The organism is Azospirillum sp. TSH100, assembly GCF_004923295.1.
In the GTDB taxonomy this organism is placed as follows: Bacteria; Pseudomonadota; Alphaproteobacteria; order Azospirillales; family Azospirillaceae; genus Azospirillum.
Genome location: NZ_CP039636.1, coordinates 843,358 through 900,079, shown reverse-complemented (window position 1 = coordinate 900,079; position 56,722 = coordinate 843,358). Strand labels below are relative to the sequence as shown.

General features: G+C 67.6%; 49 protein-coding genes and 2 pseudogenes (2 of these 51 running past the window's edge). 27 read left to right on the top strand and 24 right to left on the bottom strand.

Annotated features, from left to right (window positions below):
* The 3 genes in view from E6C72_RS21515 to E6C72_RS21505 are tightly spaced (at most 10 nt apart) and all read left to right on the top strand, a layout consistent with a single transcriptional unit that may run on beyond the window.
* Positions 1-793 carry the 3' portion of an ABC transporter permease gene (locus E6C72_RS21515; protein ID WP_109084660.1) on the top strand. The gene continues 101 nt to the left of window position 1, outside the view, so the window shows 793 of its 894 coding nt (coding positions 102-894); its start codon lies off the left edge, out of view; it ends in the stop codon at positions 791-793.
* Between the two features lie 10 nt (positions 794-803).
* Entirely contained in the window at positions 804-2,483 is a 1,680-nt protein-coding gene (locus tag E6C72_RS21510; protein ID WP_199228700.1) for an amidohydrolase, read from the top strand.
* Positions 2,484-2,485: 2 nt separating this feature from the next.
* The gene (locus E6C72_RS21505; RefSeq protein WP_109084661.1) at positions 2,486-3,928 is read left to right on the top strand and encodes an FAD/NAD(P)-binding protein; all 1,443 of its coding nucleotides are present in this window, start codon (positions 2,486-2,488) and stop codon (positions 3,926-3,928) included.
* 27 nt (positions 3,929-3,955) lie between these two features.
* Here the strand turns inward: E6C72_RS21505 and E6C72_RS21500 are convergent, their stop codons facing one another.
* The 5 genes from E6C72_RS21500 to E6C72_RS21480 form a co-directional block, all read right to left on the bottom strand.
* A complete protein-coding gene (locus tag E6C72_RS21500; protein ID WP_109084662.1) occupies positions 3,956-4,612 on the bottom strand; it encodes a methionine ABC transporter permease in 657 nt (218 codons plus the stop codon).
* The gene (locus E6C72_RS32640) at positions 4,593-5,699 is read right to left on the bottom strand and encodes a methionine ABC transporter ATP-binding protein (protein ID WP_109084663.1); all 1,107 of its coding nucleotides are present in this window, start codon (positions 5,697-5,699) and stop codon (positions 4,593-4,595) included. The genes E6C72_RS21500 and E6C72_RS32640 overlap by 20 nt, the downstream gene beginning before the upstream one ends.
* 51 nt (positions 5,700-5,750) lie before the next feature.
* Entirely contained in the window at positions 5,751-6,542 is a 792-nt protein-coding gene (locus E6C72_RS21490) for a MetQ/NlpA family lipoprotein (RefSeq protein WP_199228701.1), read from the bottom strand.
* Between the two features lie 67 nt (positions 6,543-6,609).
* Positions 6,610-7,158 carry an OsmC family protein gene (locus tag E6C72_RS21485; protein WP_109084665.1) on the bottom strand — a complete coding sequence of 183 codons (549 nt, stop codon included), beginning with the start codon at positions 7,156-7,158 and terminating at the stop codon, positions 6,610-6,612.
* Complete coding sequence (locus tag E6C72_RS21480) at positions 7,155-8,408, bottom strand: PLP-dependent aspartate aminotransferase family protein (RefSeq protein ID WP_109084666.1); 1,254 nt, start codon at positions 8,406-8,408, stop codon at positions 7,155-7,157. Before E6C72_RS21480 ends, E6C72_RS21485 begins: the two co-directional genes overlap by 4 nt.
* Before the next feature lie 83 nt (positions 8,409-8,491).
* Here E6C72_RS21480 and E6C72_RS21475 point away from each other — a divergent pair, with 83 nt between their 5' ends.
* On the top strand, positions 8,492-9,697 hold the full coding sequence (locus tag E6C72_RS21475) for an aminotransferase (protein ID WP_348981131.1): 1,206 nt from the start codon (positions 8,492-8,494) through the stop codon (positions 9,695-9,697).
* A 2-nt stretch (positions 9,698-9,699) separates the two neighbouring features.
* Here E6C72_RS21475 and E6C72_RS21470 read toward each other — a convergent pair whose 3' ends face one another.
* The 6 genes from E6C72_RS21470 to E6C72_RS21445 all read right to left on the bottom strand — a co-directional run bounded on the left by E6C72_RS21470 (position 9,700) and on the right by E6C72_RS21445 (position 16,785).
* Positions 9,700-12,006: a molybdopterin-dependent oxidoreductase gene (locus E6C72_RS21470; protein WP_109084807.1), complete on the bottom strand. Its 2,307-nt coding sequence runs from the start codon at positions 12,004-12,006 to the stop codon at positions 9,700-9,702.
* Complete coding sequence (locus E6C72_RS21465; RefSeq protein WP_109084667.1) at positions 12,006-13,043, bottom strand: NrtA/SsuA/CpmA family ABC transporter substrate-binding protein; 1,038 nt, start codon at positions 13,041-13,043, stop codon at positions 12,006-12,008. The genes E6C72_RS21470 and E6C72_RS21465 overlap by 1 nt, the downstream gene beginning before the upstream one ends.
* Before the next feature lie 83 nt (positions 13,044-13,126).
* On the bottom strand, positions 13,127-13,852 hold the full coding sequence (locus E6C72_RS21460; protein ID WP_199228702.1) for an ABC transporter ATP-binding protein: 726 nt from the start codon (positions 13,850-13,852) through the stop codon (positions 13,127-13,129).
* A complete protein-coding gene (locus E6C72_RS21455) occupies positions 13,849-14,724 on the bottom strand; it encodes an ABC transporter permease subunit (RefSeq protein ID WP_199228703.1) in 876 nt (291 codons plus the stop codon). Before E6C72_RS21455 ends, E6C72_RS21460 begins: the two co-directional genes overlap by 4 nt.
* A 52-nt stretch (positions 14,725-14,776) precedes the next feature.
* Entirely contained in the window at positions 14,777-15,124 is a 348-nt protein-coding gene (locus tag E6C72_RS21450) for a ferredoxin family protein (protein ID WP_109084668.1), read from the bottom strand.
* Positions 15,121-16,785 carry an FAD-binding protein gene (locus E6C72_RS21445; RefSeq protein ID WP_109084669.1) on the bottom strand — a complete coding sequence of 555 codons (1,665 nt, stop codon included), beginning with the start codon at positions 16,783-16,785 and terminating at the stop codon, positions 15,121-15,123. The genes E6C72_RS21450 and E6C72_RS21445 overlap by 4 nt, the downstream gene beginning before the upstream one ends.
* Before the next feature lie 296 nt (positions 16,786-17,081).
* Here E6C72_RS21445 and E6C72_RS21440 point away from each other — a divergent pair, with 296 nt between their 5' ends.
* The 4 genes and pseudogenes from E6C72_RS21440 to E6C72_RS32740 form a co-directional block, all read left to right on the top strand.
* Positions 17,082-17,375, top strand: coding sequence for a co-chaperone GroES (locus E6C72_RS21440; RefSeq protein WP_109049199.1), 294 nt, complete (start codon positions 17,082-17,084; stop codon positions 17,373-17,375).
* Between the two features lie 75 nt (positions 17,376-17,450).
* Positions 17,451-19,082, top strand: coding sequence for a chaperonin GroEL (groL, locus tag E6C72_RS21435; RefSeq protein WP_109084670.1), 1,632 nt, complete (start codon positions 17,451-17,453; stop codon positions 19,080-19,082).
* A gap of 174 nt (positions 19,083-19,256) precedes the next feature.
* The gene (locus tag E6C72_RS21430) at positions 19,257-20,444 is read left to right on the top strand and encodes an ABC transporter substrate-binding protein (protein WP_109084671.1); all 1,188 of its coding nucleotides are present in this window, start codon (positions 19,257-19,259) and stop codon (positions 20,442-20,444) included.
* 30 nt (positions 20,445-20,474) lie between these two features.
* Positions 20,475-20,669: pseudogene (locus E6C72_RS32740) on the top strand (ABC transporter substrate-binding protein); the annotation flags it as partial.
* 114 nt (positions 20,670-20,783) lie between these two features.
* Here the strand turns inward: E6C72_RS32740 and E6C72_RS21420 are convergent.
* From E6C72_RS21420 to E6C72_RS21400, 5 genes and pseudogenes are all read right to left on the bottom strand, one after another.
* Positions 20,784-20,912, bottom strand: a pseudogene (locus tag E6C72_RS21420) (LysR family transcriptional regulator); the annotation flags it as partial.
* Between the two features lie 123 nt (positions 20,913-21,035).
* Complete coding sequence (locus E6C72_RS21415; RefSeq protein ID WP_109084672.1) at positions 21,036-22,085, bottom strand: NAD(P)-dependent alcohol dehydrogenase; 1,050 nt, start codon at positions 22,083-22,085, stop codon at positions 21,036-21,038.
* A gap of 47 nt (positions 22,086-22,132) precedes the next feature.
* Positions 22,133-22,528, bottom strand: a complete 396-nt coding sequence (locus E6C72_RS21410) for a cupin domain-containing protein (protein ID WP_109084673.1) — start codon at positions 22,526-22,528, stop codon at positions 22,133-22,135.
* A gap of 153 nt (positions 22,529-22,681) precedes the next feature.
* Positions 22,682-23,236, bottom strand: a complete 555-nt coding sequence (locus tag E6C72_RS21405; RefSeq protein ID WP_109084674.1) for an ester cyclase — start codon at positions 23,234-23,236, stop codon at positions 22,682-22,684.
* A 45-nt stretch (positions 23,237-23,281) separates the two neighbouring features.
* Entirely contained in the window at positions 23,282-23,998 is a 717-nt protein-coding gene (locus E6C72_RS21400) for an SDR family oxidoreductase (protein WP_109084675.1), read from the bottom strand.
* Between the two features lie 130 nt (positions 23,999-24,128).
* On the opposite strand from E6C72_RS21400, the gene E6C72_RS21395 reads away from it, so the two are divergent.
* A complete protein-coding gene (locus E6C72_RS21395; RefSeq protein WP_109084676.1) occupies positions 24,129-25,025 on the top strand; it encodes a LysR family transcriptional regulator in 897 nt (298 codons plus the stop codon).
* A gap of 20 nt (positions 25,026-25,045) precedes the next feature.
* On the opposite strand, the gene E6C72_RS21390 is transcribed toward E6C72_RS21395, so the two are convergent.
* Positions 25,046-26,245 carry an acetyl-CoA C-acyltransferase gene (locus tag E6C72_RS21390; RefSeq protein WP_109084677.1) on the bottom strand — a complete coding sequence of 400 codons (1,200 nt, stop codon included), beginning with the start codon at positions 26,243-26,245 and terminating at the stop codon, positions 25,046-25,048.
* Between the two features lie 140 nt (positions 26,246-26,385).
* On the opposite strand from E6C72_RS21390, the gene E6C72_RS21385 reads away from it, so the two are divergent.
* Positions 26,386-26,970 carry a TetR/AcrR family transcriptional regulator gene (locus E6C72_RS21385; RefSeq protein ID WP_109084678.1) on the top strand — a complete coding sequence of 195 codons (585 nt, stop codon included), beginning with the start codon at positions 26,386-26,388 and terminating at the stop codon, positions 26,968-26,970.
* Between the two features lie 13 nt (positions 26,971-26,983).
* Here E6C72_RS21385 and E6C72_RS21380 read toward each other — a convergent pair whose 3' ends face one another.
* The gene (locus E6C72_RS21380; protein WP_109084679.1) at positions 26,984-27,292 is read right to left on the bottom strand and encodes a putative quinol monooxygenase; all 309 of its coding nucleotides are present in this window, start codon (positions 27,290-27,292) and stop codon (positions 26,984-26,986) included.
* A 358-nt stretch (positions 27,293-27,650) separates the two neighbouring features.
* Here E6C72_RS21380 and E6C72_RS21375 point away from each other — a divergent pair, with 358 nt between their 5' ends.
* The 14 genes from E6C72_RS21375 (at position 27,651) to leuD (ending at position 44,559) form a co-directional block, all read left to right on the top strand.
* Positions 27,651-29,993 carry a mechanosensitive ion channel domain-containing protein gene (locus E6C72_RS21375; protein ID WP_109084680.1) on the top strand — a complete coding sequence of 781 codons (2,343 nt, stop codon included), beginning with the start codon at positions 27,651-27,653 and terminating at the stop codon, positions 29,991-29,993.
* Positions 29,994-30,158: 165 nt separating this feature from the next.
* Entirely contained in the window at positions 30,159-31,028 is an 870-nt protein-coding gene (locus E6C72_RS21370; RefSeq protein WP_109084681.1) for a GntR family transcriptional regulator, read from the top strand.
* Positions 31,029-31,032: 4 nt separating this feature from the next.
* Entirely contained in the window at positions 31,033-32,277 is a 1,245-nt protein-coding gene (locus E6C72_RS21365; protein WP_109084682.1) for an ABC transporter substrate-binding protein, read from the top strand.
* A gap of 108 nt (positions 32,278-32,385) precedes the next feature.
* Positions 32,386-33,258 carry a branched-chain amino acid ABC transporter permease gene (locus E6C72_RS21360; protein WP_109084683.1) on the top strand — a complete coding sequence of 291 codons (873 nt, stop codon included), beginning with the start codon at positions 32,386-32,388 and terminating at the stop codon, positions 33,256-33,258.
* Positions 33,255-34,253 (top strand): branched-chain amino acid ABC transporter permease, encoded by a 999-nt coding sequence (locus tag E6C72_RS21355; protein WP_109084684.1) that lies wholly within the window; start codon positions 33,255-33,257, stop codon positions 34,251-34,253. Before E6C72_RS21360 ends, E6C72_RS21355 begins: the two co-directional genes overlap by 4 nt.
* Complete coding sequence (locus tag E6C72_RS21350; protein WP_109084685.1) at positions 34,240-34,986, top strand: ABC transporter ATP-binding protein; 747 nt, start codon at positions 34,240-34,242, stop codon at positions 34,984-34,986. Before E6C72_RS21355 ends, E6C72_RS21350 begins: the two co-directional genes overlap by 14 nt.
* The gene (locus E6C72_RS21345) at positions 34,979-35,692 is read left to right on the top strand and encodes an ABC transporter ATP-binding protein (RefSeq protein ID WP_109084686.1); all 714 of its coding nucleotides are present in this window, start codon (positions 34,979-34,981) and stop codon (positions 35,690-35,692) included. Before E6C72_RS21350 ends, E6C72_RS21345 begins: the two co-directional genes overlap by 8 nt.
* A gap of 94 nt (positions 35,693-35,786) precedes the next feature.
* A complete protein-coding gene (locus E6C72_RS21340) occupies positions 35,787-36,689 on the top strand; it encodes an oxaloacetate decarboxylase (RefSeq protein WP_199228704.1) in 903 nt (300 codons plus the stop codon).
* Positions 36,686-38,431, top strand: coding sequence for a hydantoinase B/oxoprolinase family protein (locus tag E6C72_RS21335; protein ID WP_109084687.1), 1,746 nt, complete (start codon positions 36,686-36,688; stop codon positions 38,429-38,431). The genes E6C72_RS21340 and E6C72_RS21335 overlap by 4 nt, the downstream gene beginning before the upstream one ends.
* Positions 38,432-38,450: 19 nt before the next feature.
* Entirely contained in the window at positions 38,451-40,523 is a 2,073-nt protein-coding gene (locus E6C72_RS21330) for a hydantoinase/oxoprolinase family protein (protein ID WP_109084688.1), read from the top strand.
* Complete coding sequence (locus tag E6C72_RS21325) at positions 40,520-41,134, top strand: cysteine hydrolase family protein (RefSeq protein ID WP_109084689.1); 615 nt, start codon at positions 40,520-40,522, stop codon at positions 41,132-41,134. The genes E6C72_RS21330 and E6C72_RS21325 overlap by 4 nt, the downstream gene beginning before the upstream one ends.
* Complete coding sequence (locus E6C72_RS21320; RefSeq protein ID WP_109084690.1) at positions 41,131-42,540, top strand: FAD-dependent oxidoreductase; 1,410 nt, start codon at positions 41,131-41,133, stop codon at positions 42,538-42,540. The genes E6C72_RS21325 and E6C72_RS21320 overlap by 4 nt, the downstream gene beginning before the upstream one ends.
* A complete protein-coding gene (gene leuC, locus E6C72_RS21315) occupies positions 42,537-43,958 on the top strand; it encodes a 3-isopropylmalate dehydratase large subunit (RefSeq protein ID WP_109084691.1) in 1,422 nt (473 codons plus the stop codon). The genes E6C72_RS21320 and leuC overlap by 4 nt, the downstream gene beginning before the upstream one ends.
* Position 43,959: 1 nt before the next feature.
* Complete coding sequence (gene leuD / locus E6C72_RS21310) at positions 43,960-44,559, top strand: 3-isopropylmalate dehydratase small subunit (RefSeq protein ID WP_109084692.1); 600 nt, start codon at positions 43,960-43,962, stop codon at positions 44,557-44,559.
* Between the two features lies 1 nt (position 44,560).
* On the opposite strand, the gene E6C72_RS21305 is transcribed toward leuD, so the two are convergent.
* Positions 44,561-45,376: a polyphosphate kinase 2 family protein gene (locus E6C72_RS21305; protein WP_247875530.1), complete on the bottom strand. Its 816-nt coding sequence runs from the start codon at positions 45,374-45,376 to the stop codon at positions 44,561-44,563.
* 185 nt (positions 45,377-45,561) lie between these two features.
* Between E6C72_RS21305 and E6C72_RS21300 the strand changes: the two genes are divergently transcribed.
* On the top strand, positions 45,562-48,882 hold the full coding sequence (locus E6C72_RS21300) for a maltotransferase domain-containing protein (RefSeq protein WP_109084694.1): 3,321 nt from the start codon (positions 45,562-45,564) through the stop codon (positions 48,880-48,882).
* A 71-nt stretch (positions 48,883-48,953) separates the two neighbouring features.
* On the opposite strand, the gene E6C72_RS21295 is transcribed toward E6C72_RS21300, so the two are convergent.
* From E6C72_RS21295 to E6C72_RS21285, 3 genes are all read right to left on the bottom strand, one after another.
* A complete protein-coding gene (locus E6C72_RS21295; protein ID WP_247875531.1) occupies positions 48,954-49,208 on the bottom strand; it encodes a hypothetical protein in 255 nt (84 codons plus the stop codon).
* Positions 49,209-49,638: 430 nt separating this feature from the next.
* Positions 49,639-50,556, bottom strand: a complete 918-nt coding sequence (locus E6C72_RS21290; protein ID WP_247875532.1) for an alpha/beta hydrolase — start codon at positions 50,554-50,556, stop codon at positions 49,639-49,641.
* 64 nt (positions 50,557-50,620) lie between these two features.
* The gene (locus tag E6C72_RS21285; protein WP_109084697.1) at positions 50,621-51,619 is read right to left on the bottom strand and encodes an ABC transporter ATP-binding protein; all 999 of its coding nucleotides are present in this window, start codon (positions 51,617-51,619) and stop codon (positions 50,621-50,623) included.
* A gap of 179 nt (positions 51,620-51,798) precedes the next feature.
* Here E6C72_RS21285 and E6C72_RS21280 point away from each other — a divergent pair, with 179 nt between their 5' ends.
* The gene (locus E6C72_RS21280; protein WP_109084698.1) at positions 51,799-51,987 is read left to right on the top strand and encodes a zinc-finger domain-containing protein; all 189 of its coding nucleotides are present in this window, start codon (positions 51,799-51,801) and stop codon (positions 51,985-51,987) included.
* 30 nt (positions 51,988-52,017) lie between these two features.
* Here E6C72_RS21280 and E6C72_RS21275 read toward each other — a convergent pair whose 3' ends face one another.
* Both E6C72_RS21275 and E6C72_RS21270 read right to left on the bottom strand, forming a co-directional pair.
* Positions 52,018-53,742: a bifunctional protein-serine/threonine kinase/phosphatase gene (locus E6C72_RS21275; protein WP_247875533.1), complete on the bottom strand. Its 1,725-nt coding sequence runs from the start codon at positions 53,740-53,742 to the stop codon at positions 52,018-52,020.
* A gap of 74 nt (positions 53,743-53,816) precedes the next feature.
* A complete protein-coding gene (locus E6C72_RS21270) occupies positions 53,817-54,653 on the bottom strand; it encodes a formate/nitrite transporter family protein (protein ID WP_109084699.1) in 837 nt (278 codons plus the stop codon).
* A 664-nt stretch (positions 54,654-55,317) separates the two neighbouring features.
* Here E6C72_RS21270 and E6C72_RS21265 point away from each other — a divergent pair.
* Positions 55,318-56,722: the 5' portion of an EAL domain-containing protein gene (locus E6C72_RS21265; RefSeq protein WP_109084700.1), read on the top strand. The gene runs 653 nt beyond the window's last position; 1,405 of the gene's 2,058 nt are visible here — the first part of the coding sequence; its start codon is at positions 55,318-55,320; its stop codon lies off the right edge, out of view.

The following is a 56,722-nucleotide window of genomic DNA, read 5'->3' as shown; positions in this document are numbered from 1 at the left end:
CCGCCGCGCCCATCGCCGCGGCCTGCGGCGGGCGGCCTGGCTGCGCGCTCTGCTGAACGTGACCGGCATTCTGCTGTTCCTGGCGGTCTGGGAGGCGGTGCCACGGCTGGGGACCTGGGTCAATCCGGTGCTGCTGCCGCCGCCGTCGGCGGTGTTCGACACGTTCGTCCCGATGCTGCTGTCCGGCGAGATCCCGGCCAATATCCTGGCCAGCCTGCGCCGGGCGGCGCTGGGCTTCGCCATCGCGACGGCGACCGGCGTGACGGCCGGGCTGCTGACCGCGCGCATCGGCCTGCTGCACCATATCAGCGAGCCGATCCTGCACGGCTTCCGCTCCGTCCCCTCCATCGCGCTGGTGCCGCTGTCGGTCCTGTGGTTCGGCATCGGCGAAGGCTCGAAGGTGGCGCTGGTCGCCTGGGGCAGCTTCTTCCCGATCTGGATCACCACCTTCATCGGCGTGCGCGACGTGCCGGCGGCCTATCTGCGCTCCGCCGCCTGCCTGGGCGCCGGGCGGCTGGCGACGCTGCTTCTGGTCGTGCTGCCGGCGGCCCTGCCGATGATCCTGGCGGGCTTGCGCCAGGGCATCGCCGTCTCGCTGATCCTGCTGGTCGCCGCCGAGCTGTCCGGTGCGCGGGAGGGGGTCGCCTACATGATGTCCACCGGCCACCAGATGTTCCGGGTCGACATCATGCTGATCGGGCTGGTGCTGCTCGGCACCTTCGGCTTCATCGCCGACCGCCTGTTCGTGGCGCTGATCCGCCGCCTGTTCCCCTGGTACACCACCGCCTCGTGAGGATCGCCGGATGAGCGGACCGAGTTCTTCCCCCACCCTGATCCTGCGCAACGCCAAAATCCTCACCTTCGATCCGGCCCGGCCACGCGCCAGCGCGGTGGCGCTGGCCGGCGCCCGCATCCTCGCGGTCGGCGGGGCGGAGGTGGCGGCTCTCGCCACCACCGCCACCGGGGCGATCGACCTGGGTGGCGCGACGCTGATCCCCGGCTTCAACGACGCCCACGCCCATATGGAGCGCGAGGGGTTGAAGCGCCTGCGCCCCTCGCTGGCCGGTGCGCGCAGCGTCGGCGACATTCTGGAGCGGGTGCGGGCGGTGGCGGCGGAGACGCCGTCCGGCCAGTGGATCGTCACCATGCCGATCGGCACGCCACCCTTCTTCTTCGACGGTGCGGCGACGCTGGCCGAGGGGAGGCCGCCGGACCGGCACGAGCTGGACCAAGCCGCTCCGAACCATCCGGTCTACATCCCCGGCCTGTTCGGCAACTGGGGAAAGCCGCCGGGGCACAGCGCGCTGAACAGCCGGGCGCTGGCGCTGAACGGCATCACCGCGGCCAGCGTGCCGATCTGCGCCGGCGTCGAGATCCTGAAGGATGCCGACGGCGAGCCGACCGGCGTGATCGTCGAGCACAACAGCCGTCCGACCGTCGAGTTCGACCTGCTGCCGGCGGTTCCCCGCTTCGGCTTCGCCGAACGGCTGGAGGGCGTGCGGCTGTCCCAGCGGCTCTACAACGCCCAGGGCACCACCAGCATCTACGAGGGGCACGGCTCCGCGCCGCAGACCATCTCGGTCTACCGCCGCCTGTGGGAGCTGGGGGAGCTGACGGTGCGGGTCGGGCTGGTGGTCAGCCCGAGCTGGGCCGACATCGCCGAGGCGCGCCGCGCCATGCGCGACTGGCTGGCCCATGCGCGCGGCGCCGGGCTGGGCGATCCCTGGCTGAGGCTGTCGGGCGTCCACATCGCCTATGGCGGCGACCCGGCGGTCGCCTGCTGCGCCCGCGACAATCTGCCGGATACCGGCTGGTCGGGCTTCGTCGAGCAGGCACTGACCCCGGCCGACTTCCACGAGGCCTGCTTCCTGGCCGCCGAGCACGATCTGCGCCTGCACACCATCGTCAGTGACAGGCTGCACGAGGTGGTGCCGGTGCTGGAGGCCGTCAACGAACGCCATCTGCTGTCCGGACGCCGCTGGGTGATCGAGCATATCGGCCGCGCCCGGCTGGCCGACCTTGAGGCGCTGAAGCGGCTGGACGTGCTGGTGACGACGATCCCGACCTACTTCCTTTGGAAGGGCGGGGCCGCCTATCTGGAGGAGCCGGATGGCGGCGATCTGGTGGTGCCGCACGCCCACCTGCTGCGGCTGGGCATCCCGACCGCCATCGCCACCGACAACATCCCGCACGACCCCTTCTTCACCTTGTGGTCGGTCTGCAACCGGCGCGAACGCACCAGCGACCGGGTCATCGGACCTGATCAGCGGCTGGATGCCGAAACGGCGCTGCGGCTGTTCACCGTGGCCGGCGCCGCCCTGACCTTCGACGAGGGATGGAAGGGGCCGCTGCGTCCCGGCTTCGCCGCCGACCTCGCCGTGCTGTCGGAGGATCCCACCGCCATCGACCCGGATCGGTTGCGAGACCTGCGCTGCCGTTTGACGGTGGTCGGCGGACGGATCGTTCATCGCGAGGGGCTGTGACCATGCCGCGCTCGTTGCGGATCGTCATCGTCGGTGCCGGCGTGTCGGGCAGCGGCGTCGCGGCCGCGCTGGTGCGAGCCGGTGCCGCCGGTGGCTTCTCCGCCGAGGTGGAGCTTGTGGACCCGCGGCCGTCGCTTGGTGCCGGGCTGACCTACGAGCCCGGGGGCGACCCGCGCCATCGGGTGAATGTTCCCTCCATCCGCATGGCGGCGGTGACCGGCGGGGAGGGTGAGGAGGAGGATTTCCATCGCTGGTGTCTGGAGCGCGGCGTGCTGGAGGCCGATCCGGCCGGCTGGGCGGACGGGCTGCATTATCCGGCGCGGTCGGTGTTCGGGCGGTATCTCGATGACAGGCTGCGCCCGCTGTTCGCCGCGGCCGGGCCGGTACGGGTGACTCACCGGCGCGACCGTGCCATCGCCGCCCGCCGGATCGAAACGCCACATGGAATAGGGTTCGCGGTGGAACTGGCCGGCGGCAGGGTGCTGGAGGCCGATGCGCTGGTGCTGTGCACCGGTAACCCAAGGCCCGAACTGCCGGGCGTGCTGGCCGGGCTGGCCGGGCACCGGCGGGTCGTCGTCGATCCATGGGCTCCGGGCGCGCTCGATCCCTTAGGCCGGAGCGACCGGGTGCTGATCGTCGGCACTGGACTGACCATGGGCGACGTGGTGTCGACGCTGCTCGGCCGCGGCCATCACGGGCCGCTGACCGCACTGTCCCGCCACGGGCTGGTGCCGCGGTCCCGCCCTGCCGGGCATGCCGACTCCTGGACCGACTTCACCGCCGATCCGCCTGCCGGGATCCGGGACCTGTTGCGGCGGGTGCGTGCGGCGGTCGCGGACGCCGGCAGGCAGGGGCGGCCCTGGACCGACGTGCTCGAAAGCCTGCGCCTTCAGAACGGTACCTTGTGGTCGGCCCTCTCCATCGACGAGCGGCGGCGGTTCCAGCGCCATCTGCGGCCCTGGTGGGACGCCCACCGCTTCCAGGCGGCTCCGCAGGTCGCCCATCTGGTGGAGGCCGCGCGGGCGGGTGGGCGTCTTTCGGTCCTGGCCGGACGGCTGGTCGCGGCGAGTGCCGACGATCATCCATTGGGTGGCGGCGACGGAGGTGGCGGTCTGTGGATCGTCCACCGGCCGCGCGGTGGCGAAACCCTGGTCGGGCGGAGTTACGATGCCCTGGTGAACTGCACCGGCGCCGGTCATGGGGCCTCGTTCAGGCGCAATCCGGTGCTGGCCGCCCTCGCCGGCCAAGGGCTGATCCGGCCCGATCCGCTCGGCATGGGGGTGGAGGTCGACATGCGGCACCGGGCGCTGGATGCCGGTGGCCGGCCGGCGTCAAACCTGTTTGTCGTCGGCCCGCCGACCCGAGGCAGCCTGGGCGAGGTGGTCGGTGCCTCGGAGATCGTTCCGCATGCGCTGGCGGTGGCGGAGGCTCTGGCGTCGTCGTGATGGTGCCGGATGGTGCCCTGCATCGTCTTATCGGCGATGATCGACCCGCCGCGACAGCCATTCCCCGCCGAACTGCACCGAGGTCACCAGCACGATCAGGATCACGATGATCTCGAACAGCACCTGGGTCTCGTAGCGTTCGTAGCCGTAGCGGATGGCGAGGTCGCCCAAGCCGCCGGCGCCGACAGCCCCCGCCATCGCCGAGGCGTTGATCATCGCGATCACGCAGACCGTCATGCCGCCGATCAGGCCGGGCAGCGCCTCAGGCAGGATGACATGGCGGACAATGTGCCAGCGGCGGAAGCCCATGGCGTGGGCCGCCTCGATCAGCCCATGGTCCACCTCGTTCAGGCTGACCTGTGCGACGCGGGTGTAGAAGGCGATCAGATGGATGCTGAGCGGAACGATGGCGGCCCAGATGCCCAGCGTCGTGCCGACGACCAGCCGGGTGAAGGGCAGCAGGGCTACCAGCAGGATGATGAAGGGGATCGCCCGGAAGACGTTCACCACGACCGACAGCCCCTTGTTGAAGCGCTGCCGCGGATAGAGCCCGCCGGGGGCGGTGGCGACCAGCAGCAGGGCCAGGGTCAGCCCGCTGAGGATGGCGATGGTGACGGAAACGCCCACCATCGTCAGCGTTTCGCCGAAGGCGCGCAGATAACGGTCAAACATCGTCGGCGACATAGCCGAGAACCTTCCAGCTGTCGGGGGAGAAGCGGGAACCAGCGGCCGAACGCATCGCCGCGACGGGAACGGCGATCAGAAGGTCGCCCTGGGCATGGCCCTGGATGCGGTCGATGCCGCCATGCAGCAGCTTGGCATCCGGGGCGAGCGCCAGCAGGCTGGCGAGCGAGATGCCTTCGGGATGGCTGTCGCCGGTGAAGCGCAGCGACAGCACCGCCTGTCCACCACCCTGTTTCGGTGGATCAGGCTGGAGTCGACGGGCAATGTCGTCGGGCAGCCCATGCTGGAGCGGGCGCAGCAGGGCGCGGGTGGCGTCGCCCTGCGGTGTGCCGAACACCGACCAGACCGGGCCATGTTCGACCCGGTTGCCGCGATCCAGTACCATCACCTCGTCGCAGATCGCCCGGATCACCGCCATGTCGTGGGTGATCAGCACGATGGTCAGCCCCAGCTTGGCGTTGATGTCGCGCAGCAGGCCGAGGATCGCATGGGTGGTTTCGGGGTCGAGTGCCGAGGTCGCCTCGTCGCACAGCAGGATCTCCGGCCGGTGGACCAGCGCGCGGGCGATGCCGACGCGTTGCTTCTGCCCGCCCGACAGCTTGGACGGATAGACCTCGGCCTTGTCGGCCAGCCCGACGAGGTCCAGCAGCTCGTCCACCCGCCGGCGGACCTCGGCGGCGCCGACGCCGGCGACCTTCAGCGGCAGCCCGACATTCTCCCGCACCGTCTTGGCCGACAGCAGGTTGAAATGCTGGAAGATCATGCCGATGCGGCGGCGCAGGCGGACGAGATCCTCCTCCCCCAGCCCGCCGACGTCGATGCCGTCGACCAGCACCCGGCCGCCGCTGGGCCGTTCCAGCATGTTGATCGCCCGCAGCAGGGTCGATTTGCCGGCGCCGGAACGGCCGATGATCCCGAAGACGCTGCCGCGCGGGATGGCGAAGGATACTGCCCGCAGTGCCTCCACCCCGCCGGGATAGGTCTTGTGCACGCCCTCGAACAGGATGTGCGGCGAGGACGGGTCGAGTGCGGCGGTGGGGACCGGATCGGCGGTTGCCGCGCGCATGGTGGCACGTTTCCACAGCATCACTGGTTTACCTTTTCTGCCGGATTGGGCGGGTCATGGCGATGCGGCCGCTCAGAAGGCAGGGATCAGGATGCCCGCCAGTTCCTTCTCGATGTGGGCGCGGACCTCCGGCGACTGGAAGGACTCGACCAGCGGCTTGACCCATGGCGCGTCCTTGTCCTGCTCGCGCACGACGATGACGTTGACGTTGGGATTGTTGTCGCGCTTCTCCTGGGCGATGCCGTCGCGCACGGCGTTCAGCCCGACCTGCGATCCGAAGCTGGAGATGATCGCCGCAGCGTCCAGATCCTGGTAGGAGCGGGCCAGAACCACAGACTTCACCTCGACGATCTGCAGCTTGCGCGGGTTCTCCTTGATGTCGGCCAGGGTGGCGGTCTGGTTGTAGGCGTCGAAGCCGTCGCGCAGGCTCAGCAGCCCTTCGTCGCGCAGAACGATCAGCGCGCGGCTTTCATTGCTGGGATCGTCGGGGATACCGACCCTGGCGCCGTTCGGTAGATCCTTCAGCGACTTGTATGTCTTGGAATAGAAGGCGATGGGCGACAGGTAGGTGTTGCCGACCACGGCCAGCTTGTAGCCGCGCTGGGCGATCTGGTCGCGCAGAAATGGGATATGCTGGAAGGCGTTGGCCTGAAGATCGCCGGTGTTCAGCGCTTCATTGGGGCTGAGCGTACCAGCCATCACCACCGGCTCGATCTCCAGCCCGCGTGGTTTCGCCACCTTGGCGACGATCTCCCAGATCGGTTCGCTGATGCCGCCGCGGATGCCGACCTTCAGATGGATGGGATCGGCAGCCCAACTCGTGGTGGCGGCGAAAACGGCGCCGAGTGCGGCACCGATGGACAAGGTGCGCGCGATGCGCCCGAAAAAAACGACCCGTCATGACGGACATGGCTCCGGATTCTTCGTTGTGTCAGGCGGCGGCTTCCGCCGTTTCCGGCTGCCGGTGGGAGATGGTGGAGACGACCTCCTGCGGGCGGCGCAGCAGGTTCAGGATCGGGCAGGTCCGTTCCACCGTCTCGTGAAGCTCAGCAATGGCCTCCGCGCTGGCGGGGGAGACGATGTGGATGGTGTAGCGCAGGTTTTGCGGATAGACCGGAATATGCTCGTATCCCGGCTTGCCGCCGCGCGGATCGAACACGCCTTCCACCTCGACCTCCAGACTGTCCAGCGGCACGCCCAACTCGGCGGCCTGGATCAGGGTGATGTGGGTGACGCAACTGCCCAGCACGCCGAGCTGCAGTTCCGGCGAGGTCGGTCCCAGATCGTAGCCGGCGAAGTTGGGCGGGGCGTCGCTGATTACCTGATGGTCGCGGATGCGGATGCGGCGGATGCCGCTGCGCCCCTCGGCGCCGACGCGGGCCGACAGGGTCGGCGGCTCGAAGCCAGGCTGCGCGATCCGGTCCTTGATCGCCTGATGGGCGATGCGCTTCTGGACCAGGTATTCGTTGAGCGTGCTCATGGACGCACCTCTTGCAAGGGGGATTTGATGGTGCTGCGCGTCTGGGTGACGGCGTCGAGCGCCTGGAGGATGTCCTCGCGGATGTCCGGTAGGTTCTCCAGCCCGATGGACAGGCGGATCAGCCCGTCGGCGATGCCGTGGCGGGCGCGTTCCTCCGCGCCGTAGGCGGTGTGGGTCATGCTGGCCGGGTGCTGCACCAGGGTTTCCGCGTCGCCCAGGCTGACCGCGCGGGTTGCCAGCACCAGCCGGTTCATGAAGCGGATGCCGGCCTCCAGCCCGCCGTCGAGTTCGCAGGAGACCAAACCGCCGAAGCCGCTCATCTGGCGGCGGGCAATGTCGTGGCCGGGGGAGCCGGGCAGGCCGGGGTAATCGACGCGGCGCACCGCGGGATGGCCTGCCAGCAACCCGGCGATGGCGGCGGCCGATGCGCTGTGACGTTCGACGCGCAGTTCCAGCGTCTTCAGGCCCCGCAGCAGCAGGAAGGCGGTCAGCGGCGCGATGGTGGCGCCGGTCAGATAGCGCAGGCCGTGGCCGCGGATGCGGTCGATGATCGCCTTCGGTCCCACCAACACGCCAGCGATCAGGTCGCCGTGACCGCCGAGGAACTTGGTGGCGGAATGGACCACCAGATCGGCGCCATGTTCGATCGGCCGTTGCAGGACCGGGGTGGCGAAGGTGTTGTCGACCATCACCAGGGCGCCGACCGCATGGGCCTGGGCGCTGACTGCGGCGATGTCGATCACCCGCAGGTTGGGGTTGGCCGGCGTTTCGAAATGGACCAGCGCCGGGCGAAGCGACAGGGCGCGGGCGAGGTCGTCGGGGTCGGTGAAGTCCGCCACCTCGACCCGGATGCCGAAGCGGGTCAGCCCGCGGGTGAACAGCGCATAGCTGTTGCCGTAGAGCGTGTGGTCGATCACCACCACATCGCCCGCCGACAGCAGGGTCCACAGGGTGGCTGAGATCGCCGCCATGCCGGATGCGACCGCCAGCCCGGCCTCCGCGCCCTCAAGGTCGGCGATGCGGGCCTCCAGCACCGACTGGGTCGGGTTCCTGGTGCGGCCGTAGATGTAGCCGTCTTTCTCGCCGCGGAACAAAGCCGCCCCATCCTCCGCCGTTTCAAAGGCATAGGTGGAGGTCATGAAGACCGGCGGGGTCAGTGCGCCCTGTTCGCTCGCCGGGTCGTAGCCGAGATGGATGGCGCGCGTGGACAGACCGCTCCAACGGCCACGGTTCGACGGATGATCGGTCATGGATGGAAATCCGAAGGCTGTGCGGTTTCATTCGTGAAACTCTGTCATAAACACACTTGCACGATAGAGAAATAAGGGCAACTGTGAAAATCAGCGCATCCATACGGAAAAGGGCGAGGAAAAATGGTGAATTCGGTGTTCCGCAGCACGCGCACCTCGGTGTTCGAGACGATGTCGCGGCTGGCTGCCGAGCATGCGCGATCAATCTCGGGCAGGGCTTCCCCGAAGGCATCGAGGCGGCGGAGGTCATCGAGGCGGCGGGGCGGGCCTTGCGCGACGGACCCCACCAATATCCGCCGACCCTGGGTCTGCCGGCCCTGCGCCAGGCGGTGGCTGCGGCGAACCGCCGCTTCTGGAACATCGAGGCCGATTGGGCGACCGAGGTGCTGGTGACCTCCGGCGCGACCGAGGCGCTGGCCGACTGCTTCTTCGGCCTGCTGGAGCCGGGCGACGAGGTGCTGGTCTTCCAGCCGGCCTATGACTGTTACGGCGTGCTGCTGCGCCGGGCCGGGGCGGTTCCGGTGCCGATCCGGCTGGACCCGCCACACTGGGAACTGCCGCGCCAGCGCATTCTCGATGCCATCACGCCGCGGACGAGGGCGATCCTGCTGAACACGCCGATGAACCCGAACGACAAGATTTTCAGCCGGGACGAGCTGGGCTTCCTGGCCGGGCTGCTGGAGCGCCACGACCTGATTGCCATCTGCGACGAGGTCTACGAACATCTGACCTTCGACGGCCGCGCCCATGTGCCGCTCTACACGCTGCCGGAGGCGCAGGGCCGCTGCCTGCGCATCGGCTCGGCCGGCAAGACCTTCTCGGTCACCGGCTGGAAGGTCGGCTACGTCACCGCGCCGGCGGCGCTGCTGGAGCCGGTCGCCCGCGCCCACCAGTATCTCACCTTCGCGACACCGCCCCATCTCCAGGCCGCCGTCGCCTTCGGGCTCGGCCTGGACGAGTCCTATTTCCAGGGCTTGCAGGCGACCTTGCAGCACAACCGCGACCAGCTCGCCGGCGGGCTGCGCGAGTTGGGGTTCAGCGTGCTCGACTGCGGCGCCACCTATTTCCTGTGCGTCGATATTGGAGATCTCGACCGTGAGGGCGACGATTTCGCCTTCTGCCGCCGTCTGGTCGCCGAATCTGGCGTCGCCGCCGTACCGGTCAGTAGCTTCTATGCAGAGCGCGACATGACCTCGTTGATCCGCCTGTGCTTCGCCAAACGGTTGCCGCTGCTGCATCAGGCGCTGGAACGGCTCGCCGAATGGCGCAGGCGCGCCGGCGCGGCCTGACGTCATGTCTCATGGCGGCTGACGAAGCGCGGCGGCTGGAAGGCACGGATTGCGGGCAGCGGACCGGTGAAGCGTTCGACATCCACCAGGGCGCTTTGGGCCGAACAGCCCTGGGCAAGGGTCGAGGTGCCAGTGTCGGGCGTCACCATGTTGGGATTGCCGTGGGCGTCGAGGCTGCCGTCGGTGTCGGGATCGACCGGATCGTACCAGGCGCCGGTGGCGATCTGCAGCACGCCGGGCCGGATGCCGTCGGTCAGCACCGCACCGGCCAGGAAGGCGCCGCGCCGGTTGAACACCCGCACCACGTCGCCGTCGCCGATGCCGCGCGCCGCCGCATCGTCGGGATGGATACGGATCGGTTCCCGCCCGGAAATCTTGCTCTCCCGGCTGGCCACGCCATGGTCGTACTGGCTGTGCAGGCGGGTCGCCGGCTGGCAGGACAGCAGATGCAGCGGGCCGTCGTCGCCGGCCAATCCCGGATGCTCCGCCGGATCGCGCCACACCGGATGGCCGGGGCAGTCGGGCAGGCCAAAGCCGGCGATGGCGGCGGAGCCGATCTCGATCCGGCCCGACGGGGTGGGCAGCGGCGATCCGTCGGGGTCGGCGCGGAAGGCTTGCAGAAGAATTTTCTCCGGCTCGACCAGGGGGATTTCGGCCAGCCCGGCCGCCAGGAAGCTGCGGAAATCCGGCAGCGGCACCGGGGCGTTGAACCGGCATTCCTCATAGAGCCGTTCCAGCCACTCCTCGGTGGTCAGCCCGCCGGTGAACTCCGCCTCCACCCCCAGCCGACCTGCGAGTCCGGCGAGGATGGCGTGGTCGTCGCGCGCCTCGCCGACCGGATCGAGGGCGCGGGCCATCCACACCAGGAAGCGGTCGCCGGTGGCGCCGCCGATGTCGTCGCGCTCCAGTGCCGTGGTCGCCGGCAGCACGATGTCGGCGAATTTCGCCTGGGCTGTCCAGAAAGGATCCTGGACGATGACCGTCTCCGGCCGCCGCCATGCCCGGACCAGCCGGTTGATGTCCTGATGGTGGTGGAAGGCGTTGCCGCCGGCCCAATGGACCAGCCTGATGTCCGGATAGCGCCGGGTCTGCCCGTTGTAGCGGTAAGAGGTTCCGGGATTCAGCAGCATGTCGGCGATGCGGGCGACCGGGATGGCGGTGTCCACCGGGTTGCGCCCCTGCGGCAGTCGCGGCCCGGTCACCCGGCGCCGCCCCGACCCCATGGTGTTCATCACCGAATAGCCGACTCCCAGCCCGCCGCCGGGCGTGCCGATCTGGCCCAGCATCGCCGCCAGCGTCACCCCCATCCAGAAGGGCTGCTCACCATGCACCGCCCGTTGCAGCGACCAGGCGAGATTCATCATGGTTCGGCTGCCGGCCATTCGGCGGGCCAGCGTCACGATGGTCTCAGCCGGTACGCCGGCGATGGTGGCGGCCCAGCCGGCATCCTTGGCGAGGCCATTGGCTTCACCGGTCAGATAGCGGCGGAACTCCTCATAGCCGACGGTGCAGCGGGCGAGGAAATCGCCGTCCGCCAGCCCCTCCGCCACCAGCGTGTGGGCGAGGCCGAGCATGACGGCGGTGTCGGTGCCGGGCCGGATGGCGATCCATTCCGCCCCCGGCACGTCGTCGAGGTCGTGGCGGACCGGGCTGACATTGACGAAGCGCACGCCGGCCGCCGCCAGCCGGCCCAGCGCCGGCTTGACCAGATGGTCGCTGGCCCCGCCCGATCCGACCTGTGCGTTGCGGGCCGGCAGGCCGCCGAAGGCGACGAACAGCTCGCAGTGTTTTTCCAGGCTGGTCCAGGCGGTGTGGGACAGCATCAAATCGTCCATCGACGCCAGGATGCGCGGCATCAGCACCCGCCCGGCGCCCAGGCTGTAGGTGTCGCTGTGCGCCGTATAGCCGCCGATGCAGTTGAGGAAGCGGTGAAGCTGGCTCTGGGCATGGTGGAAGCGGCCGGCGCTGGCCCAGCCATAAGAGCCGCCGAAGATGGCGGCGTTGCCATGGTCGCGCCGCACCCGGTCCAGTTCGCGCGCGGCGAGGTCGAGCGCCTCGTCCCACGACAGCTCGACGAACGGCTCGCGTCCGCGCCCGTCACGCGATGCCGGACCGTGGCGCAGGAAGCCTTCGCGCACCGCCGGGCGGCGGATGTGGGCGGGGGCGTCGATCCCGTCGACCACCGACCGGCCGATGGCCGACGGCGCCTTGTCCCACGGGGCCGGGTCCAGCGCGGTCAGCCTGCCGTCCGCCACCCGCGGCCGGTAGACCCCCCAATGCGTCGCGGTGAAGTTGTCCCCGCCGCTCATCACAGCGCCGCCAGATGGTCGGCCACCCTGACCGGCTCCGGCAGGATGCGGCGGGCGACCAGCCAGTCGGCCGCCTTCTGGAGGTCGCCGACGAAGGCGGCGTCGCTGACCGGATAGAGCCGGTACTGCCGCTTCAGCGCGATGTAGCCGTCGCGGATCTCGTCGCGATAGCCGGCCTTGGCCTGGACGATGGTCTCCGCCTCCACCGTATTGGCGGAGGCCCAGGCCGCTTCGGCGGTGAAGGCCGCGTTCAGGGCGCGGATCAGGTCCGGGTTCTCCTGCGCGAAGCGGCGGCGGGTCAGGTAGCTGGTGAAATCGATCTGGAAATCGAGGTCGCGCTCCTCCTGGAAGATGTCGTGCGCCTTGTATTCCAGCCGGGCGATGTCGACGCCGGGGCTCCACATCGACCACGCGTCCACCTTGCCCGATGCCAGCGCCGGGGCGGCGTCGGGTGGGTTGAGATAGACGAAATTGACCTTCGAGCGGTCGACGCCATGCTTCTCCAGCGCCGCCACCAGCAGGAACTCGCCCAGGCCGGAGCGGTTGACCGCGACCGACTTGCCGACCAGATCGGCCACCCTGTCGATGCCGGAGCCGTCCTTGGCGATGATCGCGGTGGTGCGTGGGGTGTAGTTCAGGAACAGGCTGAAGACCAGCGGCGAGCCGGCGATGATGGCCGCCAGCGCCGGGGTGGTGCTGCCGCCGAAGCTGAAATCGGCGGTGCCGCCGGTCACCGCCTGCAAGGTCGGCGCATGGTTGGGGAAGGGGCCGATCCACTCCACCTTGATGCCGTCCTTCGCCAGCGTCTTCTCCAGCTCTCCCCGCTCCTTGGCGATGAAGGCCAGGCCGGAGAAGCCCCAGGTCAGGCGGATGGTGTCGGTGTTGCGGCCGGCCGTGGTCTGGGTAGCGGCTCGGGCAGCCGGTAAAGTGCCAGCCAACGGATCGAAGCCTGCGGAGAGGCCGGCAGTCCCGGCGCCGATTAGCGAGCGGGCGAGGAAGGCGCGGCGGGTGGTGGGGGAGCGAAACGGATCGGTCATCGGAAGGCTCGTTCGGTCGGAAGAGGGGGGCGGTCGGAAAGGAGGTCGGGCGGGTTTGAAGGCCGGCGGCCGGTCGGCACCAGTCAAGCGGCGGCGGTTCCCTGCACGCCCAGCTCGGCCAGCAGCAGCGCGCGGAAGCGCTGGGGATCGGCGGCGGTCTCCGGCAGATGTTCGGCGGCGATGGCGCCGTCCCGCATCACCAGGATGCGGTCGGCCAGCCGGATCGCCTCCTCCACATCGTGGGTGACCAGCAGGACGCCCGGCCGGTGGCGGGCCACCAGTTCCTTGACCAGCCCGTGCATGCGGATGCGGGTCAGCGCGTCGAGCGCCGCGAAAGGCTCGTCGAGAAGCAGAAGCTCCGGTTCCTGCACCAGCGCCCTCGCCAGCGCCACCCGCTGGGCCTGACCGCCGGACAGGGTGCGCGGCCAGTCGTCCAGCCGGTTGCCCAAGCCCACCTCCGCCAGCGCCGCCACCGCGGCCTCGCGCGCGCCATGCTCCGGCAGGCCGAGCGAGACGTTGCGCCACAGGCTGTCCCAGGGCAGCAGGCGCGGCTCCTGGAACACCACCGCCGGCTTGCCGGGGGCGTCGATGCGGCCGCCCTGGATCGGGTCCAGCCCGGCCAGCGCCCGCAGCAGCGTGGTCTTGCCGCAGCCGCTCTCGCCCAGCAGGGCGACGAACTCGCCGCGTTCGATGCGCAAATCCAGCGCGTCGATCACCACGCGGCGGCCATAGGCGCGGCGCAGGCCCGTGACGGTGACGGCAGGCTCGGCGTCCGAGACATGTTGGGCGCTCATCTGAGGGGTGCTCATCGGGCGGCTCCGTAATTGGGATGCCAGGCCAGCAGGCGGCGCTCCAGCAGCCGGGCCAGGCTGTCGGCCAGCACGCCGATCAGGGCGTAGATGACGATGGTCAAGACGATCACGTCGGTGCGCAGGAACTCGCGCGCGTCCATGGCGAGGAAGCCCAGCCCGGCCTGCGCGCCGATGGTCTCCGCCACCACCAGAGCCAGCCATGCCGTCGCCAGGGCGTAGCGGACGCCAGTGAGGATGGAGGGCAGGGCGCCCGGCAGGACGATCCGGCGGATCAGCAGGGCGGTGGACAGGCCGCGCACCCGGCCAAGCTCCAGCAGCTTGGGATCGACCTGCCGGATGCCGAGCGTGGTGTTGATGTAGACCGGGAAGGCGACGCCCAGCGAGACCAGGAAGATCTTCTGCCCCTCGCCGACGCCGAACCACACGATCACCAGCGGCAGCAGCGCCAGGAAGGGGATGGCGCGGACCATCTGCACGCTGCGGTCGATCAGCGCCTCGGCCAGCCGGGAGAAGCCGACCAGCGTGCCGAGCGCGAAGCCGATGCCGCCGCCGATGGCGAAGCCGGTCGCCGCCCGCAGCAGGCTGGTGCCGAGGTCGCGCAGCAGCGTGCCGTGCAACGCCAGCTTCCAGGCGGTCGCCACCACCTTGCTGGGTGCCGGCAGCACATGCGGCTCGATCCAGCCGTTGCGGGCCAACCCCTCCCACATCGCCAGAAGCAGAAGCGGAGCGATCCAGGACAGGGCGACATGGGCTCTCGTTCCGATGCGGTGCTGTCCGTCGGAAATCGGGCGGCGCACCCGTTTCGCTGCGGTCGGGGCTTGCGGCGTGGCGGCACGGGGGACGCCGAAACTGCTGTCGAGGCTGCTCATGCGGGATCTCCACGGCTGGGCAGGACGGCTTGTCGGGAAGTCGGTGGCGGAGTCAGGACAGGGCCCGGGCGCGGGCGAAAATCTGGTCCATCCGCCAATGTTCGTTGGCATAGCGCGGGTCGCCGGCCCATTCGTCCCAGCCTGATTCGCGGCGGTAACGGCCGCGCTGGCCGGACCGCTCGACCTCTTCGGCGCTGACCGTGGCCGGCGCCTCGCAGTCGGGATCGACATAAAGCGCGTCGGGCTGGCAGTAGAGTTCGCACAGGAAGCAGGTCTGGCAGTCCTGTTGCCGGGCGATCACCGGCGGCCCGCCCCGGACGGCGTCGAAGACGTTGGTCGGGCAGACGCGGACGCAGACCTGGCATCCGGTACAGCGTTCGGCGATGATAAGGCTGATCATGCGGCACCTGCCTGGGTGGTGGCGGGATGTGCGAGAGGTTGCGGCGCGTCCCCGTCGAAGCGGGACCACAGCCGGTCCAGCCCGCCGACGGTCAGGCGCCGGGCCAGAGCCGGATGGCTGGCCGGGGCATCGACGCGCAGATGCATGCCGCGGCTTTCCGGCCGGACGAGCGCCGCGCGGGTGCACCAGCGGGCGACGGCGGTCAGGGCGGCGCTCTCGCGCGCCTGCACCGTTTCCCCCGCAGTGGCTGCCCCTTCGCCGTCCAGATGGTCGCGCAGGTCGCTCCACACCCCGTCCAGCCGCGACAGCGAGCGGGCCAGCGCCGGGCCGCGGCGGAAGATGGTCTTGTCGTAGGGCAGCATCTCGGCCTGGACGGCGGCGGTGACGGCGCGCGGATCGACCGAAGCGGCATGGCGTGCCGGGCGCAGTCCGGCCTGTCCCAGCGGACGGGCGGCATCGTCGGTGCGCCGGCCATGGCGGGCCGCCCGCGCCGCAGCAGCGCGTCCGGCGATCACGCCCGACGACAGCGCCCAGGCGGCCAGGATGGCGCCGCCGCCCGACACCGCCCCCGCCACCGGCTCGCGTGTCGCGGCATCGCCGACGACGAACAGCCCGTCGGTGGCAGTGCCGCAGTCATCGTCCGCCAGCCGGATGCCGCCGGACCCGCGGATGGTGCCCTCCGGCCGCAGCAGCACGGGAAAGCGGTTGGTGAAGGGATCACCACCAGTGCGGTCGAAAGGCAGCATCATGTTGGGCTGCACCCGGCGCAGCCGCTCGCGGATGTCCGTCGGCATGCGGTGCAGGCTGCACAGCACCGGCCCTTCCAGCATGGCGCGGGCCAGCGTTCGGGTGGTGTCGCCGGGCGGCAGGGCGATCTCCCGTCCCTCGGCATCGTAATAAGTGGCGAAGGCGAAGGACATCGACCGGGTCATGGTCGAATTGGCCGGCGCCACCGTGTGGTAGGTGGAGAACTCCATGCCGGAGAACTCCACCCCGGCCTCCGCCACCATCAAATGGCCGTCGCCGGTGTTGGTGTGGCTGCCGAGAAGCCGCGATTTGAAGGCGCAGCCGCCGGTCGCCAGGATCACCGCCCCGGCGCGCACGGTCCAGGCTTCGCCCCGCTGCCGGCGCAGGCCGCGCGCGCCGACGATGCCACCGCCGGAGTCGGCCAGCAGTTCCAGCGCCGGACTCTGGTCGAGGATGCGGACGCCGAGCCTGTGGATCTTGCGGCGCATCGCCCGCAGATATTCCGGCCCGCGCAGGCCACGATACTGAACCGTTCCGGTCTCGTCGGTGGAGAAGTCGTAGACATCGGCGATGGTCGGCAGGGTGGTCCAGGTGATGTCGAGGATCCGCTCCATCCAGGCCGGGTCGGCGATGCCGCCGGCAATCGCCATGCGCTGGCGGATCGCCTCGGCCCGCGCGTCTGGATCGGGGGGCACCCACCAGTGGCCGGGACCCGAGGTGGCGGCGACCCCGCTTGCGCCGCAATAGCCCTTGTCGGCCAGCACCACCCTGGCCCCGGCCTGCACCGCCGCCAGCGCCGCCCAGGTTCCCGACAGGCCGCCGCCGATCACCAGCACGTCGGCAGCGATGGGCGGCAACTCTACGACAGGCAACCTTGCGGTCGGCGGAGCGGTCGATACCGGGATGTTCGGCATTTTTGTGAAACTCCGCCGTTTCTGTGCATCTGTGTGTTGTTTCTTACAATACCGCAGCGGCACCCCGTCAATTTTGGAATGCTCATGATTCCGTTGAGTTTTTCAAATGAGTCGGGTGGCTGCGATCCCAGATGGACCGTGTATAACATAAAACAAATGTATAAATAAAACACAAATCACTATCTTTACAGTAGGAATAAACAGTGATTAAGCTTGGTTCCTACGGTGAATGCGGGGCGCCGCACATGAACCCCCAGCGAGGCCCGAACGGGGCCCGAACCAAGGAGACACCAGGCATGCCGTTCCGTCCGTTGCACGACCGCGTCGTCGTCCGCCGTGTGGCGCAGGAGGAAAAGTCGAAGGGCGGGATCATCATCCCCGACACCGCCAAGGAGAAGCCGCAGGAGGCCGAGGTGATCGCCGTCGGTCCCGGCGTGCGCGACGACCAGGGCCGCATCCACCCGCTCGACGTGAAGGTCGGCGACCGCGTGGTCTTCGGCAAATGGTCGGGCACCGAGATCAAGGTGCAGGGCGAGGATCTGCTGGTCATCAAGGAATCCGACATCGTCGGCGTGGTCGAGCCCGCCTGACGCGCCCGCCGAGGCAGAACCGCCCGTTTCCGCTGGAACCCACCCAAAAAAGACTTCGATAAAAAGGACATCGCCATGGCCGCCAAGGACGTCAAATTCTCCGCCGATGCCCGTGACCGCATCCTGCGCGGCGTCGACACCCTCGCCAATGCCGTGAAGGTCACGCTGGGCCCGAAGGGCCGCAACGTCGTGATCGAGAAATCCTTCGGCGCTCCCCGCATCACCAAGGACGGCGTGTCGGTCGCCAAGGAGATCGAGCTGGCCGACCGCTTCGAAAATCTCGGCGCCCAGCTGGTGCGCGAGGTGGCTTCGAAGACCGCCGATCTGGCCGGCGACGGCACCACCACCGCCACGGTGCTGGCCCAGGCCATCGTCCGCGAAGGCGCCAAGGCCGTCGCCGCTGGGCTGAACCCGCTGGACCTCAAGCGCGGCATCGACCGCGCCGTCGCGGCGGTGATCGCCGACGTGAAGGCGCGGGCCAAGACCATCTCCACCAACGACGAGGTGGCGCAGGTCGGCACCATCTCCGCCAACGGCGAGCGCGCCATCGGCGCCATCATCGCCGAGGCGGTGGCCAAGGTCGGCAACGACGGCGTGATCACGGTGGAGGAGGCCAAGAGCCTGGAGACCGAACTGAACGTCGTCGAAGGGCTTCAGTTCGACCGCGGCTATCTCTCGCCCTACTTCGTCACCAACGCCGAGAAGCTGGTGGTCGATTTCGACAACCCGTGTATCCTGATCCACGACAAGAAGCTGTCGAGCCTCCAGCCGCTGCTGCCGGTGCTGGAGGCGGTGGTGCAGTCCTCCCGTCCGCTGCTGATCATCGCCGAGGATGTCGAGGGCGAGGCGCTGGCGACCCTGGTGGTCAACAAGCTGCGCGGCGGCCTGAAGATCGCCGCGGTGAAGGCGCCGGGCTTCGGCGACCGCCGCAAGGCGATCCTGGAGGACATCGCCATCCTCACCAACGGCCAGGTGATCAGCGAGGACATCGGCCTCAAGCTTGAGACGGTCTCGCTGGCCGATCTCGGCACCGCGAAGCGGGTGGTGATCGCCAAGGAGGAGACCACGGTGATCGATGGGGCCGGCGGCCGCGAGGCCATCGACGCCCGCATCGCCCAGATCCGCGCCCAGATCGAGGAAACCACCTCCGACTACGACCGCGAGAAGCTGCAGGAGCGGCTGGCCAAGCTGTCGGGCGGCGTCGCCGTGATCCGCGTCGGCGGCTCGACCGAGGTCGAGGTGAAGGAGCGCAAGGACCGCGTGGACGACGCCGTCCACGCCACCCGCGCGGCCATCGCCGAGGGTATCGTGCCCGGCGGCGGTGTCACTTTGCTCTACTCCACCCGCGCCATCGATGCGGTGGTTCCGGTCAACGACGACGAGCGCGTCGGCATCGACATCGTGCGGCGCGCGCTTCAGGCGCCGGTGCGCCAGATCGCCGAGAATGCCGGGGCCGACGGGTCAGTCATCGTCGGCAAGCTGCTGGAGGGGAACGACACCGCCTTCGGCTACGACGCGCAGACCGGCGAATTCACCGACCTGCTGAAGGCCGGCATCATCGACCCGGCCAAGGTCGTGCGCATCGCCTTGCAGGACGCGGCGTCGGTCGCCGGCCTGCTGATCACCACCGAGGCGCTGATCGTCGAGCGCCCGGAACCGAAGTCCCCGGCAGCACCGGCCGGGGCCGGCGGCGGTTACGATTTCTGATCGGAACCGTCCGGGTGCCGGCGGGCGCTGCGACCACTGTCCTTCCGGCGCAGCATCCTGTCGGTGTCCCGTCCTCCCGTGCCTGAAACCGCCGCCCGTCAGCGGGTCCACGCCCCGTTTCCGGGCGGCGGTCTTTTTCGAATTCGGGCTCCGAGCCCAATTGGAGACGACGCCATGACCCGGCCTCAGCTTTCGCGACGTTCCGTGTTGTTCCACACCCTGGCCGGGACCATGGCGCTTGCGTGCATGGCGATGTCCGGCGGGCCGGCGAACGCGGCGGAGGCGGCGGGCGAGCCGCTGTGGTTCGGGGTCAGCGGGCCGCTGACCGGTCCCAGCGCGCAGTATGGCGCGCAGTGGAGGAAGGGCTTCGACCTCGCGCTCGACCAGATCAACGCCGCCGGCGGGGTGAAGGGCCGTCCGCTGCGCTACGTGTTCGAGGACAGCCAGAACGATCCGCGCCAGTCCATCGCCATCGCGCAGAAATTCGTCGCCGACCCGAAGATCCTGATCGAGCTGGGCGACTTCTCCAGCCCGGCGTCGATGGCCGCCTCGCCGATCTACCAGCGGGCCGGGCTGGTTCAGTTCGGCTTCACCAACTCCCACCCTGACTTCACCAAGGGCGGCGACTTCATCTGGAGCAATTCCATCAGCCAGGCGGAGGAGCAGCCGAACGTCGCCGATTTCGCCGTCACCTCGCTGAAGCTCAAGCGGCTGGCTGTGCTGCACCTCAACACCGACTGGGGCCGCACCAGCAAGGACATCTTCGTCAAGGTGGCGAAGGAGCGCGGGGCGGAGGTCGTCGCCACCGAGGGCTATCTGCCCGACGAGAAGGATTTCCGCTCCACCCTGGTGCGGGTGCGCGAAGCCAATCCCGACGGCATTGTGCTGATCTCCTACTACGCCGACGGGGCGGCCATCGCCCGCCAGCTGAAGCCGGTCGGTCTCACCCAGCCGGTGGTCGCGGTGGGATCCGTCTATTCGCCCAAGTTTCTCGAACTGGGCGGAGAGGCGGTCAACGGCGTCCACACCCGGGCCAACTTCTTTCCAGCCGCACCCCGTCCGGAGGTGCAGGGCTTCGTCGCCGCCTACCGGGCGAAGTACCAGGAAGAGTCGGACGCTTTTTCCGCTTACGCCTATGACGCGGTGCTGGTGGCGCAACGGGTGATCGAGGTCGGCGGCACCGACCGTACCGCGATCCGCGACGTCTCCCCCCATGTGAAGGACATCCCCAGCGTCATCTTCGGCAAGGCCACCTTCGATCCGGAGACACGCCGGGGGTCCGGCGTGCGCAACGTCAAGCTGGTGGTCGAGGACGGCGCCTTCGCCCTGTGGGACGGCAGCATTCCCGCCGCCACCAACTGATCCGAATTTCAAAATTTGAAAGCCAGTCCCATGCTCGACCTGATCCTCCGTTCCACCGCGCTCGTCGCTGGCACCCTGTCGCTGCTGACCGTGCTCGGCGTCGTCCAGCCGGCCTTCTCGCAGCCCGCCGATCCGGCAATGGAGGCGGTGGTGCTCGGCGTCAGCGGGCCGCTGACCGGCCAGTATGCGCAGTATGGCGCGCAGTGGCAGCGCGGCTTCGATCTGGCGCTGGACCAGGTCAATGCCGGCGGCGGCATCCAGGGCCGGCCGTTGCGCGTCTGCGTCGGTCAGGGACACCAAGCGGGTCGTGCGGGTCAGAAGCCGGACCCCAAGCCGGGCTTCGCGCTGGCGGATCGTGTGGCTGAGTGCCGACTGCGACAGCCCGAACTGGGTCGCCGCCCTGGTGAAGCTGCGTTCACGGGCGACGGCGATGAACGCCAGCAGATCGTCGACGCTCTCGCGCGGCATTCATGAGGTTTCTTCCTGTCGCCATGCGCATTATAGCGCCTGATCGGATTTCAGGAACTCGATAGCCGGGCAAGAGCGCCATCGGCCCCGGAATGACGTCCGGCATTGACCCGAGAGCCGAACTCAGCCGGACAGGGAGGCGTTGTCGATCACGAAGCGGTATTTGACGTCGCCCTTCAGCATCCGCTCATAGGCCGCATTGATCTCCCCGGCGCGGATCAGTTCGATGTCCGCGGTGATGCCGTGTTCGGCGCAGAAGTCCAGCATCTCCTGAGTTTCGGGAATGCCGCCGATCATCGAGCCGGCAATGGACCGCCGCTTGGTGATCAGGTTGAACACGTTGGGCGACGGATGCGGCGTGGCCGGCGCGCCGACCAACGTCATCGTTCCGTCGCGTTTCAGCAGAACCAGGAAGGCGTCCAGGTCGTGTGGGGCCGCCACCGTGTTCAGGATCAGGTCGAAGCTCTTGACATGGGCGGCCATCTCGGCCTCGTTGCGCGAAACGACGACTTCGTCCGCACCCAGCGCCTTGGCATCCTCCCGCTTGGATTCGGAGGTGGTGAAGGCCACCACATGGGCGCCCATGGCATGGGCCAGCTTGATCCCCATATGGCCGAGGCCGCCGATGCCGACGACACCGACCTTCTTGCCCGGCCCCGCCTGCCAGTGGCGCAGCGGTGAATAGGTGGTGATGCCGGCGCAAAGCAGCGGGGCCACAGCCGCCAGTTGCTCTTCCGGATGCTTCACACGCAAAACATAGCGCTCGTTCACGACGATCCGCTGCGAATAGCCGCCCAGCGTATGGCCGGGTGGATCGTCGGTCGGGCCGTTGTAGGTGCCGACCATGTTGTCGCAGTAGTTCTCCAGCCCGGCTTCGCAGTCGTCGCAGTGCCGGCAGCTGTCGACCATGCAGCCGATGCCGACCAGATCGCCTTCGTGGAAGCCCTTAACATGCCCGCCGACCGCTGAAACGCGGCCGACGATTTCGTGTCCGGGAACGCAGGGCCAGAGCGTGCCGGCCCATTCCGCCCGCACCTGATGCAGGTCGGAATGGCAGATGCCGCAATAGGCGATCTCGATCTGGACGTCATGCGGGCCGGGAGCCCGGCGGGTGATGTCCATCGGTTCCAGCGGCTTGTCGGCGGCATAGGCGCCATAGGCTTTTACGGTCATGGGGTTCTTCTTCTCGTCTGTCGATATCTTCGCGGGGCCGGGCGGCGTCACGCGCCGTACTGTTCGTCCGTCACCTTGTCCATCCAATCGACCGCCTTGCCGTCCAACTGCTCCTGGATGGCGATGTGCGTCATTGCCGTGGTGGGCGACGCGCCGTGCCAGTGCTTCTCGCCAGGCGCGAACCAGACCACGTCGCCCGGCCTGATCTCTTCGATCGGCCCACCCTCGCGCTGAACACGGCCGCAGCCGGCGGTGACGATCAGCGTCTGCCCCAGTGGATGGGTGTGCCAAGCGGTGTGGGCGCCGGGTTCAAAAGTGACGCTGGCGGCAGTCGCGCGCGCCGGCGGGTGCGGTGGGAACAGCGGATCGATGCGAACGGTTCCGGTGAACCAGTCGGCCGGTCCCCTGCTGGATGGCTGCGAGCCGGCGCGCGTGATGTCCATGGTCTCGATCCTCCGGTCGTTGTCCAACGCGATGGGGCGGTGGAACAAGAGAAACTAGTCCACGGAACTGCCTGCGATTAGCCCAACGAAGCCGCATGGACTTATGAAAAATATTCATCAACCCCCATGAAGCGTTGCCGGCATGAGGTCCGCTCACGGGGTGATTTTGGCCAGCCCCATCTGCTGGAGCAGGGTCAGATTGTCCTCGATGTGCCAGTTATCGGTGATCCGGCCGTCCTCCACCTTCAGCAGATCGGTGGCGATGAAGCGGATCGGCTGGCCCCCGCCGGGGGTGTTGCCGAAGGTGCCGCTGAAATGGCCGGTGAAGACCATGTGGACGGTGACGTAGCCGCCGGTCACGATCATCTTCTCCACCGTGACACCCAGGTCCGGCACTGCGGCGCGGAAGCCGCGGGAGGCGAAGGACGGCCCCTCCGGACCCTGCGGCCGGCCGGCGGGCAGGGTGCGGTCGGTGAACCGGTCGGAAATCGCCTGCTTCAGAAAGGCGGTGTCTCCACTGTTCCAGAACTCGTAGAAGGCGCGGGCGGCCTTGATGGCGGCATCGCTCCGTGCGTCGGGTTGCGGCGTGGTGACGATCAGGTCGCGGATGGTGACGCCGTCGGCGGCCGCGGAGCTGCCGGCGGGGATGGCGCCCAGGGCCGCCGTGAACAGGGCGGCGCGGGCGAGTTTTTGGACAGCGCTGTGCATGGTGTTGTATTCCGGAAAATGACGTGAGGACGTGCGGCATCGGTTTCAGGCGATGGCGCCGCCGCCGTCCACCCGCACCGTGGAGCCGGTCGCAAAGGGCGTGGTGGCGAGGAACAGCACGGCGTTGGCGATGTCTTCGGCCTGACCGATCCGGCGGGCGGGCAGACGCTGGGCGGCGCCGGCGAACATGGCCTCCCGCTTCTCCTCGGGCAGGCCGGACCACAGCGGCGTTGCGATCAGGCCGGGGGAAACCGCGTTGACCCGGATCGGGGCGAGTTCCAGGGCCAGCCCGCGGGCCAGCGCCTCCAGCGCCGCGTTGATGGCGCCTTGCAGGACCGAGGTTGCGGAGGGACGGACGCTGAGAAAGCCTGAAATGAAGGTCAGCGATCCGGTTTCGCGGATCTTCGCGGTGCGGGCGACGTGATAGGCGCCCCAGAATTTGCTGTCCATGGCGGTACGGGCGTCGGCGACGGCAAGACTGCGCACCGGTCCGCCCGGCGTCTGCGCGGCGGAGATGACGACATGGTCCCAAACCGGTTCCCCGGCGAAGAAACGTTCGACCGCCTCAAGATCGCGGGTGTCGAGCGCGACGGCACGTGCGTCGCCGCCAATCCTGGCAACCGCCGCTTTCAGCTTGTCGTGCGATCGCGAGGCGATGGTGACGGCAGCGTCGGCTTTGGCGGCGGCTATCGCGGTCGCCAAGCCAATGCCGGAACTGCCGCCGATCACCAGCACGCGCATTGTCTTCAAGGTCTGGGTCATGATCCATGTCCTTCAGGGATTCGGTGGGCGTCGCCCGCCGTCTGAAGGGAATTCTAGAACCTCTCCTGATTGGGCAGTATCCTCGCTCGGACTGATATACTCTCCACCAAATGGAAAGAATGCAGCGCTTATGCTGGACGACATCAACGAGCTTCGCACCTTCGTCCGCATCGCCGCCGCAGGCAGTCTGTCGGCCGCCGGGCGCGAGATGAATCTGGCGCTGAGCGTGGTCAGCAAGCGGCTGGCGTCTTTGGAGCGGCGGACCGACACGCGGCTGGTCGCCCGCAGCACCCGGCGGCTTGCCCTGACGGAGGAGGGGCAACGGCTGTACCGGCATGCCCAGCGTATCCTCGCCGAGATCGCGGAGGCGGAAGAGGTGTTGAGCCACGGCCGCGTCGAACCGCAGGGCATTCTGCGGGTGGGAGCGCCGGCGGCACTGGGGCGCATGCATGTCGGCCCGGTCTGCCGCGAGCTTGTCGAAGCCCACCCCCGGATCTCCGTCGATCTGTGCCTGACCGACCGGATGATGGATTTGATCGACGAGGGGATGGATGTGGTGGTGCGGATCGGCGCGCCGAAGGAGTCGACGCTGGTCATGCGCCGGTTGGCCGACAACCACCGCATCGTGGTCGGCGCGCCGGCCTATCTGGATCGCCGCGGCTGGCCGGTCTCACCGGAAGAACTGGAGGACCACGATTGCATCCAGTATCGCGGCACCGGTGGTCGCTGGCGCCTGATCGGCCCCGGTGGTGCGGTGGCGGAGGTGGACACCGCTTCCCGCCTGCGCAGCGACAATGGCGACATCGCCCAGGATTGGGCGCTTGCCGGCTGCGGCCTGATATGGAAGTCGCAGATCGACGTTCAGGACGATCTGGCCGCCGGCCGGCTGCGGCGGGTGCTGCCGGACTGGCACGGCGCCCCCGCACCGGTCTGTGCCCTCTTCCCCTCCCAACGGCAGCTGCCGACGCGCGTGCGTCTGTTCCTGGACACCATGGCGCGCCGGCTGAACCGGGAGGGTGCCGGCTGAGAAACGCCCGTCCGGGCGGCTCAGCCCACCCGTTCGATGGCGATCGCCGTAGCCTCGCCGCCGCCGATGCACAGGGAGGCGATGCCTCGCGTCAGCCCGCGCGCCGCCAGGGCATGCAGCAGGGTCACGATCAGCCGCGCCCCGGTGGCACCGATCGGGTGGCCGAGCGCGCAGGCCCCGCCATTGACGTTAAGCCGGTCGGGATCGATGCCCAGGTCGCGCTGGGCCGCCATGGCGACGACGGCGAAGGCCTCGTTGATCTCGAACAGGTCGACGTCGCCCACCGACCAGCCAATCTTGTCCAGCAGTTTCCGGATCGCCGGGATCGGCGCGGTGGTGAACCAGGCCGGGTCCTGGCTGTGGGTGGCGTGGCCACGGATCGCGGCCAGGATCGGCAGTCCGGCGGCCTCGGCCACCGATCGCCGGGTCAGGACCAGGGCTGCGGCGCCGTCGGCATTGGCCGACGAACTGGCTGCGGTGATCGTCCCATCCCGGCGGAAGGCCGGCTTCAGTGCCGGGATCTTGTCGGGGGAGACCTTCAGCGGGTTCTCGTCCTGCTCGACCATCCGCTCCCCGCCTTTGGCAGGAACCGCGACGGGCACAATCTCGGCTGTGAAGGCTCCGCTTTCGACCGCCGCGCGGGCGCGGGTCAGCGTCCTGGCCGCATAGGCGTCCTGCTCGGCGCGGGTGAAGCCATAGGCATCGGCCGTCGCCTCGCCGAAATCGCCCATGGCGCGGCCGCCTTCATAGGCGTCCTCCAGCCCGTCCAGCATCATGTGGTCCAGCAGCCGGTCATGGCCGATGCGGTAGCCGCCGCGGGCCTTCGCCAGCAGGTAGGGGGCGTTGGTCATCGACTCCATGCCGCCGGCCACCATGATGTCGGCCGACCCGGCGCGGATCAGGTCGTGGGCGAGCATGGTCGCCTTCATGCCCGACCCGCAGACCTTGTTGATCGTGGTGGCTCCGGTCGCATCGGGCAGCCCGGCGCCGCGCGTCGCCTGCCGGGCTGGTGCCTGCCCCTGTCCGGCCGGCAGGACGCAGCCGAACAGCAACTCGTCGACGCTGGCAGGCGACAATCCGGCACGCTCAACCGCTGCAGCAATGGCGCGGGCGCCGAGCGTGGTGGCCGGCAGAGCCGACAAATCCCCCTGGAAGCGCCCGAGTGGCGTGCGGACGGCAGACACGATGACGACGGGATCCTGATTTGAAGCATTCGGCATGGTCGCGGTCTCCGGATCGGCAGCCCGGCTGGGCCGTCAATTAAATGATGAACGTCATGTTTGCATAATTGATGATGAACGTCATATAATTTGTCAATGGTCTCCGGTCGCAATGTGGAGACAGTCAGGGAAGGCGGAACATGCGGGTGAGCAAGGAGCAGGCGGCGGAGAACCGGCGCCGGGTTGTCGAGGTGGCGAGTGCGCTGTTCCGCGAGCGCGGATTCAATGGAATCGGCGTCGCCGACCTGATGAAGGAGGCCGGCCTGACCCATGGCGGCTTCTATGGCCAGTTTGCGTCCAAGGAGGATCTGGCGGCGGAGGCCTGTGCCCATGCAATGGGTATGGCGGCGGAGCGTTGGGGACGGACAGCGGAAACGCAGGGTGCTGATGCGCTGGCGGCCCTGCTGGACAGCTATCTGTCGGTCCGCCACCGTGACCACAGCGCCGCCGGCTGTCCGATCGCCGCACTTGGCATCGACGCCGCGCGGCAGGGCGGGGTGGCGCGTAGCGCCTTTACCCGCGGGCTGCGGCCCTTTCTGAATGTGCTGGACCGCCTGATTCCCTGCCGTTCGGCAGAGGCGAGGCGCAGGACGGCGCTCGCCACACTGTCGGGGATGGTCGGCGCCCTGATCCTCGCGCGTGCCGTCGACGATCCTGCCCTGTCGGCAGAGATTCTCGATGCGGCACGCACGAGCCTTGGCAAGCCGGCGGTGGGCGTGCCCTGACCGGCAGGACCGATCAGGCGATGCGGCGCAACAGGTCGATGCGCAGCGGTTCGCCCAACAGCGTGTCGAACTGCGCGGCGAGGGCGGTAAAGGCCGCGGCCTTGGCATGGGTGTCGAGTGCGGCCTGATCCTGCCAGATCTCGTACATCACGACGGTGCCGGGCTTCTCGCGGCTGACATGGGCGGCGTAGGCGAGGCAGCCGGGTTCCTTCAGCACGTCCGGCACAATGGCGGTGATGGCGTCGGCCAGCGCCTGCTCCTGGCCCGGCTTGGCGACGAGATAGGCCACAAGCTGCACTTGCTCACTGGGTGGAATGGTCATGGTGGTGTCTTCCCTCACGGACGGCCTTCACCGATGGTTCGATCCGAGGCTTTGCAATGCCGGACTTCCGCCAATCCTGGCTTGCGCCGCACTCTCTGGCAACCCGGCTCCTCTGCCTCTGACGAAGGGATAGACCGCCGGGACTGAAAACAAAAAGCGCATGGTTGCGATTTCAGCGACAACGAAATCGAATTGATCCGACGCCAGCCGTTCTCTCCGTCCGGTGACGCCCGTTCGGGATTCTCTGCGGCCGTAGGCTTGCCTATGGTGTATGCCGTCGCAGACCCGTGGCGCAGCGTGACGATCTGCCTACCCGTCCTGTTGTCGGCGGATTGCCAATCCAACGTTTCAGGAGCCCATGGTTTTTGCCGTATGCAGCGCGTCAGCGTCCGCAAACCGTTGCCGGTGGACGTCCGGCGTCGTCATCATCCTGTTCTATCTCGTCTCCGCCGGCATGTCGCTTCTTGCCTCGGCCGGTCCGGCCTCCGCGCAGTCACCGCTGCCGACACCGGTTCCCGCGACAGGTTCAGCGGCAACTGCGGCGGCGGACCCAAATCCGAAAGAAATCGGACGCCTGATCGACTCGCTGGAAAGCCCGGCGAAGCGCGAGGAACTGCTGAACCAGTTGAGGGCCTTGCAGCAGGCCGAACAGGCGTTCAAGCCCGAACGGGAGACCGAAGGGCTCGGCACCCGTCTGCTGACCGTCCTGTCGGCGCGTCTGGACAATCTGGGGGAGGAGGTCCGGACAACGGGAGAGGTGGTGCTGAACGCGCCGCAGGGAATGCGCTGGTTGCAGCGGCAGGTGCTGGACCCGGCACGGCAGGCAACCTGGGCGTGGCTGTTCGCCGAACTCGCCCTCGTCCTCCTCGCCGGGCACAGCGTCAGGTTGATCACGACACGGCTGCTGAGCCGGCCGCGGTCGATCCTGGCGGCGCGGCCTTTCCGGTCCGCGATTGCCAAGGTGCCGCTGCTGCTGGTCCGCGCCATGATGGACCTCGCGCCGATCGCCGCCTTCGCCTTTGCCGGCTTCGGCGTGCTGGTGCTGATCGACCCGCCGGCGGCTGTCCGGTTGCTGGGCGTCGCTTTCCTGAATGCCAGCCTCTTTGTGCAGGTGGTGCTGCTGGTGATGCGTGGGCTGCTGTCCCCGCGCTCGACCAATCTGCGGCTGATCGCGATCAGTGACGCGTCGGCACGTCGTCTGCTGGTGTGGAGCCGGGCCATCGCCTCCTCCACCGTCTACGGCCTGTTCGCTGCCGGGACGGCGCGGACGCTGGGGCTGCCGGAGCAGTCCTACGACACGCTGGTGAAGCTGGTCGGGCTTGCCGATGCGATCATGCTGACCGTCCTGGTCCTGCGAAGCCGGGTCGCCGTGGCCTCCTGGCTGCGCGGGGAGATCTCGGCCGCTCCGTCTGTTCCAGAGCAGGGCGGGCCGGAGCAGGGGCGGGCGGTGCCGCCCGCCGCGAGGATGACGCGGCCCGGCCGCCTTCTGCGCGCCGCCGGCCGGCGTCTCGCCAATGTCTGGCATGCCGTTGCCATCCTCTACATCGTCGCCCTGTTCGTCATCTGGGCACTGGATGTCGAAGGCGGGTTGTGGTTCGTCCTGCGGGCGACCGCCGTATCGCTGGCGGTGATCGCGATTGCGCGGATCGTCGGGCGCGGAATCGCCCGGGGCTCCAGTGCGCTGCGTCGTCGTCTGGATCGCCAGCACTCGACCTGGGGCGACCAGCGCATCAAGCGCTATGTCGGGCCGGGCACCCGGCTGATGCACTGGTCGGTCGTGATGGTGACCGGACTGGTGGTGCTGGATGCCTGGGGACTGAACGTGCGCGGGGCGCTGGAAACTGCCCTTGGCTGGCGGCTCATCGGCTCCAGCCTCGCCATTCTGCTGGTGGGGGCCATCGCGCTTGCCGTGTGGGAGCTGACGAATGTTGTCATCGAGCGGACTCTCGCCACCACCGATCGCCATGGCCACACCATCCAGCGCAGCGCGCGGATACGCACCCTGCTGCCCCTGCTGCGCAACGCGCTGATGGTGCTGCTGACCACCTTCGTGACGCTGATCGCCCTGTCGGAACTGGGGCTGGACATCGGGCCGTTGCTGGCCGGTGCCGGCGTGGTCGGGCTTGCCGTCGGCTTCGGTGCCCAGACACTGGTGAAGGACGTCATCACAGGCCTGTTCATCCTGTTCGAGGACACGATCTCGATCGGCGACGTGGTGAATGTCGGCGGAAAGGGCGGTCTGGTGGAGGGCATCACCATCCGCACCATCCGCCTGCGTGATTTCGATGGAACCGTCCACACCGTGCCGTTCAGCGCGGTGACCAGCATTTCCAACATGACCAAGGACTTCAGCTATTACGTCTTCGACGTCACCGTGGCCTATCGCGAGGATGTCGACCGCGTGGTGTCGGTGCTGCACGAGATTGGGGCAGGGCTGCGCGCCGACCCGCGCTTCGCGCCGCTGATCCTGGAACCGCTGGAGGTGCTGGGGATCGACGCCTTCCAGGAATCCGCCGTCCTGGTGAAGGCCCGCATCAAGACCTTGCCGATCCAGCAATGGACTGTCGGCCGCGAGTTCAACGGCCGGATGAAGAAGCGCTTCAACGAGTTGGAGATCGCCATCCCGTTCCCGCAGCGCATCCTGCATGTCGCGTCGACCGCCATCCCAAGGGCGAACGCCTACGGCGAAGCGGCGGAGTGACGGCTCCCTTGCGTCAGGGCCTTTGGATTCCGACCTCGATCGTCCGCTCCCCCAACATCGCCATTGACCAAAGCTGTATTATATATCATACAGGTTCCTGTCTGGTGAGTGGACAGCTTTGGTTCCTGGTTGGGCGGTTTCCAGTGGACGGGGAGGCGGAGTGCTGTGAAGTCGGCGGTCGAACCTCTGAAGGCGCGCAGGATCTATCTGCTGCTGCGCGACCGCATCGTCGCCGGCGAGCTGCCGCCGGGCGGGCGGCTGCCGGGCGAACCGGCGCTGGCGGCCGAACATGCGGTGTCGCGGGTCACCGTGCGCCGGGCGCTGGATCTGCTGGAAAAGGAAGGGCTGGTTCAGCGCAAGGCCGGATCGGGCACCTTCGTCCATGACAGGCGCGCCGTCCGGCCGATCGTCGCCGATCTGTCGAACGTGCTGTCGCACCTGATCGACATGGGCCGCAGCACCGATGTGAAGCTGCTGTCATTCGGTTACGGCGTTCCCTCGGACCAGATTGCCGAGAGCCTCGGACTGAAACCGGGCGAGCGGGTTCAGCGGTCGGTGCGCGTGCGTCTGATCGATGGGGAGCCCTTTTCCTATTTGACCACCCATGTGCCGGAATGGATCGGCCTGACCTATTCTGAGGCCGAATTGGCGGCTCGTCCATTGCTGGAACTGATCGAGCGGTCGGGCGTGACGACGGAGCGCGCGACCCAGGCGATCAACGCCACGCTCGCCGGCCCTGAGGCGGCGACCGCACTGGACCTGGAGATCGGGTCGCCGCTGCTGACCCTGACCCGCATCGTCTACGAGCCGTCGGGCCGTGGCGTGGAGCATCTCCACGCGCTGTACCGGCCCGACCGCTACAGCTTCCACATGGATCTGGTGCGCACCGGCAGCGACGGCGAGCGGCGTTGGAGCCCGGCGCTCGGCTGGCCGCGCGGCCAGGACAAGAGCAAGGCCGAAAAAAGCAAAACCGACAAAAACAAATCGGGCGAAAAGCCCACCCGCGCCCCGCGGGTCATCAAACAGAGGAGTTGAGCGTATGGGACGTTCGGTTCAGGACTCCATCCTCTTGGGCATTTCCCGCCGCACGGTGCTGAAGGCCGGTGCAGCGGCGGCCGCGGTGACGACACTGCCCTTTGCCGCACCGTCGGCGCTGCGGGCGCAGACCCCGGTGGTGAAGATCGGCATTCTCCAGCCGGTGACCGGTGCGCTTGCCCATGACGGCGATCTCGGCCGCGCCGGTGCGGAGATGGCGATCAACGAGATCAACGGGGCCGGTGGCATCAAATCGCTCGGCGGCGCAAAACTGGAAATGGTCTTCGGCGACGCCCGCTCCACCCCCGAGGCCGGCACGCAGGAGGTCGAGCGCATGCAGGCCGAAGGTGTTTCCGCCATCGTCGGCGGCTTCGCCAGCCCAATCTGCCTTGCCGCCTCGCAGGCGGCAGCACGCTATGACCTGCCTTATCTGGTCGACGTCGGCGTGTCGGACCAGATCATGGCGCGCGGCCTGACCAACACCTTCCGCTTCAGCCCCGGTTTCGGCAAGGTCACGCAGGTGGCGCTCGACAACCTGACCGCCATCAACGATAAGGCGGACAAGCCGGCCAGGACCGTCGTCCTGGTGCATGAGGATGGGTTGTTCGGCTCCGGCCTCGCCAAGCTGTTGCAGGCCGAACTGCCCAAGCGCGGCTTCGAGGTCCTGGAGACCATCGCCCACCCGACGCCGGCGCGCGACATGTCCAATGTGGCGCTGCGCATCCGCTCGCTGAACCCCGATCTGGTGATCCCGTCGAACTACTATGGCGAGTTCGTGCTGCTCGCCCGCACCATGCAGCAGCAGCGCATCAAGCCGAAGGGCATCTACGCCATCCTGGGCGGGGCGGCGTCGAACGGCCGCTTCGTCAAGGAGTTCCCGCAGGCGGCGCAGAACGTCATCGACTGCAACCACTGGCACGATCCGAAGAACCCGAAGGCGCTGGCCCTGCGCAAGGCGGTGGAAGGGCAGGGCAAGTCCTTCGCCTACAATGTCTCGCTGAATTACTCGAACGTGCTGCTGCTGGCCGACGCCATCGAGCGCGCGGCCTCGACCGACCGCAAGAAGATCATCGAGGCGCTGAACGCCTCCACCTTCGACGGCCACATCATGCCCTACGGCCCGACCAAGTTCGTCAACGGTCAGAACGAAGGCGCCACCCCGATCAACACCCAGATCCAGGGCGAGGACATCAAAGTGATCTTCCCCGACGCGTTCGCCGAGGCGAAGGCCAACTTCCCGGCGGCCTGACCGGTTCTTTCGCCGTCGCACCTCCGCATTCCCCCACCCGTCCGGGAGGCCGCAAGCCGGCAGACCCGGTGCGGGTGAGGGGACCATTCCCCTCATGCGCGGGCTGCCATGTATTCCCCTCAGATCATTCTGGAAGCGGCGCTGAACGGTCTGATGACCGGTGCGGTCTATGCCCTGATCGCGCTTGGCCTGACTTTGATTTACGGCGTGCTCCACATCATCAACTTCGCCCATGGCGCGCTTTTGACCTGCGCGATGTTCGCGGTCTGGATCGCCTGGGCGGTGCTCGGTATGGACCCCTATCTCGCCATCCTGCCGCTGGTGCCGTTGATGTTCGTCCTCGGCTACGGCCTGCAACGCTTCGTCATCGGGCCGGCCAGCCATGGTGATGATGGTAACATCCTGCTGGTTACGCTGGGCCTGTCCATCGTGCTGGAGAATGTGCTGCTGGCGTTGTTCCAGTCGGATACCCGCACGCTCGACACCGACTATTCCTTCCAGGTGGTGGCGCTGGGGCCGCTGCTGCTCAGCTACCCGCGCCTGATCGGGCTTGGGGTGGCGGTGGTGGTCACCGGTCTCTTGTGGCTGGTGCTGAACCGCACCGATACCGGCAAGGCGATCCGTGCGGTCGCCAAGGAGAAGCTGGGCGCCAATCTGGTCGGCATCGACGTGCCGCATGTCTATGCCGTCACTTTCGGGCTGGGCTGCGCCTGTCTTGCCGTCGCGGCGGGTCTGCTGATGCCGACCTTCTACGTCAACCCGCGCATCGGCGGCGCCTTCGTGCTGGTCGCCTTCACCGTGGTGGTGCTGGGCGGCATGGGCTCGCTGCCCGGCGCGCTGCTGGGCGGACTGTTCATCGGTGTGGTGGAGAGCCTGTGCGGCCTGTTCCTGGGCGACAGCCTGGGCCAGATCGGCATCTTCCTGATCTTCATCGCCGTGCTGCTGGTGCGGCCGACCGGACTGTTCGGAGCCAAGGCATGACCGCGCGCGACCTGATCCCGATCGCCGTCCTGACCATTCTGGCGGCGCTGCTGCCGCTGGTCGTGACCTCCAGCCCGGTGCTGAATTTCCTGGTCTTCATGTTGATCGTCGCGCTTGGGGCGCAGGGCTGGAACATCCTGGGCGGCTTCGGCGGCCAGTTCAGCTTCGGCCACGCCGCCTTCTTCGGCACCGGCGCCTATGTGACGGCGATTCTGCAACTGCGCTATGGCGTCAACGCCTGGGCCGGGCTGATGCTGGCGACGGTTGCCGGCGCCGTGGTCGGCTGGGTCATCGGCTTTCTCAGCTTCCGGTCGGGCCTGCGCGGCTCCTACTTCGCGCTGGTGACGCTGGCCTTCGCCGAGGTGTTCCGCATCCTCGCCAACGCCGCCTCCTTCACCGGCGGCGCGGCGGGCCTGCTGATCAAGCTCGATGTGCGCCCCGCCAACCTGCAATTCGCCGACCGGACGGTCTTCTATTGGCTGGTGCTGGCCTTCGTGGTCGCGGTTCTGCTGCTGACCCGCTGGATCCAGCGCTCCCGCTTCGGGGCGCAGCTGGTGGCGGTGCGCGAGAACGAGGATGCGGCCAAGGCGCTGGGCGTCAATTCCCTTCGGGTCAAGCTGCGCGCCATCGCCCTGTCCGGCGGGGTCACGGCGCTGTCCGGCTGCCTCTATGCGCAATACTTCCTCTACATCGACGCCAACATCGCCTATGGCAGCTGGATTTCGGTGGAGCTTCTGCTGGCCCCGATCATCGGCGGGGTCGGCACCGTCTTCGGCCCGGTGGTCGGGGCGCTGACCCTGCACGGGCTGGGTGAGGTCGCCAAGCAGTTCGCCGGCCGCATTCCCGGCATCGACCTGATCGTCTTCGGCGGCGTGCTGGTGCTGGCCGTGGCCTTCGCCCGCGGCGGCATCCTCGGCCTGCTGGAGCGGCTGCGCGACCGTAGCCGCAGGATGGTCACGCGCGGACCCAAGGAGGTTTCCCATGCTGGCCGTTGAGAGCGTTTCCAAGCGGTTCGGCGGGCTGATGGCGGTGGACAGCGCGACGCTGTCCTTGCAACCCGGCGGCATCATCGGGCTGATCGGCCCGAACGGTGCCGGCAAGACCACGCTGTTCTCGATGATCTCCGGCTTCGTCGCGCCGACCGACGGGCGCATCCGCTTCGAGGGCACCGACATCACCGCCGAGGAGCCGCACCGCCGGGCGGAACGTGGCATCGGCCGCACCTTCCAGATCGTCCAGCCCTTCGCCGGGCTGACGGTGTGCGAGAACATCGCGGTCGGCGCCTATCTGCGCCATGCCAGGCGCGCCGACGCCACCGCCAAGGCGCGCGACGTGGCCCGCCGCGTCGGGCTGGGGAGCGAGCTGGACCGGCCGGCCGGCGGACTGACGGTGGCCGGGCGCAAGCGGCTGGAACTGGCCCGCGCGCTCGCCACCGAACCGAAGCTTCTGCTGCTGGACGAGGTACTGGCCGGTCTCAACCCGTCGGAGATCCGCGACATCATCCCGGTGATCCGGAGTATCCGCGACGAAGGGGTGACGATCCTGATGATCGAACACGTCATGCAGGCGGTGATGAACCTGTGCGAGCGCGTCTATGTGTTGGCACAGGGCCGCATGATCGCCGAGGGGCCGCCCGCCGTCGTCTGCGCCGACACCCGCGTGATCGAGGCCTATCTCGGCCATGGCGCCGCCGCCCGGCTGAAGGCGGAGGGGGCGGCCCATGGCTGAGCAGCTTCTGGAAATCCGTGGCCTGAGGACCGGCTATGGCGCCACCGAGGTGCTGCGCGGCATCGACATGGCCGTCCATGCCGGCGAGATCGTCACCGTGCTCGGCTCCAACGGCGTCGGCAAGACGACGCTGAACAAGGTGCTGTCGGGCGTGCTGCCGCCCTGGACCGGCGAGATCCGCTTCGGCGGCACCCGCATCGACGGCAAATCCGCCGCCCGCATCGTCGAGGAGGGGCTGATCCAGGTGCCGGAGGGCCGCAAGATCTTCCCCAACCTGTCGATCCGCGAGAATCTGGAACTCGGCAGCTATCGGCGCGGCAAGCCGAACCGGGCGCGGAACCTGGAGCGCATCTTCGCCACCTTCCCCCGCCTGAAGGAGCGCGAAGGCCAGTTCGCCGGCACGCTCTCCGGCGGCGAACAGCAGATGCTGGCGATCGGCCGCGGCATGATGGCCGAACCGCGCCTGCTGATCCTCGACGAGCCGTCGCTCGGTCTCTCGCCCCTGGTGGTGGAGGAGATGTTCGGGCTGATCCGCAAGCTGAACGCCGACGGTCTGGCGATCCTGCTGGTGGAGCAGAACGTCGTCCAGTCGCTGGAGGTCGCCCGCCGGGCCTACATCCTCGAAAACGGCGTCTTCGCGCTGTCGGGACCGTCCGACGAGATCGCGCGCGACCCCGAATTGAAACGCACCTATCTGGGACTGTGAGCGATGCGCGCTCCGGCCCTCTCCCGACATCTTCCAACCCTGACCCTGTGGCGCCGCGACGGCTTCGCGTGGCGCCGCCGGGGGAGCGCTTGACATGACCGTCCCCAGCATCAGTTTCCGGGACCGACTGGCCCAGGACCGTGTCGTCCTGGCGCCCGGCGTCTATGACGCCTTCACCGCTTCGATGGCCGCCGCCGCCGGGTTCGAGGCACTCTATCTGTCGGGCGCCGCCATCGCCTATACCCGGCTCGGCCGGCCCGATATCGGGCTGGTTTCGGTCAGCGAGGTGGCCGACACCATCGCCCTGGTGCGCGACCGGGTGCCGACACCGCTGATCGTCGATGCCGACACCGGATACGGCAACGCGCTGAACGTGCAGCGCACCGTGCGCATGTTCGAGCGGGCCGGCGCCACCGCCTTGCAGCTTGAGGACCAGAGCTTTCCCAAGCGCTGCGGCCACCTGACCGACAAGGCGGTGATCCCGGCCGGTGAGATGGCCGGGAAGATCAAGGCGGCGGTCGATGCCCGCGCCAACGGGAACACCCTGATCGTCGCCCGCACCGACGCGGTGGCGGTGGAAGGCGTTTCGGCGGCGCTGGACCGCGCCCGGCTCTATGTCGAGGCCGGTGCCGACGTGCTGTTCGTCGAGGCGCCGAAGAGCCGGGAGCAGCTGTCCGCCATCGCCACCGACCTGGGCGGCATCCGTCCGCTGCTGGCGAACATGGTGGAAGGGGGACAGACGCCGATCAGCTCCGCCGCCGAGTTGGGCGAACTGGGCTACCGGCTGGTGATCTTCCCCGGCGGAATCGTGCGGGCGCTCGCCCGGCAGGCGCAGGACTATTACGGCTCGCTGGCGCAGCACGGCACGACCCAGCCCTTCCGCGACCGCATGTTCGACTTCAACGCGCTGAACGAGCTGATCGGCACGCCGGAGATGCTGGCGCTCGGCGAGACCTACAAGGACTTTTCACCCGCCATGCGGGAGGACGCAGCATGACCACGAAAACCGCAGCAATCGATCCCGTCACGCTCGCCGTCCTGAAGGGCCGGCTGGAGCAGATCGCCGACGAGATGGACGCCACACTCTACCGCTCCGCCTTCAACCCGATCATCGCCGAGGCGCGCGACGCCTGCCACGGCCTCTATCATGCCGAGACCGGCGCCACGCTGGTGCAGGGCACCAACGGCCTGCCGATCTTTGTCGGCGCCATGGCCTTCGCCGTCAAGGCGGTGATCGACAAGGTGGCGAAGGAGGGCGATCTCCATCCCGACGACATCTTCCTGTTCAACGATCCCTATGACGGCGGCACCCATCTGAACGATTTCCGTCTGGTGCGGCCGATCTTCCGCCAGGGGCGGCTGTTCTGCTGGATGGCGTCGGTCGGCCACTGGCTCGACATCGGCGGCAATGTGCCGGGCAACTTCAACGCCCGCGCCACCGACAGCTTCCAGGAGGGCGTGCGCATTCCGCCGGTGAAGCTGGTCAGGGCCGGCGTGATGAACCATGACCTTCTGGCGATTCTCGCCGCCAATTCCCGCGTGCCGGTGTCGAATTACGGCGACCTGAACGGCCAGCTGAACGCGCTGGATCTGGGCGTGCGCCGCCTGACGGAGCTGCTGGACGAGCATGGCGAGGAGACGGTCTCCGCCGCCTTCGACGCCTTCACCGCGCGGGCCGACGCGCTGATGCGCAGCGCCGTGTCCAAGCTGCCGGACGGCGTCTACAGCTTCGAGGATTATCTGGACAATGACGGCATCACGGCGGACCGGCTGCGCATCGCGCTGGACCTGACAATCGCCGGCGACCGGATGACGCTCGACTTCTCGCGCTCATCGGCGCCCTGCGCCGGGCCGCTGAACATCGCCTATTCCACCGCGGTGGCCTGCTGCTACGTCGCGCTGAAGCATGTCTTCACCGACGTGCCGGCCAATGCCGGCTGCCTCAACCCGATCACCTTCGTCATCCCGGAAAGCACGCTGCTGGCGGTCAAGCCGCCCAAGCCGGTCGGCGGCTATACCGAGACGATCCTGCGCGTGATCGGCGTGGTGTTCGGCGCGCTGGCGCTTGCCGATCCGGCCCGCGCCACCGCCGCCCCCTTCGGTACCATCAACGCGCTGTCGCTGGCCGGTCACCGCAAGGACGGCTCGCGCTGGGTCATGTTCTCCTTCTTCGGCGGCGGGCTGGGCGGCAATCCGGAGACGGACGGGCTGAACCACGCCAACAACCCGATCTCCACCGCCACCATCCCGCCGGTGGAAATCCTGGAGGCCGCTTATCCGGTGATGTTCACCCAATGGGCGCTGCGTCCGGACTCCGCCGGGGCCGGCCTGCATCGCGGCGGGCTGGGTGCGGTCTATGAGATCGAGGCGCTGACCGACGCCGACGTCTTCCTGCTGGGCGAGCGCGGCGTCTTCGCGCCGTTCGGCGTCGCCGGCGGCAACCCTGCGGCACTGAACCGCTTCAGCTGGCAGAGTGACGAAGGCGAGAAATCGCCGCCGCTCGCGTCCAAGGTCACCGATGTGAAGATCCGCGACGGCCAGCGGGTGCGGCTGGAGACGCCGGGCGGCGGCGGTTGGGGCGACCCGAAGCGTCGCGATGCGCAGGCCGTCGCCCGCGACGTGCGACTGGGCTATCTCGGCCGTGAGGCGGCGCGCAGTGCCTACGGCGTGGCGCTGACCGATGACGGCGCGCTCGACATCGCCGCCACCGCGACCCTGCGCGAATCCCCCGCCGCCTGACGAACCCGGAAGCAAGACCATGAGCAACGGTATCAACAAGGGTGCAATCGTCGGCGTCGATGTCGGCGGCACCTTCACCGACCTGTTCCATTACGACGAGGTGCGCGGCAGCTTCCGCACCGCCAAGGTCCCGTCCAACCGCGGCGACGAGGCGGTCGGCTTCCTGGCCGGTCTCCAGAGCTTCGGCCCGGTGGCGGAACTGGGCTCCATCGTCCACGGAACCACCGTCGGCACCAACGCTCTGCTGGAGCGCAAGGGCGCCAAGGTCGGGCTGATCACCACCGCCGGCTTCCGCGACGTGCTGGAGATGCGCCGCCGCGACCGACGCCACACCTGGGGCCTGTGGGGCGATTTCGTCCCTGTCGTCGATCGCGACATGCGGCTGGAGGTGGCGGAGCGCACGCTGGCCGACGGCACCATCCGCACCGAGATCGACCCGGAGGAGGTCCGCGCCGCCGCCCGCAAACTTGCCGACCAGGGGGCGGAGGCGCTCGCCATCGTCTTCATCAACGCCTACGCCAACCCGGCCAACGAGCTGGCTGCGCTGGAGGCGGCGCGCGAGGTCTGGCCGAACGCCAACCTCGAATGCTCGTCGCGCATCCTGCCGGAAATCCGCGAGTTCGAGCGCACCTCCACCACCGCGCTGAACGCCTATCTCCAGCCGGTGGTCGGCAGCTATCTCGCCAAGCTCGACAATGTGCTGGCGGGGGAGGGCTTCGGTGGGCGCTTCCACATCGTGCAGTCGAACGGCGGCGTCATGTCCACCGACACCGCCCGGCGGCTGCCGGTGCGCACCGCCCTGTCGGGACCGGCGGCCGGCGTCATCGCGGCGGCGGCGATCTCCAAGGCGGCGGGCTTCCCCAACGTCATCACCGGCGATCTCGGTGGCACCAGCTTCGACGTGTCGCTGGTGGTGGAGGGGCAGACCATGCTGGCCGCCCAGACCACCATCGATTTCGGTCTGGTCGTCCGCACGCCGATGATCGAGATCACCACCATCGGCGCCGGCGGCGGTTCCATCGCCGGGGTCGATCCCGGCGGCATGCTGCAGGTCGGGCCGGAAAGCGCTGGTTCGCGGCCGGGGCCGGTCTGCTACGGCCAGGGCAACACGCGGCCGACGCTGACCGACGCCAATGTCCTGCTCGGCCGCATCAATGCCGAGCGTCCCATCGGCGGCAAGCTGGCGCGGCTGGACGTCGACGCCGCCCGCGCGGCAATCGCCACCCATGTCGCCGAGCCGCTGGGCCTCGACGTGATGGCGGCGGCGGAAGCGGTGGTGCGCATCGCCAACAGCAAGATGGCCGGCGCCATCCGTCTGGTCTCCATCGAGCGTGGCCACGATCCGGCCAAATTCGCCGCAGTGCCCTTCGGCGGCGGCGGGGCGCTGCATGTCGGCGCGCTGATCAAGGAAGTCGGACTGAAGGCGGCGCTGGTGCCGCGCTTCCCCGGCGTGACCTCGGCGCTCGGCTGCGTCATCGCCGACATCCGCCACGATCAGGTGCAGACGGTCAATCTGCCGCTGGTGGGCATCGACGCACGCTCGCTCGACCGCCGCATGGTCGAGGAGGCGACGGCCGCCCGCGCCGTGGTGCAGTCCGCCGGCCTCAGCGTCGAGCGCATCGACCTCGTCTTCGAACTCGACATGCACTACATCGGCCAGACCCACACAGTCGCCGTGCCGCTGCCGGTGTCGGTGCAGGACGGCACCACCGGCATCGACGAGGCGACCATCCGCGCCGCCTTCGAGCGCGCTTATCAGGCCTCCTTCAGCCGGCTGTTGCCGGGTGTCGGCGCCAAGATCGTCAATCTGCGCACAGCCGCCATCGGCCGGCGTCCGCATTTCGACCTCTCCGCGCTCGCTCCGGCGGCCGGGACGACGGTGGGGGGCGCCTATGCCGGGTCGCGGCCGGTGTGGTTCGACGGAGCCTGGCATGAGGCGGCTGTCTACAACCGGCTGGATCTGCCGGCCGACGCTGTGATCCAGGGGCCGGCGATCCTCGAACAGCCGGATGCCACCACCGTCATCGACCCCGACCTGTCCGCCCGCGTCGACCGCTTCGGCAACGTCATCGTGGAAAGGAACGCCCGATGAACGGCACAGCCATTACCATCGAGCGCACCGCCCTGCTGGTCTGCGACCTGCAGAACGACTTCATCCACCCGGACGGCGCCTATGGCCGCGCCGGGCAGACGGCACCTGAGATCCTCGAATTGCCAGAGCGGGTGAAGCCGCTGGCCGACTTGCTGCGCGCGCGTGGCGGCTGGGTGATCTCGACCAACTTCACATTGGTGTCCGGCCGCGGCGGCGAGCCGATGATCTCACCCCACTTGAAGACGCTGCGTCCTTTCCTTGCCAAGGGCGATTTCAAGCCGGGCAGTTGGGGGCATCGTACGGTGGACGCCCTCCAGCCCGTCGATGTCGAGGTGGAGAAGGTCGCCTATTCCGCTTTCTACATGTCGCGGCTGGAATGGGTGCTGGCGAAATGCGGGGTGGAGCGGCTGCTGGTCTGCGGCATCGTCACCAATGGCGGCGTCGCCTCGACCGTGCGCGACGCCCATGTCCGCGATTTCGACACCATCGTGCTGGAAGACGGCACCGCCGCCTTCACGCCGCAACTGCATGAGGTGTCCATCGCTGCGCTGCGCCCGGTCTGTCGGGTTGCGACCGTCGCCACGATGCTGGAGGAGATGGCGACCTCATGAGCCGCATCCTGCCTGCGGACGGCGTGGAGTTCGAGTTCACCGTCCCCGTCGTCATCATCGGCGGCGGAGCGGCCGGGATGGTCGCCGCGCTCGCCGCCCATGAGCAGGGCGCCGGCGTTCTAGTGCTGGAGCGTGATGCGCTGCCCCAGGGCTCCACTGCCCTGTCGGCCGGGCTGATTCCAGCGCCGGGCACCCGATGGCAACGCGATGCAGGGATCGAGGACAGCCCGGATCGCTTTGCCGCCGACATCGCCGCCAAGGCGAAGGGCGAACCCGATCCGGGCGAGGTTGCCCGCGTCGCCGGAGCGGTGGGGCCGGCGCTGGAGTGGCTGGCCGACCGCTATGGGCTGCCCTTCTCTGTGGTGGATAATTTCAGTTATCCGGGACACAGCGCCCGGCGCATGCACGGCTTGCCCAGCCGGTCGGGGGCGGAGCTGATCGACCGGCTGCGCGGGGCCGTCGAAGCCGCCGGCATCGACGTGCTATGCGAGGCGCATGTCACCGCCCTCCATGCCGATGGCGCGCAGGTTCGCGGCGTCGAGGTCACCCGTCCGGACGGCAGCGTCGAGCGGGTCGGCTGCGGTGCGCTGGTCCTCGCCTGCAACGGCTATGGCGGTAACAAGGCGCTGGTCGGGCGGCATGTGCCGGAACTGGCCGACGCGCTCTATTTCGGCCATCCTGGCAACCAGGGCGACGCGCTGCTGTGGGGCGAGGCGCTGGGCGCCGCCACCCGGCATCTGTCGGGGCATCAGGGGCACGGCTCCGTCGCGCATCCGGCGGGCATCCTCGTCACCTGGGCGACGATCACCGAGGGCGGCGTGCAGGTGAACACTGCGGGGCGGCGCTTCTCCAACGAGGCGCAGGGCTATTCGGAACAGGCCGCCGTCGTGCTGCGCCAGCCGGACGGTATCGCCTGGACAATCTTCGATGAGCGCATCGCCGCCATCGCCCGCCAGTTCGAGGATTTTCGGCAGGCTGAGGCGATGGGTGCAGTTTTGAGTGCCGACACGCCGGCCGAGCTTGCCCGGCAGATGAAAATCGATGGGGACGCTCTCGCTGCGGCGCTGGCCGATGTCGACCGGCTGAAAACGGAGGGCGGAACCGACGGGTTCGGCCGTGACTTCACCGGCTCGGCCCCGCTGGCTGCTCCTTACCGGGCGGTCCGCGTCACCGGCGCGTTGTTCCACACCCAGGGCGGGCTGGTCGTCGATGACGAGGCCCAGGTTCTGGACGGGCAGGGCAGGCCGCTGCCGAACCTCTATGCCGCCGGCGGCGCTGCCTGCGGCGTGTCGGGATCCAAGGCGTCCGGCTATCTGTCCGGCAACGGACTGCTGACCGCGGTGGCGCTGGGGCGCATCGCCGGCTCCGCCGCTGCAAGCGCCGTAAAGGAGGAAACCAACCGATGACCTCGCAGCCACGCAGCCTGTTCGAGAAGGTGTGGGACGCTCATGTCGTGGCGACCCGGCCGGACGGTCAGGCCCTGCTTGCCATCGACCGTCATTTCCTGCATGAGGGCTCCTTCCACGCCTTCGGCATGATCGATCATGCCGGCCGCAAGGTACGCCGGCCGGAGCTGACCTTCGCCGTTGCCGACCATTACGTGCCCTCGCACAGCCGGGCCAAGCCGATCGCCGATCCCGAGATCGCCAACATGGTGACGATGCTGGAGACCAATGCCGGCCGACATGGCCTGCGCCATTTCGGCCTGCATGACCCGGCCCAGGGCATCGTCCATGTGCTGGCGCCGGAACAGGGGCTGACGCTGCCCGGCCTGACCATCGTCTGTGGCGACAGTCACACCTCGACCCACGGGGCTTTTGGGGCGCTCGCCTTCGGCATCGGCGCAACCGAGGTCTCGCATGTGCTGGCGACCCAGACCCTGTGGCAGCGCCGGCCGAAGACTATGCGCATCACCGTGGACGGGGTGCTGGGGTCGCACGTTACGGCCAAGGACCTGATTCTGGCGGTGATCGCCGCCATCGGTGCCGACGGGGCCGCCGGCCATGTCATCGAATATGCCGGCAGCGCCATCGGCGCCCTGTCGATGGAAGGCCGGCTGACCGTCTGCAACATGTCGATCGAGGCGGGGGCGCGGGCCGGCATGATCGCCCCCGACGACACCACCTTCTCCTGGATCGAGGGACGGCCTTTCGCCCCGAAGAGCCTGCTTTTCGACCTTGCGGTGGAGCACTGGCGGACCCTGTCCAGCGACCCGGGTGCCAGTTTCGACCGTGAGGTGAGGCTGGACGCCGCCGACATCGCCCCGGCCGTGACCTGGGGCACCAGCCCGGAAACCGCGGTGCCGGTGACCGCGGCGGTTCCCGACCCCGTTGCGGAGGCCGATCCGGTGCGCGCCGGCCAGATGCGCAAGATGCTCGACTATATGGGACTGGCCCCTGGCATGGCTCTGGAGGAGGTGTCCATCGACCGCGTCTTCATCGGTTCCTGCACCAATGCCCGGCTGGAGGATCTGCGTGCCGCCGCCGCCGTGCTGCGCGGCCGGCGGGCGGTGGTGCCGGGGCTGGTGGTGCCGGGCTCCGTCCCGGTGCGCCGGCAGGCGGAGGCGGAGGGGCTGGACCGAATCTTCATCGACGCCGGGCTGGAGTGGGGGGAGCCGGGCTGCTCGATGTGCGTCGGCATCAACGGCGACCTCGTTCCGGCGGGCGAGCGCTGCGCCTCCACCACCAACCGCAACTTCCCCGGCCGCCAGGGGCCGAACGCCCGCACCCATCTGATGAGCCCGGCGATGGCCGCCGCCGCCGCCGCGACCGGCAGGCTCACCGATGTCAGAAAGCTCGATGTCCGCAAGCTGGGAGGCGCATAGGATGGACCCGTTCGTCACGCTGACCGCACCGGCGGTGCCGCTCGACATCGCCAACATCGACACCGACCAGCTCCTGCCCGCCCGCTTCCTGAAGAAGCCGCGCAGCGCCGGCTATGGCAACTTCCTGTTCCATGACGAGCGCAAGCCGGGCTTTCCCCTGGACGATCCCGCCTATGCCGGCGCCCGCGTGCTGGTGAGCGACCGCAATTTCGGCTGCGGGTCATCGCGCGAGGGGGCGGTCTATGCGCTGGTGGATGGCGGGTTCCGCTGCGTCATAGCCCCCAGCTTCGGCGACATCTTCGCCGCAAATGCCGCCAAGAACGGCCTGCTGACCGTCACCCTGCCGGAGGAGACGGTGGCCGACCTGCGCCGCCAGTTGCAGGGGGCGCCGGGAGCCACCGTCACCGTGGACCTGCCGGCCCAGACCCTGAGCGGTCCGGACGGCCGGGCGCTGTCCTTCGCCATCGACCCGTTCAAGAAGGACTGCCTGGTCGGAGGGCTCGACGACGTGGCCCTGACCCTGCGCCACCAGGACGCCATCGACGCCTTCGACCGGACGGACGCGGAGCGGCGTCCCTGGGTGGTGCCGGGGGCGGGCTGATTTACTCCGCCTCGATCCCCAACACCTCCGCGGCGATTCTGGCGACGTTGCCGTTGACCGGGGGAGGGGCGATGTTCACGCCCTCCTTCAGGGCGGCAGTGACGATCTCCAGCACCTTGAGCCGGGCGTGCCATTTGGAGTTCGCCTCCACCGCGTGCCAGGGCGCGTTGGAGGTAGAGGTGCGGTCGAACATCGCCTCCGCCGCCTTGACGTAGTCGTCCCATTTGGCGCGGTTGCGCAGATCCTCCTCCGTCAGCTTCCAACGCTTGTAGGGGTTCTTCATCCGCTCGCGGAAGCGCTCCAGCTGTTCTTCCGGAGTGATGTGCAGGAACAGCTTGACGATGCGCACGCCGTCGTCGGTCAGCAGCCGCTCGAACTCGTTGATCTCGTCATAGGCGCGCTTCCACTGGTCCTTGGTGGCGAACTTCTCCACCCGTTCCACCATGACGCGGCCGTACCAGGACCGGTCGAATATGGCGAAAGTGCCGGCCGCCGGCAGCTTGGTCCAGAAGCGGTACAGGTAATGCTTTCCCTGTTCCTCCTCGGTCGGGGCGGAGATCGGCCAGACATGGAAGCCGCGGGGGTCGAGCGGCTCGGTCATGCGACGAATGGCCCCGCCCTTGCCGGCGGCATCCCAGCCCTCGAACAGCACGATGGCGCGGCGTTTCTCGTGCCAGTAGGTCTGCTGGATGTGCAGCAGTTCCTTCTGCAGCTTGCCGAGTCGGCGGTCATACTCCTCCGCCGTCTCGATCCGCGCCTGGTCCTGGTCCAGTTTACCGAGGCGGATTTTCGAGACCTTGCCGGGCTTCTCGGCCATGCGCTGCATCCTGTGCTGGTGGGGTGGTTGCGGGTTGCCAAAGTGGCCGGCGGAACCTTCACCGCCCCGGCGGGTTGTCCGGCGGGGGCTTGCTATCGGCCCCGGGTGCCGGCCTTCCGTCGATCCCACAACGGGGAGCGGCAGGCTGTCAACGGAGAAGCAGGGCCAAGGAAGGGGGTTCCTCCATGAGCATCGTCGGACCGCGCATCTACAACCTGTTTCCGACCCTGGTCGGTCCCGTCCGCGATTGGGCCGGGCACCTGCCGCGGATCCAGGGGATGGGTTTCGACTGGATCTTCCTGAACCCGATCCACCAGCCCGGATTCTCCGGCAGCCTTTATGCCGTGAAGGATCCCTACCGACTGCATGACGCGCTGCGCGGCGGCTCGCACGAAAGTGACGACGAGCTTCTGCGCCGCTTCACGGGGGAGGCCGGAGCGCATGGCCAGTCGGTGATGATGGACTTCGTCATCAACCACACCTCCCGCGATGCCCTGCTGGTCGACCGCCATCCCGACTGGTACAAGCGCGGCGCGGATGGCGATCTGCACCGTCCGGGCGCCGTCGATCCCAACAACACCGCCCATGTCACGGTGTGGGGCGATCTCGCCTCGCTCGACTATGACCGGCCGGAGTCGCGGGCCGGGCTGATCGGCTACTGGTCCGACTATCTGCGCCATTACATCGGGCTTGGCGTGCGGGGCTTCCGCTGTGACGCCGCCTATCAAGTGCCGGCGGAGGTGTGGAAGAGCCTGATCGACGCCGCCCACGCCGTGAACCCGGAGGTTAAGTTCTTCGCCGAGACGCTGGGCTGCACGGTGGAGCAGGTGCGCGAGCTATGCGGCGCCGGCTTCGACTTCCTGTTCAACAGCGCCAAATGGTGGGATTTCAAGGCCGACTGGCTGCTGGACCAGTATGAGGAGTTCCGTTGGATCGCGCCGTCCATCGCCTTTCCGGAAAGCCACGACACCGACCGTCTTGCGGCAGAGGTCGGCAGCCAGGATGCCGTGCGGCTCGCCGCCCAGCTGAAGATGCACTATCTGTTCGCCGCGAGCTTCTCCACCGGCGTGATGATGCCGGTCGGCTTCGAGTACGGCTTCACCCGCAAGCTGGACGTGGTGCGAACCGGCCCGGCCGACTGGGAACAGCCGAAGCTGGACCTCACCGGCTTCATCGGCGCCGTCAATGCGATGAAGGCCGCCACCCCGGCCCTGAATGTCGAGGGGCCGCAGCGCCGCGTCACCTCTCCTCACAGCCCGGTGCTGGGACTGATCCGGCAGGTGGACGGCGCAGCCCTCGACCAGCCGGACGCCTGTGCCATCCTGGTGCTGAACCCGGACGAGAACCGGCCGCACAATCTGGATGTGGGCCCGATCCTGGCCGCCACCGGCGGGACCTATGAGGCGTTCGAGGATGTGACGCCGGAGGCCGAGCCGCTGCCGATGAAACCCGGAGCGCCGATGATGCTGCGTCCGATGGAACTGCGCGTCTTCCGGGCCCGCGCTGCCCGCCGCCGTCCGGTCGAGCTGCATGACGTGGAGGAGCGGGAATGGATGGAGTCCATCGCCGCTGGCCGCATGACCATCGAGAATGTCTATCCGGAGCTGGACGGCGGCCGCTTTGCCATCAAGCGCGCGGTCGGCGACGTGATGGAAGTGTGGGCCGACATCTACACCGACGGCACCTTCGTGCTCGCCGCCTCCGTCATGTACAAGGCGGACGGCGACGAGGCGTGGAGTGAAGCGCCAATGCGCCTCCATGAGAACGACCGCTGGGTCGGCCAGGTGCCGCTGGTCCGCAATGCCCGCTACACCTACAGCATCGAGGCGTGGCGTGACGTCTGGGAAAGCTGGCGCGCCGACTTCAAGAAGAAGGTCGATGCCGGCATGGTCGTCGATCTGGAGCTTGTGGAGGGCCGCCGCTTTGTCGAGCAGGCGCTGGACCTGAACCATGGTGACGGGCGCGCGGCGCTCCAGGCGGTGATCGAACGGATGCAGGCATTGTCGGGTCGCGAGGCCATCGACTATGCCCTGTCGGACGAGCCGCGCCGGGTGATGAAGCAGTATGGCGAGCGGCAGTACAAGTCACGTTATGTGCGCGAGTTGGAGGTCTATGTCGACCGCACCGCCGGTGCCTATTCGGCATGGTTCGAGATCTTCCCGCGCTCGGCCTCGCCCGACCCGTCGCGTCCGGGCAATTTCGACGACGTGGTCAATCTGCTGCCCATGGTTCGCGACATGGGATTCGACGTGCTGTATTTCCCGCCGATTCATCCCATCGGGCGCGCCTTCCGCAAGGGCAAGAACAACACTCTGAACCCCGGCCCCGACGATCCCGGCGTGCCCTATGCCATCGGTGCGGAGGAGGGCGGGCACGACGCGATCGACCCGATGATCGGCGATTTCGACAGCTTCCGCCGGTTGGTCCGCGAGGCCAAGCGCCATGGCATCGAGATCGCGCTGGATTTCGCCGTCCAGTGTTCCCCCGACCATCCCTGGGTGAAGGAGCATCCGCACTGGTTCTACTGGCGGCCCGACGGCACCATTCGCTACGCCGAGAATCCGCCAAAGAAGTACCAGGACATTGTCAATGTCAGCTTCTACCGCCAATCCTATCCAGACCTGTGGTACGCGCTGCGGGACGTGGTGCTGATGTGGTGCAAGGAGGGTGTGCGCATCTTCCGTGTCGACAACCCGCACACCAAGCCCTTCCCCTTCTGGGAATGGATGATCCGCGAGGTGCAGGACCGCTACCCCGACGCCCTGTTCCTGGCCGAGGCCTTCACCCGGCCGAAACTGATGAAGCGGCTGGCCAAGGTCGGCTTCACCCAGTCCTACAGCTACTTCACCTGGCGCACCACCAAGGCGGAGCTGACCGAATACCTGACCGAACTGACGCAAGGTGAATCGCGTGAGTATATGCGGCCGAATTTCTTCGCCAACACGCCCGACATCCTGCCGCCGATCCTGACACAGGGCGGTCGTCCGGCGCACATGATGCGTGCGGTGCTGGCGGCGACGCTGGCCGGCGTCTACGGCCTTTATGGTCCCTATCTGCTGTGCGAGGCGGAAGCCTATCCCGGGAAGGAGGAGTACAACCATTCAGAGAAGTACGAGATTCGCCACTGGGACTGGAACAAGCCCGGCAACATCCGGGACTATGTCACAGCCATCAACCGCATCCGCCGCGAGAACCCGGCGCTGCAGCAGTTCACCAACCTGCGCTTCTACAACGCCTTCGACGACAACATCCTGCTCTATGGCAAGATGACGGCGGCCAAGGACAACGTGATTCTGATTGCGGTGAACCTCGACCCCCACAATGGTCATGGCGGAACCATCGAGGTGCCGCTGTGGGAACTGGGTCTGCCGGACGGCGCTCATGTCCAGGTGGAGGATCTGTTCAGTGGCCACCGCTTCACCTGGATCGGAAAGTTCCAGCATGTCTGGCTGGATCCTCATCGCAATCCGGCGGCGATCTGGCGGATTGCGCCGCCGGGTGTGTGAGGTCACAATTGAACCGGATACGAAAAAAGCGGCCCTTCGGGGCCGCTTTTTCAATTCCGTCGGTGCGTAGCTCAGCGCCGGCGGATCATCGTCGCCCCCCCGACGGTCTTGTCGAGGAAGGCGATCATCGCATCCGGCTTCTGGCCGACGGAACAAGCGGCGAAGGACATCCACCAGCGCGCCATCGGGGTGGTCCACCCGTAGCGGTCGGCGATAACCTGGACATCCATGGCAGGGGGCATGGCAGAGGACATGGTGGTCGTCTGAGCGGTCGGTACGGCGCGGGTCGCGCCGGACGGGGTAGCCTGGGATTCGACGCTGTGCATGGTTCCTCCCAACGGGGACAGCCAATGGAGACTTTAGGTGTCCGCTTATGCGGTACCTTAGCTCTCAACCGCTGGAAGTGGCAGAGTGGCTTTGGTCCTAACGGGTACTATACCTTTGGCTGCAAAGGTCCCATGCCTCGGGCCGCCCCTTTCAGGTAGGTGGTAGCGGCAATCCGCTGGCCCAACCCAGCAATGCCATCAAGGCTGCCCGGTTGGCTGGTCGGAAAAGCAGGGCCAACCCCACCCAGAACGGGGAAACCCTGAATTCGGCGGCCATCGCCCGAACTTCTTCCGGGGACAATCGCAGGTTGGGGGTGGGATCTTCACTCATCAGGCAACCCTCCGCCGGTGCCGCAAGTCACGACGGATCCAGAACAATTCGTCCGACCGGCAATCGCGCAGGTGCCTGTGACAAAAGTATGTTCGGCCTTTACCTAGCCGCGAGCAGGGCTCTCGGCGCCCGATCGGCACCACTGGCCAGCGGCATTTTGGGGTTTTCGATCCAGGCGATAACATCGTTGACCACCAGCTTGCCCTTCAGGTCGCGCAGCAGCATGTGGTAGCCATCGGGATAGACGGCGACCACGTGCCGCCCGCCGGATTCGAAATCCGTCAAGGCGCGTTCAACCGGCCGCGGCGGCAGAACCTCCTCATGCGCGCCGTAGAGTACGAGCGACGGCGTCTGGAGATGCTGGCAGGCATCGAGCGCAGATCCCATCAGGTCCGTCAGCCCCTCCAGCGCATCGACGCGCGAGCCCTTGATGACCAACGGGTCGCGGCCCAGCGCCCGCAGCATCTCAATGTTGTCGGACGGATGGATGTCGAGATCCTTGGGCGGATGCACCACCATGCCAGGGACGAGGTTGTAGGTGATCCACAGGGCGGCGCGTGGGAAGAAGCCCATCGCCTGCCGGCCCCAGACGGCGGGTGCGACCAGGATGGTGCCGTCGACCTTGGGCGGGTTGGGGCCGGTCATTGCGGTCAGCACCACCGCCCCACCCATGCTTTCGCCCATAAGATAGACCGGTACGCCGGGATGACGCTTGCGCACCATCTCCACCGCGGTGCGGGCGTCGCTGACCAGGGTAGGGGTACCGGCCCAGACGCCGCGGTCGCGGGTGGCGCCGAAACCACGTTGGTCGTAGGCGTAGGTGGCAATGCCGGCCGCGGCGAAATCGCGGCCGGCACCGTCGAAGGCGTTGGAATAGTCGTTGTAGCCGTGCAGGGCGACGACCGCCGCCCGCACCTTGCCGTCGGCCGGCAGCCAGGAGCGCATCGGCAACTCGAAACCGTCGGCGGCGATCAGCACCTTTTCGTTCAACTGCGGCTGAACGACGGCCATTCCCATCGGTTGGAAATCCGCGGCACAGCCACCAAGCAGAAGCCCAATCCCCAGAACAGCCGCCAATCCGCTATGCCGCATGGATTACCCCTGTGTCGCTGTGCGCACCACCCGTCAGTTGGAGGAATATATCTTCAAGATCCGATTCCTCGGTCGTGACATCGATGATCCCAATTCCGGACGCGGCCAGGGCAGACAGGATGGCGCCGGCGCGCTGGCGGCTCGGCTGATAGCGGACGATCATCCGCCGCGGCTCCGGCAACTCGACAGTATAGCCATCCAGCGAGGGCGGGGCGGCGGTCAGGTCACGATCCAGCGTCAGGCACAGCGCCTTGTTGTCGACCCTCCGCAGCAACGTCGTCTTCGGCTCGCACGCCACCACCTGGCCGTGGTTGATGATGGCGATGGTGTCGCACAGCTCCTCCGCCTCCTGAAGGTAGTGGGTGGTCAGCAGGACGGTGGTGCCGGACTTGTTGAGGACGCGCACATAGTCCCAGAGCTGGCGGCGCAGTTCCACATCGACGCCGGCGGTTGGTTCATCGAGGATCAGCACCGGCGGGGTATGGACCATCGCCTTCGCCACCATCAGCCGGCGCTTCATACCGCCCGACAGCGAACGGGCATGGGCATCGGCCTTGTCGGCGAGACCGACGGCCTCCAACAGCTCCTCCGTCCGGCGCTCCTTCTTCGGCACGCCGTAGAGGCCGGCCTGAAGCTCCAGCATCTCGCGCGGGGTGAAGAAGGGGTCCATGTTCAGTTCCTGCGGCACCACGCCAATGGAGGCGCGGGCGCGGCGCGGATGTTCCGAGACCTCGTGGCCCCAGATGGTGGCGGTGCCGCCGGTCTTGTTCACCAGCCCGGCCAGGATGTTGATCATCGTCGATTTGCCGGCGCCGTTGGGACCGAGCAGCCCGAACAGCGATCCGCGCGGTATGGCGAGGTCGATTCCCTTCAGCGCATGCTTGGGCCCGGCCTTGCCTGTGGGCTGGTAGATCTTGGTCAGGCCGCGCAGCTCCACCGCGTTGGCCGGGAGCGAGACGGGCGTGGGGGTATCGGTGGGCGCGGCCATTGATCCTGAACCATGATGTTTGCGGTTGGCGAAAAAGCCCGTCTGTCCGGTGGTTTCCCCCGTTGATCCGCGGCGCGCGATGGGTATCATCCGGCCCGCGCGCGCGGAACCCTGAACGGGGGCCCGGACAGCGGGCGTGTCCACGATGGCGTGAACCGGCGCGCCTGTCAAAACAGAGGATGACTGCCATGCAGCCGACCGAGACGATCCTTGTTGAAACCTCGACCGTCGGGTGCGACGGCGGCGGCGGCGCGCTGGGCCATCCGCTGGTCTACCTGACCCTGGACCGCGAAGGCCAGGTCGAATGCCCCTACTGCTCGCGCGTCTTCAAGCTGAAGGAAGGCGCCAAGGTCGCCCACGGGCATTAAGACCGGTTTGCCCTGCCGGCTGGCCGACGATCAGATGCGGCCGGCCAGCAGGACCAGCACGGCCAGTGCCAGCAGCGCCGACAACCCTTGCCAGAAGGCCAGCGGGTTGCGGTCGATCAGCGGACGGCGCCGGGTGCCCGCCGCGGGCTTTCGCGGGTGGCGCAGGTCGTACAGGAACTCCGACAATTCCTGATAGCGCTTGGCTGGGTCCGGATGGACCGCCTTGCGCAGAACCCCGTCGATCCAGACGGGGATGTCCCGCTGGTCGTTCAGGGCCGTGCGGTAGATAAGCTTGCGCTGGCGTGCCCGCGTGGTGGCCGTCGCGGCATCGGTGCCGTAGGGCAGGTGGCCGGTCAGCATCTGATAGGCGATGACCCCCAGCGCATAGAGGTCCGACGCCGGCGTCCCTCCTTCGCCCAAAAGATATTCGGGGGCGGTGTATTGCAGCGTGCCCAGAATCTCGCCCCGATCGGCGTCGGGCATCGTCTCCAGAATGCCCGGAACCAGCACCGATCCGAAATCGACAATCTTCACCGTACCGGTGGCGTCGATCATCACATTGTCGGGCCGCAGATCCTGGTGCAGCATCTCCAACCGGTGGAAGGCCTGAAGCCCCTTGCCGATCTGCTCGACGATGGTGCGCACCGTCGGCAGGTCGGGACTGGGATGGTCGCGCATCCATTGGGTCAGGGTATACCCTTCCAGATACTCGGTGACGACATAGAGGTGGCGGCGCGGCCGGCTTTGCTGGGGCGGCTTCAGCACATGGGGGCTGTTGAGCCGGCGGGCGATCCACTCCTCCATCAGGAAGCGGCGCAGATGGGCGGGGTCGTCACGGCGGTCGATGGCCGGCACCTTCAGCGCCACGGCCGGCCCTCCCGCGCTGTCCTGGGCCAGATAGACATGGCTGCGGCTGCTGGCATAGAGCTCCCGGACGATACGGTAGCCCTCGAATTCCGTCCTCGCTTCCAGCAGAGGTGGCGGAGGCAGGTCGGACAGGCGATGGAACAGGTCGCCGGCATCGGCGTCGGGAACCGCGTCGATTCGCAGGATCTGAAGCGTCAGGTTGTCGCCGCTGCCGCGTCGGAACGCCTCCGCGACCGCGAGTCGGGCAGCAAGGTCGAGGTCTTCAGGATGCCTGTCAATTGTGCTGATTAAAAATTCGGCATCTACATGCTCATAGACCCCATCTGTCGCCAGCAGGAAGATGTCGCCGGGCTCCACCGGCAGTTCACGGCAGTCGATCTCCACATGCGGCGCCACGCCCATCGCTCGGCCGAGATAGCTGACCTCCGACGACACCACCACCCGGTGGTCGGTGGTCAACTGCTCCAGCGACCGGCCGGCGACGCGGTAGATGCGGGAATCACCGACGTGGAAAAGGTGCGCGGTGGCCGATTTCAGCACCAGCGCGCTCAGCGTGCAGGCGTAGCCGCGGTCCTGGTCGTAACGGTACTCGCTGCGCCGGTTCTGGGCATGCAGCCAACTGTTGGTCGCCGCCAGCACCCTCTGCGCCGCCGTTCTGACCGACCAGCTTTCCGGCGTGCAGTAATAGTCGGTCAGGAAGCTCTTCACCACGGACTCGCTGGCGATGTGGCTGACCCGGCTGGTGCTGATGCCGTCGGCCAGCGCCACCGCGATACCCTTCATGCCCAGCAGCGGTGCGGTCGGGATCAGCGCCCCGTGGAAATCCTGGTTGGACTCCTTCCGCCCCTTGTCGGAGCACTGGCCGATGGAGATCCGCAGCTCTTTCACGATGCCTGCCCGTTCAAGGAAAACCCCGGCCAAAGGCGGACCGGGGTTGCTGATGGAAGGATGGGCAGGGTGCCTTATTCAGCCGGCTGCAGGCCGGTCTGCTGCAGGCGGCGCTTCGGCGCGGTGCGGACATGGGTGGCGTATAGCGTCAAGCCAGTGAAGGCCAGCCCGCCGATCAGGTTGCCGAGCACCGTCGGCAGCTCGTTCCAGATCATGTAGTCCATGATCGAGAAGTTCCCGCCCATCAGCATCGCCGACGGGAAGAGGAACATGTTCACCACCGAATGCTCGAAGGTCATGCCGAAGAACAGCATGATCGGCATCCACATGGCGATCACCTTGCCGCTGACCGAAGTGGAGATCATGGCGCCGACCACGCCGGTGGAAACCATCCAGTTGCACAGCATGCCGCGCAGGAAGATGGTCAGCATGCCGGCCGCGCCATACTGCGCATAGCCCAGCGTCCGGTTTTCGCCGATGTGGGAGATGACGGTGCCGACCTTGTCCGGCGGGGTGGAGAAGCCGTAGGTGAAGACCACGGCCATCATCACCGCCACCGTCAGGGCGCCCAGGAAATTGCCGACGAAGACCAGTCCCCAGTTGCGCAGCACGCCGCCGATGGTGACGCCCGGCCGCTTGTCGATCAGCGCCAGCGGCGACAGCACGAACACGCCGGTCAGCAGGTCGAAGCCCAGCAGATACAGCATGCAGAAGCCGACCGGGAACAGGATCGCGCCGATGATCGGGAACCCCGTCTGGACCGTGACCGTCACGGCGAAGACCGCCGCCAGCGCCAGGATCGCCCCTGCCATAAAGGCGCGGATGACCGTGTCGCGGGTGGACATGAAAATCTTGGATTCGCCGGCATCCACCATTTTGGTGACGAACTCGGAGGGCACCAGATACGACATGACGAGTCCCCTTGGAACAAGCGCTGAAGAAACGGCACGCAGCGTCGGATGAAGCCCGCGCGGCACCGTTCCGGTACGGGGCGGGAAGAGACAGGACGCGTTGCGTGTGATTTGGGTACGGGCCGCAGTCTTTGGGTCCGCGCTGGTCAAACCGCCGTTGGCTTGAACCGAGAGCTGATAAGCATGGAACGTGCCAAATGCTGTTTTGCAGCAAATCCGCGGTGTTTCGATTGCCGCCAATGCCGTTGCAACGCCAGGAAGAACCATGACTGCCCAAAGTCTGGGCTGCTCTGAATAAAAAACAGCCATTTTTGCAGGAACGATTGTGAGACCCGACAAGTAAGCGACCACCGTCGCCACTGCGGCGGCAGGGAAGAGTCTTTCAGGATTTTAACCGAAGCGTGAAACACTATCCTTAAAAATCAATGATTTGACGAGTGGTGTGCCTTGGTGACCATGCCAATGGTCGAATTCGGTTACCTTTTTGTTATATTTTCCTTTCGTACTATGAGACAGTAACGGCGATGATGCTTGACGGGGCTCATCGAACCGGCGTCTACTTTGCCGCATTGCGGAAAGGTGGCAGTTCCACAATCGTTGTTTGAGTTGCAGGCTTATGTTGTTTCCAGGTGGTTCGGGATTGGCGTCGGATGAGGCGCGTACCATGAGTCAAGAGACTGAAGAGCAGTATCGCAGCATTTTCGAGAATGCTGTCGAGGGCATCTATCAGACCACCGTCGATGGACGCTACCTGCGGGTCAATCCGGCACTTGCCGAAATCTATGGCTATTCTTCACCCGAAGACCTGATCGCCAATCTTACCGACATCGCCTGCCAACTCTACGTCGATCCCGGCAAGCGCGAGGCCTTCGCTGATCTGATGGCCCGCCAGGACCGCGTCCACAGCTTCGAGGCGCGCGTCTTCCGCCGTGACGGTTCCATCATCTGGATTTCCGAAAGCGCGCGCTGCGTGCGCGACGCCGCCGGCCGCATCCGCTATTACGAAGGCACCGTCCAGGACATCACCGAACGCAAGCAGCACGAGGAAAAGATCCGGCTGCTCGCCACCGTGTTCGACAGCGTCGCCGACGGCATCCTGATCGTCGATCCGGAGCTGACCGTCCAGGCGATCAACCCGGCCTACGAGATAATGACCGGCTTTCAGCGGGAGGAGCTGCTGCGCCGTCCGCTGGTGCTGTTCGCTCCCGGTTCACACGAGCGGGAATTCGTCGACACCATTTGGACCACGGCGCGGCAGGCCGGGCGCTGGCAAGGGGAGGTCACCAGTTTCCGCCATTCCGGCGACGCCTTCGCCGCAGCGCTTTCGGTGACATCGGTCCGGGCGCCGAACGGCGTGCTGGAACATTATGTCCTGACCATTGCCGACATAAGCCAGCGCAAGTCGCAGGAACACCAGATTCGCTATCAGGCCAGCTTTGACCGGCTGACCGACCTTCCAAACCGCTGGCTGGTCTGCGAGCGGCTGGAGGAGGCCATCGCCCGCGCCCAGCGCAGCAAGAGCAAGGTCGCCGTCGCCTTTCTTGACCTGAACCGCTTCAAGCAGGTCAACGACACGCTGGGCCACCATGCGGGCGACGAGCTGCTGAAGCTGGTGGCGCGCCGTCTGCGCAACTGCACCCGCATGACCGACACCGTCGGCCGGCTGGGCGGGGACGAGTTCCTGATCGTGGCTCCCGATGCGGCCGACCGGTCCGCCGGCGCCCGGCTGGTTGAAAAAGTGCTCTATTCGATGTCGGAGCCGTTCAGCGTCCACAATCAGGAGCTTTTCTGCGGCGCGTCCATCGGCATCGCCTTCTACCCCGACGATGGCGACACGGCGGATCAGCTTCTGCGGAACGCCGATCTGGCGATGTACCACGCCAAGCGCAACCCGGAGCACAAATACGTCTTCTACGACGCCGGGATGCGCGAACGGTCGGGCTTTACGCTGGGGCTGGAGAGCGATCTGCGGCGTGCCAGTGGCGGCGACGAGTTCGAGCTGCATTTCCAGCCGAAGATCGACCTTGCAGGCAACCGCACCATCGGGGCCGAGGCGCTTATCCGCTGGC

Coding starts and splice junctions, on each gene's coding strand:
- E6C72_RS21510 (WP_199228700.1), top strand. CDS start 804: ATGAGCGGACCGAGTTCTTCCCCCACCCTGATCCTGCGCAACGCCAAA.
- E6C72_RS21505 (WP_109084661.1), top strand. CDS start 2,486: ATGCCGCGCTCGTTGCGGATCGTCATCGTCGGTGCCGGCGTGTCGGGC.
- E6C72_RS21500 (WP_109084662.1), bottom strand. CDS start 4,612: ATGTCGCCGACGATGTTTGACCGTTATCTGCGCGCCTTCGGCGAAACG.
- E6C72_RS32640 (WP_109084663.1), bottom strand. CDS start 5,699: ATGCTGTGGAAACGTGCCACCATGCGCGCGGCAACCGCCGATCCGGTC.
- E6C72_RS21485 (WP_109084665.1), bottom strand. CDS start 7,158: ATGAGCACGCTCAACGAATACCTGGTCCAGAAGCGCATCGCCCATCAG.
- E6C72_RS21480 (WP_109084666.1), bottom strand. CDS start 8,408: ATGACCGATCATCCGTCGAACCGTGGCCGTTGGAGCGGTCTGTCCACG.
- E6C72_RS21470 (WP_109084807.1), bottom strand. CDS start 12,006: ATGAGCGGCGGGGACAACTTCACCGCGACGCATTGGGGGGTCTACCGG.
- E6C72_RS21465 (WP_109084667.1), bottom strand. CDS start 13,043: ATGACCGATCCGTTTCGCTCCCCCACCACCCGCCGCGCCTTCCTCGCC.
- E6C72_RS21460 (WP_199228702.1), bottom strand. CDS start 13,852: ATGAGCACCCCTCAGATGAGCGCCCAACATGTCTCGGACGCCGAGCCT.
- E6C72_RS21455 (WP_199228703.1), bottom strand. CDS start 14,724: ATGAGCAGCCTCGACAGCAGTTTCGGCGTCCCCCGTGCCGCCACGCCG.
- E6C72_RS21450 (WP_109084668.1), bottom strand. CDS start 15,124: ATGATCAGCCTTATCATCGCCGAACGCTGTACCGGATGCCAGGTCTGC.
- E6C72_RS21445 (WP_109084669.1), bottom strand. CDS start 16,785: ATGCCGAACATCCCGGTATCGACCGCTCCGCCGACCGCAAGGTTGCCT.
- E6C72_RS21440 (WP_109049199.1), top strand. CDS start 17,082: ATGCCGTTCCGTCCGTTGCACGACCGCGTCGTCGTCCGCCGTGTGGCG.
- groL (WP_109084670.1), top strand. CDS start 17,451: ATGGCCGCCAAGGACGTCAAATTCTCCGCCGATGCCCGTGACCGCATC.
- E6C72_RS21430 (WP_109084671.1), top strand. CDS start 19,257: ATGACCCGGCCTCAGCTTTCGCGACGTTCCGTGTTGTTCCACACCCTG.
- E6C72_RS21415 (WP_109084672.1), bottom strand. CDS start 22,085: ATGACCGTAAAAGCCTATGGCGCCTATGCCGCCGACAAGCCGCTGGAA.
- E6C72_RS21410 (WP_109084673.1), bottom strand. CDS start 22,528: ATGGACATCACGCGCGCCGGCTCGCAGCCATCCAGCAGGGGACCGGCC.
- E6C72_RS21405 (WP_109084674.1), bottom strand. CDS start 23,236: ATGCACAGCGCTGTCCAAAAACTCGCCCGCGCCGCCCTGTTCACGGCG.
- E6C72_RS21400 (WP_109084675.1), bottom strand. CDS start 23,998: ATGACCCAGACCTTGAAGACAATGCGCGTGCTGGTGATCGGCGGCAGT.
- E6C72_RS21395 (WP_109084676.1), top strand. CDS start 24,129: ATGCTGGACGACATCAACGAGCTTCGCACCTTCGTCCGCATCGCCGCC.
- E6C72_RS21390 (WP_109084677.1), bottom strand. CDS start 26,245: ATGCCGAATGCTTCAAATCAGGATCCCGTCGTCATCGTGTCTGCCGTC.
- E6C72_RS21385 (WP_109084678.1), top strand. CDS start 26,386: ATGCGGGTGAGCAAGGAGCAGGCGGCGGAGAACCGGCGCCGGGTTGTC.
- E6C72_RS21380 (WP_109084679.1), bottom strand. CDS start 27,292: ATGACCATTCCACCCAGTGAGCAAGTGCAGCTTGTGGCCTATCTCGTC.
- E6C72_RS21375 (WP_109084680.1), top strand. CDS start 27,651: ATGGTTTTTGCCGTATGCAGCGCGTCAGCGTCCGCAAACCGTTGCCGG.
- E6C72_RS21365 (WP_109084682.1), top strand. CDS start 31,033: ATGGGACGTTCGGTTCAGGACTCCATCCTCTTGGGCATTTCCCGCCGC.
- E6C72_RS21360 (WP_109084683.1), top strand. CDS start 32,386: ATGTATTCCCCTCAGATCATTCTGGAAGCGGCGCTGAACGGTCTGATG.
- E6C72_RS21355 (WP_109084684.1), top strand. CDS start 33,255: ATGACCGCGCGCGACCTGATCCCGATCGCCGTCCTGACCATTCTGGCG.
- E6C72_RS21350 (WP_109084685.1), top strand. CDS start 34,240: ATGCTGGCCGTTGAGAGCGTTTCCAAGCGGTTCGGCGGGCTGATGGCG.
- E6C72_RS21345 (WP_109084686.1), top strand. CDS start 34,979: ATGGCTGAGCAGCTTCTGGAAATCCGTGGCCTGAGGACCGGCTATGGC.
- E6C72_RS21340 (WP_199228704.1), top strand. CDS start 35,787: ATGACCGTCCCCAGCATCAGTTTCCGGGACCGACTGGCCCAGGACCGT.
- E6C72_RS21335 (WP_109084687.1), top strand. CDS start 36,686: ATGACCACGAAAACCGCAGCAATCGATCCCGTCACGCTCGCCGTCCTG.
- E6C72_RS21330 (WP_109084688.1), top strand. CDS start 38,451: ATGAGCAACGGTATCAACAAGGGTGCAATCGTCGGCGTCGATGTCGGC.
- E6C72_RS21325 (WP_109084689.1), top strand. CDS start 40,520: ATGAACGGCACAGCCATTACCATCGAGCGCACCGCCCTGCTGGTCTGC.
- E6C72_RS21320 (WP_109084690.1), top strand. CDS start 41,131: ATGAGCCGCATCCTGCCTGCGGACGGCGTGGAGTTCGAGTTCACCGTC.
- leuC (WP_109084691.1), top strand. CDS start 42,537: ATGACCTCGCAGCCACGCAGCCTGTTCGAGAAGGTGTGGGACGCTCAT.
- leuD (WP_109084692.1), top strand. CDS start 43,960: ATGGACCCGTTCGTCACGCTGACCGCACCGGCGGTGCCGCTCGACATC.
- E6C72_RS21305 (WP_247875530.1), bottom strand. CDS start 45,376: ATGGCCGAGAAGCCCGGCAAGGTCTCGAAAATCCGCCTCGGTAAACTG.
- E6C72_RS21300 (WP_109084694.1), top strand. CDS start 45,562: ATGAGCATCGTCGGACCGCGCATCTACAACCTGTTTCCGACCCTGGTC.
- E6C72_RS21295 (WP_247875531.1), bottom strand. CDS start 49,208: ATGCACAGCGTCGAATCCCAGGCTACCCCGTCCGGCGCGACCCGCGCC.
- E6C72_RS21290 (WP_247875532.1), bottom strand. CDS start 50,556: ATGGGAATGGCCGTCGTTCAGCCGCAGTTGAACGAAAAGGTGCTGATC.
- E6C72_RS21285 (WP_109084697.1), bottom strand. CDS start 51,619: ATGGCCGCGCCCACCGATACCCCCACGCCCGTCTCGCTCCCGGCCAAC.
- E6C72_RS21280 (WP_109084698.1), top strand. CDS start 51,799: ATGACTGCCATGCAGCCGACCGAGACGATCCTTGTTGAAACCTCGACC.
- E6C72_RS21270 (WP_109084699.1), bottom strand. CDS start 54,653: ATGTCGTATCTGGTGCCCTCCGAGTTCGTCACCAAAATGGTGGATGCC.